The sequence below is a fragment of the Kitasatospora sp. NPDC093558 genome, from assembly GCF_040683475.1.
Lineage (GTDB): Bacteria > Actinomycetota > Actinomycetes > Streptomycetales > Streptomycetaceae > Kitasatospora.
Genome location: NZ_JBFBDY010000005.1, coordinates 1 through 50,700, shown reverse-complemented (window position 1 = coordinate 50,700; position 50,700 = coordinate 1). Strand labels below are relative to the sequence as shown.

General features: G+C 71.4%; 50 protein-coding genes and 1 pseudogene. 26 read left to right on the top strand and 25 right to left on the bottom strand.

The genetic code is table 11. The annotated features are described in order from the left end of the window. Positions 1-366: pseudogene (locus AB0O00_RS01400) on the bottom strand (hypothetical protein); the annotation flags it as partial. Positions 367-391: 25 nt separating this feature from the next. Here AB0O00_RS01400 and AB0O00_RS01395 point away from each other — a divergent pair. The 3 genes from AB0O00_RS01395 (at position 392) to AB0O00_RS01385 (ending at position 2,919) form a co-directional block, all read left to right on the top strand. Then, positions 392-1,003, top strand: a complete 612-nt coding sequence (locus AB0O00_RS01395; protein ID WP_363647855.1) for a hypothetical protein — start codon at positions 392-394, stop codon at positions 1,001-1,003. 119 nt (positions 1,004-1,122) lie between these two features. Continuing rightward, entirely contained in the window at positions 1,123-2,373 is a 1,251-nt protein-coding gene (locus AB0O00_RS01390) for a TerD family protein (protein ID WP_363647853.1), read from the top strand. 57 nt (positions 2,374-2,430) lie between these two features. Continuing rightward, a complete protein-coding gene (locus AB0O00_RS01385; RefSeq protein WP_363647851.1) occupies positions 2,431-2,919 on the top strand; it encodes a GNAT family N-acetyltransferase in 489 nt (162 codons plus the stop codon). A gap of 6 nt (positions 2,920-2,925) precedes the next feature. Here AB0O00_RS01385 and AB0O00_RS01380 read toward each other — a convergent pair whose 3' ends face one another. Beyond that, positions 2,926-3,618: an RraA family protein gene (locus AB0O00_RS01380; protein ID WP_363647849.1), complete on the bottom strand. Its 693-nt coding sequence runs from the start codon at positions 3,616-3,618 to the stop codon at positions 2,926-2,928. Between the two features lie 147 nt (positions 3,619-3,765). On the opposite strand from AB0O00_RS01380, the gene AB0O00_RS01375 reads away from it, so the two are divergent. Further along, complete coding sequence (locus AB0O00_RS01375) at positions 3,766-4,326, top strand: Uma2 family endonuclease (protein ID WP_363647847.1); 561 nt, start codon at positions 3,766-3,768, stop codon at positions 4,324-4,326. 78 nt (positions 4,327-4,404) lie between these two features. On the opposite strand, the gene AB0O00_RS01370 is transcribed toward AB0O00_RS01375, so the two are convergent. The 4 genes from AB0O00_RS01370 to AB0O00_RS01355 form a co-directional block, all read right to left on the bottom strand. Further along, positions 4,405-5,334, bottom strand: coding sequence for a proline dehydrogenase family protein (locus AB0O00_RS01370; RefSeq protein WP_363647845.1), 930 nt, complete (start codon positions 5,332-5,334; stop codon positions 4,405-4,407). 157 nt (positions 5,335-5,491) lie between these two features. Then, entirely contained in the window at positions 5,492-7,120 is a 1,629-nt protein-coding gene (pruA, locus tag AB0O00_RS01365) for an L-glutamate gamma-semialdehyde dehydrogenase (protein ID WP_363647843.1), read from the bottom strand. Between the two features lie 268 nt (positions 7,121-7,388). Further along, positions 7,389-8,612, bottom strand: coding sequence for an FAD-dependent monooxygenase (locus tag AB0O00_RS01360; protein ID WP_363647841.1), 1,224 nt, complete (start codon positions 8,610-8,612; stop codon positions 7,389-7,391). Further along, entirely contained in the window at positions 8,609-9,205 is a 597-nt protein-coding gene (locus tag AB0O00_RS01355) for a PadR family transcriptional regulator (RefSeq protein ID WP_363647839.1), read from the bottom strand. Before AB0O00_RS01355 ends, AB0O00_RS01360 begins: the two co-directional genes overlap by 4 nt. Before the next feature lie 145 nt (positions 9,206-9,350). Here AB0O00_RS01355 and AB0O00_RS01350 point away from each other — a divergent pair, with 145 nt between their 5' ends. Further along, positions 9,351-10,952: a helix-turn-helix domain-containing protein gene (locus AB0O00_RS01350; protein WP_363647837.1), complete on the top strand. Its 1,602-nt coding sequence runs from the start codon at positions 9,351-9,353 to the stop codon at positions 10,950-10,952. A 46-nt stretch (positions 10,953-10,998) separates the two neighbouring features. Here the strand turns inward: AB0O00_RS01350 and AB0O00_RS01345 are convergent, their stop codons facing one another. After that, positions 10,999-12,186 carry a hypothetical protein gene (locus tag AB0O00_RS01345; protein ID WP_363647835.1) on the bottom strand — a complete coding sequence of 396 codons (1,188 nt, stop codon included), beginning with the start codon at positions 12,184-12,186 and terminating at the stop codon, positions 10,999-11,001. Between the two features lie 145 nt (positions 12,187-12,331). Between AB0O00_RS01345 and AB0O00_RS01340 the strand changes: the two genes are divergently transcribed. After that, positions 12,332-12,775 carry a VOC family protein gene (locus AB0O00_RS01340; protein ID WP_363647833.1) on the top strand — a complete coding sequence of 148 codons (444 nt, stop codon included), beginning with the start codon at positions 12,332-12,334 and terminating at the stop codon, positions 12,773-12,775. A gap of 16 nt (positions 12,776-12,791) precedes the next feature. Here the strand turns inward: AB0O00_RS01340 and AB0O00_RS01335 are convergent, their stop codons facing one another. Continuing rightward, entirely contained in the window at positions 12,792-14,480 is a 1,689-nt protein-coding gene (locus AB0O00_RS01335) for a hypothetical protein (protein ID WP_363647831.1), read from the bottom strand. A 289-nt stretch (positions 14,481-14,769) separates the two neighbouring features. Here AB0O00_RS01335 and AB0O00_RS01330 point away from each other — a divergent pair, with 289 nt between their 5' ends. Continuing rightward, positions 14,770-16,101 carry an MFS transporter gene (locus AB0O00_RS01330; protein ID WP_363647829.1) on the top strand — a complete coding sequence of 444 codons (1,332 nt, stop codon included), beginning with the start codon at positions 14,770-14,772 and terminating at the stop codon, positions 16,099-16,101. Between the two features lie 72 nt (positions 16,102-16,173). On the opposite strand, the gene AB0O00_RS01325 is transcribed toward AB0O00_RS01330, so the two are convergent. The 4 genes from AB0O00_RS01325 to AB0O00_RS01310 all read right to left on the bottom strand — a co-directional run bounded on the left by AB0O00_RS01325 (position 16,174) and on the right by AB0O00_RS01310 (position 19,434). Further along, on the bottom strand, positions 16,174-16,809 hold the full coding sequence (locus tag AB0O00_RS01325; protein WP_363647827.1) for a Uma2 family endonuclease: 636 nt from the start codon (positions 16,807-16,809) through the stop codon (positions 16,174-16,176). Between the two features lie 95 nt (positions 16,810-16,904). Further along, complete coding sequence (locus AB0O00_RS01320; RefSeq protein WP_363647825.1) at positions 16,905-17,645, bottom strand: BTAD domain-containing putative transcriptional regulator; 741 nt, start codon at positions 17,643-17,645, stop codon at positions 16,905-16,907. A gap of 80 nt (positions 17,646-17,725) precedes the next feature. Then, on the bottom strand, positions 17,726-18,379 hold the full coding sequence (locus AB0O00_RS01315; protein ID WP_363647823.1) for a hypothetical protein: 654 nt from the start codon (positions 18,377-18,379) through the stop codon (positions 17,726-17,728). Positions 18,380-18,555: 176 nt separating this feature from the next. Continuing rightward, positions 18,556-19,434 (bottom strand): glycosyltransferase family 2 protein, encoded by an 879-nt coding sequence (locus AB0O00_RS01310; protein ID WP_363647821.1) that lies wholly within the window; start codon positions 19,432-19,434, stop codon positions 18,556-18,558. A 713-nt stretch (positions 19,435-20,147) separates the two neighbouring features. Here AB0O00_RS01310 and AB0O00_RS01305 point away from each other — a divergent pair. The 7 genes from AB0O00_RS01305 to AB0O00_RS01275 all read left to right on the top strand — a co-directional run bounded on the left by AB0O00_RS01305 (position 20,148) and on the right by AB0O00_RS01275 (position 26,139). Continuing rightward, the gene (locus AB0O00_RS01305; protein WP_363647819.1) at positions 20,148-21,353 is read left to right on the top strand and encodes a helix-turn-helix transcriptional regulator; all 1,206 of its coding nucleotides are present in this window, start codon (positions 20,148-20,150) and stop codon (positions 21,351-21,353) included. A gap of 441 nt (positions 21,354-21,794) precedes the next feature. Then, positions 21,795-22,940 (top strand): cyclophane-forming radical SAM peptide maturase AmcB, encoded by a 1,146-nt coding sequence (gene amcB / locus AB0O00_RS01300; RefSeq protein ID WP_363647817.1) that lies wholly within the window; start codon positions 21,795-21,797, stop codon positions 22,938-22,940. Continuing rightward, positions 22,937-23,113 (top strand): multiple cyclophane-containing RiPP AmcA, encoded by a 177-nt coding sequence (gene amcA / locus AB0O00_RS01295; protein WP_363647815.1) that lies wholly within the window; start codon positions 22,937-22,939, stop codon positions 23,111-23,113. The genes amcB and amcA overlap by 4 nt, the downstream gene beginning before the upstream one ends. A gap of 64 nt (positions 23,114-23,177) precedes the next feature. Beyond that, positions 23,178-23,864, top strand: coding sequence for a pentapeptide repeat-containing protein (locus AB0O00_RS01290; protein ID WP_363647813.1), 687 nt, complete (start codon positions 23,178-23,180; stop codon positions 23,862-23,864). 22 nt (positions 23,865-23,886) lie between these two features. After that, positions 23,887-24,603 carry a hypothetical protein gene (locus AB0O00_RS01285; protein ID WP_363647811.1) on the top strand — a complete coding sequence of 239 codons (717 nt, stop codon included), beginning with the start codon at positions 23,887-23,889 and terminating at the stop codon, positions 24,601-24,603. A 79-nt stretch (positions 24,604-24,682) separates the two neighbouring features. Beyond that, the gene (locus AB0O00_RS01280) at positions 24,683-25,036 is read left to right on the top strand and encodes a hypothetical protein (RefSeq protein WP_363647809.1); all 354 of its coding nucleotides are present in this window, start codon (positions 24,683-24,685) and stop codon (positions 25,034-25,036) included. 218 nt (positions 25,037-25,254) lie between these two features. Then, on the top strand, positions 25,255-26,139 hold the full coding sequence (locus AB0O00_RS01275; RefSeq protein ID WP_363647807.1) for a hypothetical protein: 885 nt from the start codon (positions 25,255-25,257) through the stop codon (positions 26,137-26,139). A gap of 187 nt (positions 26,140-26,326) precedes the next feature. On the opposite strand, the gene AB0O00_RS01270 is transcribed toward AB0O00_RS01275, so the two are convergent. From AB0O00_RS01270 to AB0O00_RS01235, 8 genes are read right to left on the bottom strand one after another with little or no spacing between them, the layout of a single operon-like run. After that, the gene (locus AB0O00_RS01270; RefSeq protein ID WP_363647805.1) at positions 26,327-26,701 is read right to left on the bottom strand and encodes a metal-sulfur cluster assembly factor; all 375 of its coding nucleotides are present in this window, start codon (positions 26,699-26,701) and stop codon (positions 26,327-26,329) included. A 21-nt stretch (positions 26,702-26,722) separates the two neighbouring features. Then, entirely contained in the window at positions 26,723-27,175 is a 453-nt protein-coding gene (sufU, locus tag AB0O00_RS01265) for a Fe-S cluster assembly sulfur transfer protein SufU (RefSeq protein ID WP_363647803.1), read from the bottom strand. 17 nt (positions 27,176-27,192) lie between these two features. Continuing rightward, entirely contained in the window at positions 27,193-28,452 is a 1,260-nt protein-coding gene (locus tag AB0O00_RS01260; protein WP_363647801.1) for a cysteine desulfurase, read from the bottom strand. Then, positions 28,449-29,213, bottom strand: coding sequence for a Fe-S cluster assembly ATPase SufC (gene sufC, locus AB0O00_RS01255; RefSeq protein WP_363647799.1), 765 nt, complete (start codon positions 29,211-29,213; stop codon positions 28,449-28,451). The genes AB0O00_RS01260 and sufC overlap by 4 nt, the downstream gene beginning before the upstream one ends. A gap of 6 nt (positions 29,214-29,219) precedes the next feature. Then, the gene (locus AB0O00_RS01250) at positions 29,220-29,537 is read right to left on the bottom strand and encodes a bifunctional 3-phenylpropionate/cinnamic acid dioxygenase ferredoxin subunit (protein ID WP_329928500.1); all 318 of its coding nucleotides are present in this window, start codon (positions 29,535-29,537) and stop codon (positions 29,220-29,222) included. A 5-nt stretch (positions 29,538-29,542) separates the two neighbouring features. Then, the gene (gene sufD, locus AB0O00_RS01245) at positions 29,543-30,772 is read right to left on the bottom strand and encodes a Fe-S cluster assembly protein SufD (RefSeq protein ID WP_363647797.1); all 1,230 of its coding nucleotides are present in this window, start codon (positions 30,770-30,772) and stop codon (positions 29,543-29,545) included. 59 nt (positions 30,773-30,831) lie between these two features. After that, a complete protein-coding gene (sufB, locus tag AB0O00_RS01240) occupies positions 30,832-32,247 on the bottom strand; it encodes a Fe-S cluster assembly protein SufB (protein ID WP_359960852.1) in 1,416 nt (471 codons plus the stop codon). 49 nt (positions 32,248-32,296) lie between these two features. Then, the gene (locus tag AB0O00_RS01235) at positions 32,297-33,112 is read right to left on the bottom strand and encodes a helix-turn-helix domain-containing protein (RefSeq protein WP_363647795.1); all 816 of its coding nucleotides are present in this window, start codon (positions 33,110-33,112) and stop codon (positions 32,297-32,299) included. Between the two features lie 164 nt (positions 33,113-33,276). On the opposite strand from AB0O00_RS01235, the gene AB0O00_RS01230 reads away from it, so the two are divergent. Continuing rightward, positions 33,277-34,206 carry an ABC transporter ATP-binding protein gene (locus AB0O00_RS01230; RefSeq protein ID WP_363647793.1) on the top strand — a complete coding sequence of 310 codons (930 nt, stop codon included), beginning with the start codon at positions 33,277-33,279 and terminating at the stop codon, positions 34,204-34,206. A 14-nt stretch (positions 34,207-34,220) separates the two neighbouring features. After that, a complete protein-coding gene (locus AB0O00_RS01225) occupies positions 34,221-34,967 on the top strand; it encodes an ABC transporter permease (RefSeq protein WP_363647865.1) in 747 nt (248 codons plus the stop codon). 97 nt (positions 34,968-35,064) lie between these two features. Here AB0O00_RS01225 and AB0O00_RS01220 read toward each other — a convergent pair whose 3' ends face one another. Next, positions 35,065-35,763, bottom strand: a complete 699-nt coding sequence (locus AB0O00_RS01220) for an LPXTG cell wall anchor domain-containing protein (RefSeq protein WP_363647791.1) — start codon at positions 35,761-35,763, stop codon at positions 35,065-35,067. Between the two features lie 299 nt (positions 35,764-36,062). Next, positions 36,063-37,388, bottom strand: coding sequence for a choice-of-anchor A family protein (locus AB0O00_RS01215; protein ID WP_363647789.1), 1,326 nt, complete (start codon positions 37,386-37,388; stop codon positions 36,063-36,065). Positions 37,389-37,635: 247 nt separating this feature from the next. Between AB0O00_RS01215 and AB0O00_RS01210 the strand changes: the two genes are divergently transcribed. Beyond that, on the top strand, positions 37,636-38,556 hold the full coding sequence (locus tag AB0O00_RS01210; RefSeq protein WP_363647863.1) for a COX15/CtaA family protein: 921 nt from the start codon (positions 37,636-37,638) through the stop codon (positions 38,554-38,556). Positions 38,557-38,733: 177 nt separating this feature from the next. Here the strand turns inward: AB0O00_RS01210 and AB0O00_RS01205 are convergent, their stop codons facing one another. Beyond that, positions 38,734-39,195, bottom strand: a complete 462-nt coding sequence (locus AB0O00_RS01205) for an NUDIX domain-containing protein (RefSeq protein WP_363647861.1) — start codon at positions 39,193-39,195, stop codon at positions 38,734-38,736. A gap of 17 nt (positions 39,196-39,212) precedes the next feature. Between AB0O00_RS01205 and AB0O00_RS01200 the strand changes: the two genes are divergently transcribed. The 3 genes from AB0O00_RS01200 (at position 39,213) to AB0O00_RS01190 (ending at position 41,808) form a co-directional block, all read left to right on the top strand. After that, the gene (locus AB0O00_RS01200; protein WP_363647787.1) at positions 39,213-39,992 is read left to right on the top strand and encodes a GntR family transcriptional regulator; all 780 of its coding nucleotides are present in this window, start codon (positions 39,213-39,215) and stop codon (positions 39,990-39,992) included. 136 nt (positions 39,993-40,128) lie between these two features. Next, complete coding sequence (locus tag AB0O00_RS01195; protein ID WP_363647785.1) at positions 40,129-40,608, top strand: ATP-binding protein; 480 nt, start codon at positions 40,129-40,131, stop codon at positions 40,606-40,608. 228 nt (positions 40,609-40,836) lie between these two features. Next, on the top strand, positions 40,837-41,808 hold the full coding sequence (locus AB0O00_RS01190; protein ID WP_363647859.1) for a methyltransferase: 972 nt from the start codon (positions 40,837-40,839) through the stop codon (positions 41,806-41,808). Between the two features lie 61 nt (positions 41,809-41,869). On the opposite strand, the gene AB0O00_RS01185 is transcribed toward AB0O00_RS01190, so the two are convergent. Then, positions 41,870-42,199 carry a hypothetical protein gene (locus tag AB0O00_RS01185; RefSeq protein WP_363647783.1) on the bottom strand — a complete coding sequence of 110 codons (330 nt, stop codon included), beginning with the start codon at positions 42,197-42,199 and terminating at the stop codon, positions 41,870-41,872. 72 nt (positions 42,200-42,271) lie between these two features. Here AB0O00_RS01185 and AB0O00_RS01180 point away from each other — a divergent pair, with 72 nt between their 5' ends. After that, the gene (locus AB0O00_RS01180; RefSeq protein ID WP_363647781.1) at positions 42,272-42,913 is read left to right on the top strand and encodes a DUF2461 domain-containing protein; all 642 of its coding nucleotides are present in this window, start codon (positions 42,272-42,274) and stop codon (positions 42,911-42,913) included. Between the two features lie 71 nt (positions 42,914-42,984). Here the strand turns inward: AB0O00_RS01180 and AB0O00_RS01175 are convergent, their stop codons facing one another. Further along, on the bottom strand, positions 42,985-43,932 hold the full coding sequence (locus AB0O00_RS01175; RefSeq protein WP_363647779.1) for a heme o synthase: 948 nt from the start codon (positions 43,930-43,932) through the stop codon (positions 42,985-42,987). Positions 43,933-44,380: 448 nt separating this feature from the next. Between AB0O00_RS01175 and tkt the strand changes: the two genes are divergently transcribed. The 5 genes from tkt to AB0O00_RS01150 form a co-directional block, all read left to right on the top strand. Continuing rightward, positions 44,381-46,480: a transketolase gene (gene tkt, locus AB0O00_RS01170; protein ID WP_363647777.1), complete on the top strand. Its 2,100-nt coding sequence runs from the start codon at positions 44,381-44,383 to the stop codon at positions 46,478-46,480. Positions 46,481-46,567: 87 nt separating this feature from the next. Further along, positions 46,568-47,710: a transaldolase gene (gene tal / locus AB0O00_RS01165; protein ID WP_363647775.1), complete on the top strand. Its 1,143-nt coding sequence runs from the start codon at positions 46,568-46,570 to the stop codon at positions 47,708-47,710. Between the two features lie 97 nt (positions 47,711-47,807). Beyond that, a complete protein-coding gene (gene zwf / locus AB0O00_RS01160; RefSeq protein ID WP_363647857.1) occupies positions 47,808-49,328 on the top strand; it encodes a glucose-6-phosphate dehydrogenase in 1,521 nt (506 codons plus the stop codon). Beyond that, positions 49,325-50,431, top strand: a complete 1,107-nt coding sequence (opcA, locus tag AB0O00_RS01155; RefSeq protein ID WP_363647773.1) for a glucose-6-phosphate dehydrogenase assembly protein OpcA — start codon at positions 49,325-49,327, stop codon at positions 50,429-50,431. The genes zwf and opcA overlap by 4 nt, the downstream gene beginning before the upstream one ends. After that, positions 50,428-50,700, top strand: a 273-nt coding sequence (locus AB0O00_RS01150) for a 6-phosphogluconolactonase (RefSeq protein WP_363647771.1), incomplete at its 3' end; no start/stop codon positions are given. The genes opcA and AB0O00_RS01150, both read left to right, overlap by 4 nt.

The window sequence follows — 50,700 nt, the reverse complement described above, 5'->3', positions numbered from 1 at the left end:
CCCGGCGGTGGCCCCGCCCAGCGGACGGCCGTCCGCCTCGCGGCCCGCGCGGCCGCACCCGGCGGCGTCCACGCCCGAGCCGACGGCGTCGCGCCCGAACACGTCCGAGCCCCCGACGGGCACCGCGTCCGAGGGCGGGCACTCCGGGCTCGCGTCCACCGACGACCCGTCCGCCCCGGGCCGCGGAGCCACGGCGGCGCACCGGCCCGCGGAGCCGTCCGGGCAGGCGACGCCGCAACCGTCGGCGCCCACCGCCTCGTCCGCCCAGTCGCCTACGCAGTCACCGACCCAGTCGCCGACGCAGCCGTCCGGACAGCCGTCGCCCTCCCCGAGCGCGACCCAGCCGTCCGGCGCCCAGTCGTTCACGCCGAAGCTCCCCACCGTCCCCCCGGTGGCCCCCGTCGTACCGGGATCCGACACCACGCCGAACACCCCTGGCACCCCCGCCACTTACCCCACTCCCGACACCCCCGACGCCCCTGAGGCCACCACGGTCCCCACGGCCCCCGAGGCCGAGCAACCGCTGAGCGGAGTCGCCCAGGTCACCCCGCTCGGCCGCGACGGCACGCGGCACGTCCTCGGCCTCAGCGTCACCGAGCCCGTCACCGCCCTCCAGACCGAATTCCGGCTCGCCCCCGGCGAGTTGGCCCCGGGCAGCGGCACCGCGTGGACGGACCTGCCCGGTGCCGTCGTCACCACGCAGCAGGAACGGGGCACGCTGGTCTACCGGTTCACCACCCCGGCCGGCACCGACGTGCGCCCCGGCCACTACACGTTCGGAGTGCGCGGCACCCGCCCGGCCGTGCCGGTCCCGGGCAAGGCCGCCGCCACGGAGAGCTGGAACGCCGCCGCTTTCGGCATCACCGATCCCCGGGCCGTCGCCGCGCTCGGCACGTTCACCGAAGCAGGCCGGCCCACCCCGCCGAAGGCCCCTCCGAAAGCACCGAAGGCCCCTTCAAAGGCCCCTTCGAAAGCGCCTCAGGCCCCACCCGTCCACACCTGACGCCCGACCAGGCAGTCCGGGCTCGACCCCGTAGCCCCGTTCGTTACTGTGGGCAGCACCCGGCACGGCGGCCCGACCGGACCCCGTACGGCCGCCGACCCGCACCCGAGGAGGAGTCCGTGTCCACCGTCCTGACCCCCGGCGGAAACGCACCGCTGTCCGCCGCGCGGGTGACCGTCGAGGTCACCGCACCCAAGGCGCTGGACGTCTCCGGCCTGCTGCTGACCGACGCCGGGAAGGTGCGTTCGGACGCCGACTTCGTGTTCTTCAACGCGCCGCACGGCCCCGGCGTCAGCCACCGCCCGGCCGGCCAGGGGGCCCCGGACGCGATCACCGTGGACACCAGGGCCGTGCCGGCCGGGATCACCAAGGTCGTCGTGACCGCCAGCCCGGCCGACCAGGAGAGCACGTTCGCCGGGATGGAGCCGACCGCGACCGTGCGCGACGCCGACACCGGCGAGGTGCTGGTGTCCTTCACCCCGCCGCCGCTCGGCCGGGAGACCGCGCTCATCGTGGTGGAGGTGTACCTGCGCAACGGCGCGTGGAAGGTGCGCGCGGTCGGCCAGGGGTACGCCAACGGCCTCGCGGGCATCGCCACCGACTTCGGCGTCACCGTCGACGACACCCCGGCGCCCCAGCCGGTCCCCGTCACGCCCCCGATGCCCACCACCCCGCCGCCCGCACCCAGTGCGCCGCCCGTCGACCCGCGCATCGCCCGTACCACCGCACCCCCGATGCCCACGACCCCGCCCGCAACCCCCATCGCACCTGCCACGCCCCCGGCCACCCGCCCGAAGGTCACCCTCGACAAGGGCCGGGTCAACCTGGTCAAGGGCAGCTCGGTATCCCTGGTCAAGAACGGCCGCCCGTTCCTCTCCTCGGTCCGGATGGCCCTCGGCTGGGAGCCCGCGGGCCGCGGCCGCAGCATCGACCTCGACGCCTCCTGCATCGCGTTCGACGCCAGGCGCCGCAAGCTGGAGACGGCCTGGTTCATGAAGCTCACCGTCTTCAACGGCGCGATCGCCCACTCCGGCGACAACCTCACCGGCGAGGGCACCGGCGACGACGAGTCGATCACCGTCCACCTGGAGGGCCTGCCCGCCGAGGTCACCGGCCTGGTCTTCGTCGTCAACTCCTTCTCCGGGCAGCGCTTCACCGAGGTGCAGAACGCCTACTGCCGCCTGCTGGACGCGACCGGCGGACAGGAGCTGGTCCGCTTCGACCTGACCAACTCCGAGCCGCGCACCGGCGTGGTGATGTGCAAGCTGGTCCGCCAGAGCACCGGCGAGTGGGAGATGACAGCGCTCGGCGAGTACGTGGACGCCAAGACCGCCCGCGCGATGATCGAACCGTCCGCCGCGCTCCTCTGAGCGTCCCTCACCGGAAATCCGGTGGCCGGCCCACCTGGTCAGGGCCATCCTGTCCGCATGCAGATCAGAGAAGCCACCCCCGAGGACTGGCCCGCCATCTGGCCGTTCTTCCACGCGATCGTCGCCGCGGGCGAGACGTTCCCGTACCCGCTCGACATGAGCCCCGAGCTCGGACGCGAGTGGTGGCTGCTGTCCGCGCCGAACCGCACGGTGGTCGCGGTGGACGACGCGGGCACGGTCGTCGGCACGGCGAACATGTGCCGCAACCGCCCGGGCAACGGCTCGCACGTGGCCAGCGCCAGCTACATGGTCGACCCGGCCCACCACGGGCGGGGCATCGGGCGGGCCCTGGTCGAGTACACCCTCGACTGGGCCCGCCAACAGGGCTACCGCGCCATGCAGTTCAACGCGGTGGTGGCGAACAACCACCACGCCGTGAAGCTCTACGAATCGCTGGGCTTCACCGTCATCGGCACCGTCCCCGAGGCCTTCCGCCACCCCACCGAGGGATACGTCGGCCTGCACGTGATGCACCGCCCGCTCTGAGAGCGGCTACTCCTCGATGGCCCCGCCCACCCGGCGCAGGTGCTGCCGGAAGCTGTACGCCGGGTCGGCGGCGCGCCGCTCCAGGTAGTCGTCGAAGGAGGTCTGTCGGCGGAGCGTGTCGCCCGAGCGGATCCGCTCCGCCTGCGTGCGCTCGGTCCTGGCGATGCCCCCGGCCGTCTCCAGCACCTCCTCGACGCGCTCCCCGTGGACGAACAGCACCCCGTCCGCGTCGCCGAAGACGACGTCCCCGGCGGTCACGAGGTGCGGCCCGAACCGCGCCGAGACCAGCGCCTCCGGCTCCCGCTCGTCCAGCCGCAAGGGCCCGAGCGGCAGGGCACCGTAGCTGAACACCGGCAGCCCGATCTCCACGAGCTCGGGCGTGTCCCGGTGCAGCCCCCACACAACGATCCCGGCGACCCCGGCCGCCACCGCCTCCAGGACGGCGAGGTCCCCGATGCAGGCCTCGTCCATCCGCCCGCCGTTGTCGATCACGAGAACGTCCCCGTCCCGGGCGGCGCCGTACGCCTCCAGGAACACATCCACGCTCCCGTAGTGCCGCACCGGCAAAACCCGCCCGGCCACCCGCGCCCCGGCCACAACCCCCGCAACCCCCACCGGCGCCGCCCGCACCCCCACCCCGAGCCGCACACAGGCATCCGCCACCAACGGCGTCGACAGCCCTTCGAACTCCTTCAGCATCCCCAACTCCTCCCACCAAAGCCCCAGTTCACCACCCCAGATCCTAGGCCCGGCTCCAAACCCACACCATCGAGTGACGACCACTCATCCCTGCCCGACAGGACCTCGGCTCGGATAGCTTGCACACACACCGACGCGGAGGCCTCCATGGACACGTTTGAAAGCGCCGTCCTTCTCGAACTGTTCCACGCTCTTGACACGCCCGAAGGCCTCCGAGCAGAACTCCTCGAAGGCGAGATTCTCATCAAGCTCCCAGAGGACGGCCACCACGCCCACCTCATCAGCGAGCTGGCCGATCAGGTACGGCGCGAGTCGGCCACCGAGATGCAGATGTCGGAAAACAAGGGACTTCGCCTCGTCTCCGGTCGACATCACCCTCCGAACCACGTCATTCCCGACGCGACGTTCGCGCCATGGTCTCTCCGCCTCTTCCGCGGCGCCCCGCCCTGGATGGAACCGGACGGCGTCGCCATGGTCGCCGAAGTCACGTCGAGCAAGCCCGACCAGGACCGGATCGCCAAGCGACACTGCTACGCCCGGGCCGCCATCCCGTTCTACCTGCTCATCGACCGAGAGAAGTCGCAGGTCAGCCTGTTCGGCAAACCCCACCGGGACGAGTACACCGAGGTTCACCTGGCTGCGTTCGGCGAACCACTCGCCCTCCCTGCCCCCTTCGAATTCGAGTTGGACACCAAGGACTTCCTGTAAGTCCTCGGAAAACGCGAAACGGCTCGCACCCCCTCCCACAAAGGGGGTGCGAGCCGTTCGGCACCGGAGGCCGCCGCGTCAGCTGCGGGTGGCCATGGCGCGCAGGAAGAAGGTCAGGTTGGCCGGGCGCTCGGCGAGGCGGCGCATGAAGTAGCCGTACCACTCCTGGCCGTACGGGAGGTACACGCGCATGGTGTTGCCCTCGCCGGCGAGGCGCAGCTGCTCCTCCGGGCGGATGCCGTAGAGCATCTGGTACTCGAACGAGTCGCGCGTGCGGCCGTTCCACTGGGCCAGCTGCCCGGCGATCTTGATCATGTTCGGGTCGTGCGTGGCGATCATCGGATACCCCTCGCCCGCCATCAGGACCTTGAGGGCGCGGACGTACGCGAGGTCGACCTCGCGCTTGCCCTGGAAGGCGACCGACTCGGGCTCCTTGTAGGCGCCCTTGCACAGGCGCACGCGCGAGCCGGCGCCGGAGAACTCGCGGCAGTCGGCCTCGGTGCGGCGCAGGTAGGCCTGGAGCACGACGCCCAGCCACGGGTAGTCGGCCCGCAGCTCGCGCGCGATGGCGAGGGTGGAGTCGGTGGTGGTGTGGTCCTCCATGTCGAGGGTCACCGTGGTGCCCGCGTCGGCGGCGGCCTCGCAGATGCGGCGGGCGTTCTCCAGCGCGATCTTCTCGCCGTCCACCGGCAGGAACTGTCCGACGGCCGACAGCTTGACGGACACCTCGGCGCCGGCCGCGAGGCCGGTCTCCTTGAGCGCCTTGAGCAGGTGCTCGTAGGCCTCGGCGGTGCCGGCGGCCTGGGCGGCGTCCTGGGTGTCCTCGCCGAGGTGGTCCAGGGTGACCTTGCGGCCGGTGGCGACGAGGTCGTCGCAGGCGGTGACGGCGTCGTCGAGGGCCTCGCCCGCGACGAAGCGCTCGACTATCGCGTGGGTCGGCGGGAACTTCTCGACGACGGTGCGGACCTGCGGCGACCGGGAGGCCGCGAGGAGGGCGGAACGGAGCATCGTGACTCCTGGAGCTGGTGCTTCTAAGGGTGGCAGAAAGGGCCGGGGCGGCGAGCACGGGGGTGAGGCCGCCGCCCCGGCGGGGCGACGCCCGGTGGCGGGACCGGGCGTCGCGGGTGACCGATGGCTACGGGAGCCGAAGGGCCGAGGGGGCTGGTCAGCCCATGTGCGGGTAGCGGTAGTCCGTCGGCGGGACGAAGGTCTCCTTGACCGAGCGGGTCGAGGTCCACCGCGCGAGGTTCTGCTTGGCGCCGGCCTTGTCGTTGGTGCCGGAGGCCCGGCCGCCGCCGAAGGGCTGCTGGCCGACGACGGCGCCGGTCGGCTTGTCGTTGATGTAGAAGTTGCCGGCCGCGAAGCGCAGCTTCTCCATCGCGTGCTCGACGGCCGCGCGGTCCTGGGAGATGATCGAGCCGGTCAGGCCGTAGGCCGAGACGGACTCCATCTGCGCCAGCATCTCGTCGTACTTCTCGTCCTCGTAGACGTGCACGGCGAGGATCGGGCCGAAGTACTCGTCGCGGAAGTACTCCGAGGCCGGGTCCTGGCACACGAGCACGGTCGGGCGGACGAAGTAGCCGACCGAGTCGTCGTAGGTGCCGCCGGCCAGGACCTCGACCTGCGGGTCGGCCTGGGCGCGGTCGATGGCGGCCTTGTTCTTGGCGAAGGCGCGCTCGTCGATGACGGCGGACATGAAGTTGTCCAGGTCGGCGATGTCGCCCATGGTGAGGCCGTCGACCTCGGCGGCGAACTCGTCCTTCAGGCCGGCCCACAGCGAGGCGGGGACGTAGGCGCGGGAGAGCGCCGAGCACTTCTGGCCCTGGAACTCGAAGGCGCCGCGGGTCATCGCGGTCTTCAGCACGGCCGGGTCGGCGGACGGGTGGGCGACCAGGAAGTCCTTGCCGCCGGTCTCGCCGACGATCCGCGGGTAGGTGCGGTAGCCGGCGATGTTCTCGCCGACGGAACGCCACAGGTGCTGGAAGGTGGCGGTGGAGCCGGTGAAGTGGATGCCGGCGAGCGCCGGGTGCTTCAGCGCGACGGCGGAGACGTCGAGGCCGTCGCCGGTCACCATGTTGATGACGCCCTTGGGCAGGCCGGCCGCCTCCAGCAGCTGCATGAGCAGGTGCGCGGAGTACTGCTGGGTCGGGGACGGCTTCCAGAGCACCACGTTGCCCATCAGCGCGGGCGCGGTCGGCAGGTTGCCGGCGATCGCGGTGAAGTTGAACGGGGTGATGGCGTAGACGAAGCCTTCGAGCGGGCGGTGGTCGCTGCGGTTCCACACGCCGTCCGAGGAGATCGGCTGCTCGGCCATGATCTGGCGGGCGAAGTGCACGTTGAAGCGCAGGAAGTCGACCAGCTCGCAGGGGGTGTCGATCTCGGCCTGCTGCGCGGTCTTGGACTGGCCGAGCATGGTGGCGGCGGCCAGGGTCTCGCGCCAGGGGCCGGCCAGCAGGTCGGCGGCCTTGAGGAAGATCGCGGCGCGGGAGTCGAAGGAGAGCGCCTGCCAGGCCGGGGCGGCGGCCAGGGCAGCATCGATGGCGTCCTGCGCGTCGGCCTGGGTGGCGTTGCGCAGGGTGCCGAGCCGAGCCGCGTGGTTGTGCGGCTGGACGACGTGGATCTCGGCGCCGCCGCCCATGCGGCGCTCACCGTTGATCGTCATGGTCAGCTGGACCGGCTCCTGGCCGCCCAGCTCCTTCAGCTTGGCCTCCAGACGGGCCCGTTCCGGGCTGCCGGGGGCGTAGCTGTGGACCGGCTCGTTCACCGGCGCGGGGACCTGGGTCACAGCGTCCATGAGGCGCACGCTCTCCTTCGTTGTTGCAGGGGGATGCCGACGTGGGTCACACGCCAACCGCAGCACGAACGCTATTCCTGCACCCCGGGGCACTTGATTGGCCGGGCGGCTAAAGTCCCCCGTACGGCGTTGTCCGGCCCGACGAACAACGTCACGGCCCGGTCACGGGCGGCGCCCGGCGCCGCCCGCGTGGCCCCGACGGCCCCCTCACGCCCCGGCCGTGACCCCGTTCACGCCTCCTGCGGACACCGGGCTCCGCACACCCCGATCACACTCCGACGGCGACCCGCCGCTCCCAGTCGATCCGGTAGCCGTGCACCGGGCGGAGCATCTTCTCCGGGCTCATGAACGTCCGCATGGCGATCGGCGCGAGCAGCCGGAACATCACCCGCGAGACCGGCCCGGAGGACTTCTGGCTGTTGGTGCGGGCCGCGTCGGCGGCGATCTTCTCGACGCGCGGCCGGCGCATCGCCTCGTACGCGGCGAACGCAGCGGTGTGGTCGGGCAGGTCCCGCAGGCAGCGGGCGAGTTCGACGGCGCTCTCGACGGCGAGTGAGGCGCCCTGGCCGGAGCTGTTGGACGGCGCGTGCACCGAGTCGCCGACCAGCACCATCCGGCCGCGGTGCCAGTGCGGGACGGACGGCATGATCTCCAGCCGCGGGAAGACCTCCATGCTGTCCGCGTCGGCCACCCGCAGGACGTCCCGGGCGGGCACGTCACCGGAGTGCAGGTCGCGCAGCCGGCGCAGCCACTCCCGGTTGCTCACCGCGCGGACCTGTTCGTAGGTCAGCTGCTCGGGCTGCGGGACGTTGCTGAACCAGGCCGTCCCGGCGCCGTCGGGCAGCCCCCAGTAGCCGAAGAAGGCGCGGGCGCCGTTGGCGAAGTGGACGCTCTCGCCGCGGCCGGCGCGGCCGGGCAGGCGGTACGGGCTGTAGCCGCCGATGCCGAGCAGGCCGGTGTACCGGGCGCCGGGCGCGTTCGGGTCGATCAGGGTGCGGACGGTGGAGCGGGTGCCGTCGGCGCCGATCAGCAGGTCGCCGGTGGCGGTGGTGCCGTCGGCGAAGCGGGCGGTGATGCCGTCGGCGCCCTCCTCGACGCCGACCAGCCGTTTGCCGTACCGGACTTCGAGGCCGGCCTCGGCCAGCCGCCGCTGCAGCACCTCGTACAGTTCGGCGCGGCGCATGAGCCGTCCGCGCGGCAGGTCGGGCAGGCCGGCGAACTCGGCGAGCACGCCGCCCTTGCCGTCCTCGATGACCATCGGGCCGACCGGCTGGCCGAGCCGGCCGACCTCCGCCTCCAGGCCGACGGCCGCGAGGGCGCCGAGCCCGTTGGGGGCGATCATGAACGTCCCGCCGATGCCCTCGGCGGAGCTCTCGTAGGCCTCGAACACGAGCGGCTCGAGGCCGGCCTTGCGCAGGGCCAGCGCCATGACCGGGCCGGCGATCCCGCCGCCGATGACGAGGGCCTTCTTCGACGTACGCGGTGCACTCATTGCAGACTCCCGAAGTACTCCTGCCAGGTCCGGACGAAGTCCGGCTCCTGGAGCTGGGTGATGAGACGCCCGACGAACGCGATCTCGGCCTCCAAGCCGCCGACCCGGTACTCCTCCTCGATCAGGAAGACCCAGCCGACGCCCTCCTCGGTGGCCTTGCGCAGCGTCGCCCGGATCTCCGCCACCTCGGCGGTCAGGGCGGTCCGCCGCTGCTCCAGGAGCTCCACGGCCTCGGCCGGCGGGAGCACCATGAGCAGCGACAGCGAGACCCCGAAGGCGGGGTACTCGTGCTGCGGTTCGGCCACGAGTTCGCGCATCCAGTCGTAGAGCTCCGCCCTGCCCTCGGGCGTGAGGGCGTAGACGGTGCGCTCCGGTCGCTGGGTGTCGCGGACGGTTTCCTGCTCGGCGACGAACCCGGCCTTCCGCAGCTGCTCCACGACCATGTACAGCGAGCTGCGGTTGTACTTGATGTTGCGATCCTTGGCGTGCTCCTTGAGCCGGCGCCCCATCTCGTAGGGGTGCAGCGGTTCGGCCAGGAGCTCCGCCAGGACGGCGAGGGCCAGCGGGTTCGACACCTTGCGTCGCTTCGCCACGAGACGTTCCTCATCTCTTGGTCAGTACTGACTATCCAGCCCTGAATAGTCAGAGTCAACTATTTACGAAGGCGGGCCCGGAATTCTGTCCGCCCGGCTAAAATCAACCACACGGCCTTGTCCGAGCGGATGAAGGAGGCCTGAAGTGGCGACCCCCGGCCTCCCGCTCCGGCAGCTCCTGATGTCCCTCGGCGAACCCCTGGTCGAGCTCCAGGCCGCCCCGCTGGGCCTGGACGTCCCCGTCCGCGACGTCGCGATCCTCGACCCCGAGGACCCGCCGGCCGCCGCCCCGGGCGAGCTCGTCCTCGCGATCGGCGCCCGCGGCCGCGCCGCCCTCCCCGCGCTGCGCGCCGCCGGCCGGGCCGGTGCGGCGGCCGTCGCCGTCAAGCTCGACGCCCCCGGCCAGGCGGACGCCCTGCGCGAAGCCGCCACCGACGCCGGCGTCGCCCTGCTCTCGGTGCGCCGCGAGACCCGCTGGGAGCACCTGGACTCGCTGGCCCGCGCGATCATCGCCGGCCCGGACGCCCCCGACACCGCCGGCGCCCCCGAGCACAACGCGGGCGACCTCTTCTCCCTCGCCCAGACCGTCGCCGTGCTCACCAACGGCATCGTCTCGATCGAGGACACGTCCAGCCGGGTGCTCGCCTACTCCCGCTCCTCCGACTCCGACGAGGTCGACGACCTGCGCAGGCTCTCCATCCTCGGCTGGCAGGGCCCCGAGCCGTACCTCTCCAAGCTCCGCGAGTGGGGCATCTTCCAGCACCTGCGCACCTCGGACGCCCCGATCGCGGTCGAGCCGCACCCCGAACTCGGCCTGCGCCGCCGCCTCGCAATCGGCATCCGGGCCGGGGCGCAGCCGCTCGGCACCATCTGGGTGCAGGAGGGCGCGCAACCGCTGGCCCCGCTCGCCGAGCAGGCGCTGGTCGGCGCCGCCCGCGTCGCCGCGGCCCAACTGGTGCGCCGCCGCCGGGAGCTGTCCGCCGACGTCCGGCTCACGCAGACCCTGCTCACCGGCCTGCTGGAGGGCTCCACGGGACCGCAGTCGCTCGCCACCCACCTGGGCCTGGACCTGCGCCGCCCGGCCACCGTGCTCGCGTACGGAGCCCGCACCACCGAGGCGCTGCACCGCGCCGACATCACCGGCCTGATCTCGGTGCACACCGCCGCCCGGCACCGCGGCGCGCTGCTCGCCCCGATCGAGTCCCGGGTGTACGTGCTGCTGCCCGAACTCCCGCCCGGCCTGCCGATGACGACCGTCCGGGACTGGGCCTCCGAGGTGGTCGAGGCGGCCAGGGAGCACCTCGGGGTGCCGCTGCGGGCGGCGATCGGCTCGACCGTGGACGGCCTCGCGCAGGTGCCGGACTCCCGCGCCCAGGCGGACCGGATCCTGGACGCGATGGGCCGCGGCGGGGTGGACCTCGACGTGGCCGCGCTGATCGACGTCCAGGCCGAGGTGCTGGTGAGCGAGATGCTCGCGCTGCTCCAGGAGCGCGGCGGCCTGCGCGACCCGCGGCTGACCGCGCTCACCGCCTACGACCGGCGGCACGGCACCCGGCTCGCCGAGTCGGTGCTGGCCTGGCTGGACGCGCTCGGCGAGGTCCGGGTCGCCGCGGACGCGCTGCACATCCACCCCAACACCCTGCGCTACCGGGTGCGCCGCGCCGAGCAGTTGACCGGCATCGACCTCGCCCAGCCGCAGCAACGGTTGCTGGCGATGCTGCAACTGCGGCTGCCCGCGGACGACTGAACCTCGGGGGACTGAACCTCGGAGGACCGAACCTCGGACGGACCCTTCACCCGGCCCGCGTCCGCCACTGCTCCCAGGCCGACAGCCACAGTTGCTCGGCCAGCCCCTGCGCCTCCCAGCCGTCGGGCCCGCCGCCGGAGCGGTCCCGCCACAGCTGCTCCCACGCCCGCTGCGCCGACAGGCTCGCCACCTCACTCGCGAACACCGTGTACCGGACGACCTCCTCGACGGCCGCCGCGCCCTCCGGCGTCCCGATCACCCAGTGCGTCTGCCGGGCCAGCCGCTCCAGGTGGTTGACCATCGACGTGACGGCGGCCAGCGCCTCCTCGCGGGTCTCCGAGGCGAGCCGCATCTGCTGGCGCACGGCCGACTCCCAGCGCACCGCGCACGCCTCCCCGCGCAGCCCGCGCGGCAGCCGCGGCGGCCGCCCGGCCCGGACCTGCGCCTCGATCGCCGCCGACTCCGCGATGGTCTGCCCGATCAGCGCCCGGTGCGCCTCCAGCCCGTGCACCGGCGGCAGTTCGCGCTCCTCGACCGGCACCCGCTCGGCGTGCCGGGACGACAGCTCGTGCAGCAGCTCGCTGCGGCCGTGCAGGTACCGCTCGACGTCCCCGATCCGGCCGAGCTCCAGCCCGCCGGGCGCCACCCCGCGCCCGCACACCGTGACGGTCAGCCCGTCGACCCGCAGCCGCCCGGCCCACACCGGCCCGGGCTCGCCGTCCTCCGGCGTCCCCGGCCAGAGCACCGGGCGGTCCTCGTGCACCTCGACCGCGCACGGCTCGCCGTCCACCGTGATCCACTCGCGCAGCGCCCTGACCCGCCCGGGCCCGTCGCCCTCGTCGATCCCGAGGTGGTCGTAGACCCGGTCCCGCTCGTCCTCGACGACGTCCTCCAGCTCGGGCAGCACGACGCACAGCTCGGCGCCCGGCCGGTAGGTGCGGACGGTGACGTACGGCCCGGCCGTCGAGCTCCAGTCGCCCGACTGCACCTCGACCCAGTCCAGCTTCCCGCCGTTGGTCTCGAACGCGGCGAGCGCGTCCCCGGCCCGGTCGAGCCCGGCCGCGACGCCGTACACCGGGAAGTCGGCGGCGGCCAGGGTCCGGCGGGTGAACTCCTCCACCTGGGCGAGCCGGTCCGCCCGCTCGCGCGCGTCCGTGGCGTGCCGGCCGGCCTCCGGTGTCCCGCGCCACTCCTGGGGCCTGCCGCCGCTCTCCCGCACCATCCTGTGCCGCACCCCCGAGTCCTCGCGCCCGCACCGCCCCCGCCACCTTACGTGCCCGGGACCTGCCGGGTCATCAGCTCCCGCTTCCCGCAGGGACCTCCGGGCGCCGGCCGTGTCCGGACGGGCGGTTGTCAGCCGCGCTCCCTACCCTGGCCGCATGACAGCACAGAGCACGTTCCCCGCCCGGATCAGCATCGTCACCCTCGGCGTCTCGGACCTCGACGCCAGCGCCCGCTTCTACGAGGCCCTCGGCTGGCGGCGCTCCTCCGCCTCCAGCCCGGAGATCGTCTGGTTCCGCACCGCCGACTCGGTGCTCGGCCTGTTCCCCGGCGACGAGCTGGCCGCCGACGCGGGCGTGCCCGGCGGCGGCGAGCCGTCCTTCCGCGGCGTCACCCTCGCGGTGAACCTGGAGTCCCCCGCGCTGGTGGACGCCGCCCTGGAGACGGCCGTCGCGGCCGGCGCCACCGTGGTGAAGCCGCCGGCCACGACCGGCTGGGGCGGCTACTCCGGCTACTTCGAAGACCCGGACGGCCACCTCTGGGAGCTGGCGCACAACCCGTTCTTCCCCTTCACCGAGGACGGCTCGCTCGACCTGCCGTGAAGGGGAGAGACCCGCCTCAGCTCTTCGAGCGCGCCTTGAAGGCCGCCTTGCGCGCCTCCTTGGCCACCGCGCGGTCGGTGTGCAGCTCGCCGATCGCCTCCAGGACGTCCGCCGTGTACGCGTGGTCGACCCGCCACAGCTCGCCGAAGTAGCTCGCCGGATCGCCGGTGACGGGCAGCTCGGCGATCAGGTCGCGCAGCAGCTCGGCCTCGCCGCCGCTGTCGAGCAGCTGGGCGGCGAAGGTGTCGACCACCGTCCACAGCGCCATCGCCCGGTCCGGCACCGGCACGTCCGCCGCGCCGAGCGCGGTCAGCCAGGCCCGCGCGGCGCCGCCCAGCTCCGGGTCGTCCAGCACCTCCCGGACGGCCGGCTCGGCGGGCGCCCCCAGCATGTTCAGGGCCGAGACGACGAGCATCCGGCGCATCGGCCCGTACGCGTCGCCGCCGCGCGCCGCCGCCAGCAGCTCGCGCGCCGCCGCGACCGGCTCCTTGCCGTCGAGCCAGACCCGCAGCTCCTCCTCCGGCAGGACGTTGGCCGACTCGCACACCCCGCTCAGCAGCTCGGCCGCGTCCCCCTGGGCGAGGTCGCCGACCAGCGGCGCGTCGTAGCCGTCCTCCAGCAGCCACTGCCGGATGCCGTACTGGCCGAGCGGGGTCAGCCGGACCAGGCCGAACCGCGCCGACTCCTCCTCGTCCAGCGGCGCCTCGCCGACGACGGGGGCGCCCTCGGGCCCGGCGGCCTCCTCCTCGTCGAACAGCTCGGGGTCGATCGGACGGTAGTCCAGCAGGCCCAGCTCGGCGAGGTCGCCCAGCATCGGGTCCAGCGCGACCATCACGTCGGTGATGTCGCCGAGCAGCTCCTCGCTCGGCTCCTCGCCCTCCGGCACCACCAGCAGCGCGGCCAGCACGCCCAGCGGCACGGTCTCGTTGCCCGGCTCGGCGAAGGCGGTGGTCTCGTAGAGCACCTGGAGCGCCTCGTCGAGCAGCTCGGCCGCGGCGTCGCGGGCCTCCTCGACCTCGGAGAGCGCGTCCTCGTCCTCCTCGGCGCCCTCGGCGCCCTCCTCGGCGTGCTCGCCGTCCTCCTCCGGCAGCGAGTCGGCCTCCACGGCCAGCTCCCGGACGATCCCGGCGGCCGTCAGCCACAGCTCCAGGACGGTGTCCGGGTCGCCCTCCTCCGCCGGCTCCAGGTCCGGCCCTGGCACGGCGACGTGCTCGCCGGCCGCGGTCGTCCCGATCTCCACCAGGTCCAGGTCGCAGGCCAGCGACCAGGCCCGCATGGCCTCGATCTCGGCCTCCTCCGGCACCTCCCCCTCGGCCGGGGCCAGGCCCAGCAGCCGCGCCGCCGGGGCCCGGTCCGGGCCGGTCAGGTCCCCGAACTCGTCCACCTCGCGGTGCGGGGCAGCCCAGCGGGCCAGCGCCAGCGCGTACCCGAACATGGGGACGGCCTTCGCCTGCTCCGCCAGCTCCCGGTCGGCCGGCAGCTTCACCGGCGGCACCAGGACGGCCGCGTCGTCCAGGTCCTCGTCGTCCAGTCCGTGAGCGGCGAACGCCCCGTAGAGGTCCTGGAGCTCCAGGTCGGCGGGCAGAACCGCCTCGGCCGCGCCCTCTCCCGCCGAGGCCCCTGCGTTCTTCCGACGTCGTCCGGCCATCGCCTCGCGTTCTCCCTCAGCCAGCGGTCCGCGCATCAGCTCCGCGTACCGATCCACTACCTCAGCGTATAGGCCGGGCACCTCCGATGCCCGGCCCCGAGGGGCGCGCGCCGCGACCGTGCGCCCACCCCTTATCCTTCGCTATTGGTGCCGCGCACAACCCCGCGCGGGCCACCGGGCAACGAAGCCCTCGCCCTCCTCGCCCGTCCACGGGCGGGACGGGACCTGCCACACCCATCCGCTCCATCAGGGAGCCCGCACCGCGGCCACCACCACAGCGCCTCAGGACGGGCGCGCCGGCACACCCAGCCGCCCCGGTGGGGCCAAGCCACAGGAGACCCCTGAGATGGCGGACCTCTCCCCCGCCGGCCCCGGCCTGCGCACCGCGCAGCTCGACGGACGCCGACTGTCGGAGGCCCTGCTTCCCCTGGAGCTCGCGCCGCGCGCCCAGCTCCAGCTCTCCGCGATCAGCCGCTGGAACGCGCTGCGCGGAGTCCGCGTCGGCCTGGTCGCGGCCGGCCTGCTGTTCATGCTCATCGGTGCCAACCTGGCGACGCCGATCTACCCGATGATCCAGCAGCGCCTCGGCCTGACCACGCTCGACACCACGATCCTCTTCACGATCTACATCTTCGCGCTGGTCCCGGTCCTCGCCGTGGTCGGCCACTGGTCCGACCTGCTCGGCCGCCGCGCGCTGATCCTGCCGGCCGTCGCGCTAGCCGCCGTGGGCGACGTGGTCTTCGCCACCGCGGGGAGCTTCTGGCAGCTGGCCATCGGCCGGGCCGTCCAGGGCATCGCCGTCGGCCTGTCCACCGGCGCCGCCGGGGCCGCCCTCGGCGACCTCCTGCCGGACCACCCGACCCTGGCCGCCAAGCTCACCCTGGCCTGTTCGGCGGGTGGTGTCGCGCTCGGCCCGGTGGTCGGCGCCCTGCTGGCCGGCGGCTCGGACCCGCTGCTGACGCCGTTCCTGCTGCACGCCGTCGCCCTCGGCGCGCTCTGCATACCGCTGGCCGTCGTGCACCCCCGGATGCCCGGCCGCAACCGCCCGCCGGCCTCGCCGCCGCGCATCACCACCCCGGCCCACCTGCGCCCGCGCAAGCCCGCCCTGCCGCTCGCCGGCCGCCGCGAGTTCCTGCTGGCCGCGACCGCCGGATTCATCTCGTACGCGGTGTTCGGCGTCTACCTCAGCCTGGCGCCGTCCTTCGCGGCCAAGCTGCTGCACACCCCCTCGCACCTGGTCGGCGCCGTCGTCGCGGCCCTGCTGCTCGGTTCCTCCGCGGCCGCCCAGCTGCTCGTCCCGCCGACCTCCGACCGCCTGGTCATCGCCCTCGGCATGGCCGGTCTGGCCTCCGGCCTCGGCCTGGTCGTCGCCGCCGGCTACAGCGGCACCCCCGCGCTGCTCTTCATCGGCAGCGTCCTCGGCGGCGCCTGCCAAGGCGTGGCGTTCCGCTCGCTGTTCACCACGGCCGTCGCCGCGATGGACCCCGAACGCCGGGGCTCCGAGCTGTCCTCCCTGTGGATCATCGTCTACCTCGGCAGCTCCCTCCCGATCGTCCTCGTCGGCGCCCTCGTCCAGGCCTACGGCCTCCTCCCCGCCGTCAGCGGCTTCGCCACCGTGGCCGCGGTGCTCTGCGCAGCCCTGGCCGTGGCGGTGGCCCGCAAGCCCAAGCGGGCCTGAGCCCCGCCACACGAACGCCGCTGCCCGGGCCTCCCCAAAGGGAGCCCGGGCAGCGGCGTTTTCATCCTGAAACTACGCGTTCCAGGGATTCCACCCCTCGGTGCTGATCTCGAAATCAAACGGCTTCGGCAACCGGACGACTTCGCCGAACTTCCACTCCCCCAACACCTCGTACGTCCCCTCGGCCTTGTTCGGCTCACCGAACAAGGTCACACCCGGCTGCCGCGGATCGCGGTCGACCAGCAGGTAATACGGAATCCCGGTCCGCGCGTAGCCATTCCACTTAGCATGGCGGTCATTTTGCGCGCTGAAAGGGGCAGTAACCTCAGCCACCAGGCTGATCTCGTCCGGGCGAATGTATCGGTCCTTCGCCTCCGTCATGATCGCCGATTCCACCTCTGAGGTCATTGCTACGAGGTCCGGAACGTAGCCGTCCCCGATCTCCGCAAGGTCGAGGCCAACCGCCTGCGCCATCCGCCATCGAGAACAGGGCTTCGCGAACTCGGCACGGAACACCGCCTCTTGAACGTCCGAGACGGTCACAGCATGGCCGACACTCGGATAAGGCGTCACCACGAACTCCCCACTGATCACCTCAACCCGCAGGATCTCAGGCAATCGCAGGTGCTCGTCGAGTTCGCCGCGGGCCCACAGCGCGTACGGCGATTCGGACAAGACCCATTGCCCAGACGCAACGACATACGACATGCCCCCAACCTGGCTTCTCCCTGGCCCGCAGACCACTGCCGCGCGAACCTTTCCTCCGAAGGAGCGGTTTACCTGGCAGCGGATTGACGTGAGAGCTACCCCGACTCGGCGACGAGGCGCCACAGGTGGGCCGGGGCGGGGAGGCCGAGTTCGGTGCGGAGGCGGCGTTCGTAGCGGGCGACGTCCTGGAGGGCGTCGCCGGGGTTGCCCTCGGCGAGGTGGGCGCGGATCAGGCAGGTCTGGCTGCTCTCCCGCAGCGGGTCGGCCCGGACGGCGGCGCCGGCGGCGGCCACCGCCTCCGGGTACCGCCGGGCCCCGACGAACCCGCAGGCCAGGGCCTCCAGGGCGTGCACCCGCAGGCGCCGCCAGTTGTCCGCCTCCAGGAGTGCCCAGTCCTCGTACCAGCCCGGCAGCAGGTCCGCCGAGAGGTCCTCGACGGCCGACAGCCCCAGGCCGTCGCGGCCCGGCGCCGTGCCGGGGGCCAGGATCCGGCGGGCCAGCGACCGGGCGTCGCGCAGGTCGACACCGGCGCCGTCGGCCAGCCGCAGCTCGGCCGGGCCGATCTCCAGCGCCGCCCGCCCCGCCGCCGGCAGCCGGGACAGCGCCGAGCGCAGGCTCGCCAGCGCGCAGCGCTCAGTGGCGTCCGGCCACAGCGTCCCGGCGACCAGCCCGCGCGGCACGTTCCCGTTGCAGCACAGCGCCACGAACGCGAGTAATCGCTCCGCCCCCACGGAGACGGCCACCGGCGCGCCGCCGGCCGAGAGGGCGAAGCCGCCGAGCAGGGCGAGCCGTACGCCCGCGCCGGAAACCGGTGCGTGCCGATCGCCGCAGGCCATCGAACCACCGTCTATTCGTGTACAGATCAGCCCCTCTCCATGCTGCACTGCCCACTGAACGCTGTCGACCTCAGGCGACCTCAGTCGAAGTTGACGCAGTACCCGACCGGGATCGAGGCCGTGACGCGGCCGGAGGTCAGGTCGATCGCCCGCGCGGTGGCGTTCTTCACGCCGCAGTTGAACGGGTGCCCGGTGAACAGGCCGAAGCTGCCGCCCGCGAACCCGGCGTTGCGGACCGCCGTCACGGTCTGCGACCACTGCACGGTGCCGGTGGAGTTCAGGAAGATCTGCACCCGCACCCGGCCGTCGACGTTGAAGTGGTCCCCGCCGAACTCCAGTTGGCCGTTGGTGTCATCGGCCCAGATCCGCACCGCCAGCCGCCGGTCGTCGGCCTGGCTGTTGTCGAAGCGCGTCTGCGACCGGGTCTCCGGCGTCACGCAGACGGTGTCGCCGACCCAGGCCTCGCGCCACACGAAGCCCTGGACGCAGAAGCCGTCCGGCAGGGTCCGGAAGGGCACCTGGCTGTTGTCGAACGCCGCCTGGGAGCGGATGTCCGGGGTCACGCAGACGTGGTCCCCCGGCCTGGCGTCCCGCCAGACGAAGCCCTGGCGGCAGGTGTCCGGGCCGAAGTCCTGGGCGTGCGCCGAGGTCGCCCCCAGCGCGGCGCCGCCGAGGGCCAGGACCGCCGCCATCGCCGTGTTCGCCCCGGTGCGCAGGATCCGTCGAGTGCTCATGTCCGCACCTCCTCGAAGAACCTCCGCCCAGCCTGCGCCGACCCCCGTCACGCTGCTGTGACACCCGCGCGCCATCTGCTCCGCGGAGCAGATCTACCGCCGTTCCCCACCATCCACCCCCCACCCGCCTCTCGGCGGGTGCCCGCCCCGGGCCCTGGAGGCGACCGGGCCGGGGGTCAGATCACCGGCGGCCGGCCCAGCCGCGTCATCCGCCACACCGTGGACCACCGCATCGGCCGCCGCGGCTCGCACGGCACCCGAACACCCTCGAAAAACCCGGACCACCACGCCCTGAGCCCGGACATCGGCGGCCGACGGACCAGCGTGTACAGCGCCCAGGAGGTGAGGTAAATCGGCACCAGGACTGCGGGCAGGTGGCGCTTGGCCAGCCACACCCGGTTCCGGGCCGTCATCCGGTAGTAGGCGGCGTGACGGGCCGGGTCGGTGCGGGGGTGCTGCAGCACCAGGTCGGCGCGGTAGTCGATCCGCCAGCCGGCGTCCAACGCGCGCCAGGCGAAGTCGGTCTCCTCATGCGCATAGAAGAACTCGGCGGGGAACAAGCCCACCTGGTCGATCACACTCATGCGGATCGCGTGCCCGCCACCCAGGAACGTCGTGACCGGACCGGACTGCAGCGGATCGCTCGCGCCGAAGCGCGGCACGTGGCGGCGCTGGGTGAACCCGGTCTCATCCGCGATCCGGAAGCCGACAATGCCCAGCTCCGGGTCCCGCTCGAAAGCCTCCCGGATCAGCCGGAACGTGTCGGTGCGGGGCAGCAGCCCGTCGTCGTCCAGGACGACCAGCACGTCCGTACCGCCCAGCTCGCGCAGCCGCTCGACGCCGGCGTTGCGGCCGCCGGGGATGCCGAGGTTCTCCGGCAGCTCCACCGCGTCCACCCACTCCGGCAGCTCGGGCAGCCTCACGCCCTGCCCGAGCACGACGGTCCGAACCCCGCTGTCGCCGCCGTCCTGGACCCGCACCGACTCCAGCAGCGCCGTCAGCTCCGCAGGCCGGTTTCCCATCGTCAGCACCACCACGCCCAGCGTGACGCCCATCGCACCCGACCCTTCGAGGAACCTTCATGATCTCGCAGACACCCCGGCCCGGCGGCGGACCATCGCTGCACGAGCTGGCCGACACCGACCGACTGGCGGCCCACCAGGTGATGGACCGGCCGACGCTGGACTGAATCGCCCGCCACCGACCCACCGGCCCGGATTTCCGGGCCAGACTGCCACACCGGCCGCTGCTGCTGGTACCGGACGCCTCCTGGTTAGCCCCCCCCGCACGCAGACGGCCACCTCGATCCACGACGTACGCCACGCCGTTCCGGGTGATCCACCCCGAGCTCCGAGCGCGCCTCGGCGAGGTCCAAGCCGCCGAACTCGCGCCCCTCGTCGCGCAGTGGCTGCGACGCGGCGCGGGCCACGCCGACCTCGCCCAGGCCCTGCTCCCGGGCCTGCCCACCCCGGTGCACTCGGCAGCCGCCGTGCTCCGCTACCGACTGGAGCCCAGCCTGAGACACGCTCGCCCATCACCGAAGGGGCGCTGGCGGAACAGCACCGTCTCGCTTCCGGCTTGTGTCTCGCCCACGCGCAGGTGTTTACCTGCCGGAGATACGAATACGCCGCCGCACGAATCCTCTTCCCTAAGAGAGGAGTCTTGCAGCTGCAGGTTGACGAAAGCTCCACGAAACCAGAGCGCGCCCGCCCACCCAAAGGAGCGGGTACCTTCCGAGTACGGCCGTGTACCCGGAAAGGAACCAGGGATGACGCAGTGGACCGAGTACACCACAGGCGAGCGCATCAAGCTTCTCCGCGGACCGGACATGACCCAGGAACAGCTTGCCGAAGCTGCTGGCCTGTCAGTCGCGACGATCCGCAAGGCAGAACGCAACCTCGGCGGCAGCCTCCAGACGCTGCTGCGAATCTCGGCCGCGCTGCATACCGACGTGTCGGTGATCCTCGGCCAGCAGGCCCCCCGCCGCGCGATGCACGGCGCCGACCGGGCGATGATGCGCGAGCTGTCCCGCTCCGTCCACGACACGGCCGCAAATGTCGGCGTCGATGTCCAACCCCCGTCCCCGGCCGAACTCGCCGCCGGACTCGCCGCCGCTTGGAAGTCCTATCGCTCCGGCGACTACGTACGCGCGGGAGTCCGCGTCGCCCCAGCACTGCGCGAGGCCGCCGCCACACTGAAGGCTGCTCCGGTCGACCAGAAGAGTGCGGCGGCAGGCATCCTCGCAGACGCCTACCGGCTCGCTGCCTACGTGGCGAACCAGTTCGGCGCCCGCGATCTCGCATACGCCGGAATCGGGCACGCACAACACCAGGCGGACTACGCCGGGGACACCGTCCGCTCGGCCATGATCGCGTCTGGCCGGTCGTGGATCTACGTGCGGGATGCCCGGCTCGACCAAGCGGAGGAGACCGCCCGCATGTCGTACGAGTCCATCGAGCCCAGGTACGGAGATCGGGATCTCGGGATGCTCGCCACCTACGGATGGCACGTGACCTTCGCGGCCGTCGTCGCTGCCCGCCAAGGGGATGTGGATGGCGCCGACGATCTGCTGTCGCAGGGGCTTGCGGTAGCGGCCCGGATGGGCAGGGATGTCATGGTGAACGGCACGGCGTTCGGGCCGGCAACGGTCACCGCGCAGGCGATCGGAATCTCCGTCTCAACCGGTCGGCCAGGCAAGGCGCTCAGCCTGTTCCAGTCGATCGGCGACGCGAACTCGCTCGCCCCGTCCGCGCGTAACCGGATGCTGCTGGACGTGGCACTCGCCCAAGCCGAGACCCGGCAGTCCGACACCGCCCTGGACACCCTGCTCGAGGTGTGCTCGGCCGCGCCTGGTTGGGCTCGGCATCAGGGATTGCCGGGGGTGATCGCACAGAAGGCGAGCGCAGGCAGCGCCACCACGGCCAAGTTGCGCAAGCTCTCATCGATCCTCGGAACATCCGTGATCATCAACTGAGGAGTGATACACGCCGTATCACTCAACGCAAGTACGACTTCGAGAAGTGACACATTCCATCCGTTCACGGACGGTAAGAACTTCGCGACAGTGAACGCATGCTGACGTTCCATCATCAACGGCCGCCGCTTGCCTGGCTTGCGGTCGCCCCTCCACGTCACAGCGCGAACCCGATCACCAGCCGCCCCGGGGGAATTCGGTGACGACGGTGCTCGAACATCTCCCTCCGCCCCGGGAACCGCTGCCCGACTCTTCGCCGGTCCCGGTTACCCTCCGGCTGCCTTATACCTCTACATCAGCCCGCGCGGGTCGCGTCGGGCGAGCGCCAGGCCGGGGGCGACCTCATTGGCGCCGAGTGCGTCGCCTGCCTGGGCACCGGCGCAGGATCCCGTCTCATAAACGGCCCTGCGCTGGCCCAGCCTCCGCCCTCGGAGGAGCAGCATGACGCACTCCCCTGCCCGATATCGGCGCCGCATCGCCCGTCGACCAAGGACGGTCGTTGTCCAGGCTGACTCTTTCTGCAACCTGGACTGCGCCTACTGCTACCTGCCCGACCGCAAGCGGCGGGCTCCGATGCCGGTCGCGATCGCCGAGGCGGTGGCCCGTTCCGTCGCCGAGTTCGCCAACACCGCGTCGCCAGAGCCGGTAGAGGTGGTCTGGCACGCGGGCGAGCCGCTGGCCGTCGGCCGCACGCGACTCGCCGAGCTGCTGGCCCCCTTCGAGCCGTTGCGGCAGGCTGGGTTGGTCGAGCACTCGGTGCAGACCAACGCCGTACTGATCACCCCGGCCTGGTGCGACTTCCTCACCACGTACGGGTTCCGCGTCGGGGTGAGCATCGACGGCCCTTTCGCTCTCAACCGTCGCCGCGTGGACTGGTCCGGGCGTCCGGCTTTCGACCGGATCATGAAGGGCGTTGGGTGCCTGCGTGAGTACGGCGTACGGTTCTCGGCGATCGCGGTCGTCAGCGCGGAGAGCATCGGCAACCCAGAGGGCCTGCTCGACTTCATGGCCGAGCTTGGCTGCCACACGGTGGGTCTGAACATGGAGGAACGGGAAGGCGTCAACACCGACCGCCCGGTTCCCACCGCCGAGCACGCCCGCGAGTTCTGGCGACGCACCATCGCCTGGTCACGCCGCAACCGCGATCTGACCATCCGCGAGATCGACCGGCTCGGCGGATATCTGCGGGATGTCCGCTCCGGCCGTCGGGCGGCCTGGGAGCGCGAGTTGATCGATCCGATCCCGACCATCGCCTCCAACGGCGACGTCGTCCTACTTTCGCCCGAACTCGCTGGGATCACCGACCCGGCCTACGAGGACTTCCGGGCCGGGAACGTCCTGGAGCAGAGCATCGGCTCGATGCTCGACCGCGCACACCGGCTGCGCTACGTGCGCGAGTTCCTGACCGGCCTGGACGCGTGCGAGGCCACCTGCGACCTCTTCGACTTCTGCCGAGGGGCCCAGGCCGGCAATCGCTACTTCGAGAACGGCCGTCTGGACACTACCGAGACGAACTACTGCCGCGTGTCCCGGCAAGCCCTGGTCACCGCCCTCTCCGATACCGTCCAAGAGGAGAAAGTCGCATGACCCTGCTCGAACTGCTGGCCGCCAGCAACGCCGCCGCCGTCGTCGACCTCACTGGCCTCACCGTGACCGACCCCACCGCCGGGCCGTTCGACAACCGGCCCACCTGGGACAACAGCGGGCCGAAGTTCGACAACCGGCCTACCTGGGACAACTGGTCGAACAAAGACAAGTAGCGCCACCTTGGGCCCGCACCAGCCGGTGCGGGCCCAACCCGACCTTCGAGAGAACGGAGCCTCCATGGACGGCATCACCTTCGGCCGTGTCACCGTGACCCTGCCCCACCTGCACGAGCCCGGCCTCTACTTGTCCAACGTCACCACCCTGGACTCCGCACGCGGCATCGTCCAGGACTTCCAGTACGGCGACGCCGACCTGCGGGCCCTGGACCTCGCCGAGACCCGCCTCGTCACCGGCCGCGTCTCCAACCTGCGGGCCGACCGCGTGCAGCTCGACCAAGTCCGCCTCGACTCCGTCGAGTTCGACACCTGTGACCTCGCGACCACTCGCATCACCGACAGCAAGCTCTCCCGCGTCGTCTTCCGCAACTGCAAAATCATGGGCGCGGGCCTCATCGGCGTGACCCTGGACAACGTCCTCTTCGACAACTGCAAGCTCGACTACACGACCTTTGAGCAGATCCGCGCCACCGGCGCGGTCGTCTTCTCCAAGTGCGGGCTCACCGAGGCATCGTTCACCGGCTGCGACCTCGGCGGCGCGGTCCTCGACACCTGCAACCTGCGGCTGACCGAGTTCGGCCGGGGCAAGTACCAAGGCCTCGACCTGCGAGGCAACGACCTCACCACGCTGCGGGGCGTCGCCAACCTCGGCAAGGTCCTCATCGACCGCACCCAGCAGGCCGAACTCGCCGAAGCCCTGGTCGCCGAGCTGGGTGTGACCTTCGCCGACACCCTCGACGACCGGTGAACCACGCCTGGGAGGAGCTCGCGTGACTCTCGCCATCGCCCACACCGATCCCGCCGCCCTCATTGCCAGGTGCGACAGCACCGGCGTCCGCACCGCTCGCGGCGAGCCCGAGTACGAGAACGGGGCCGTCCTCCCGGCCGGCCCCTGGCAGCCCATCACTGCCGCGCTGGCGGCAGAACTCCGCCCGGCCGAGCGGAGCGCCGCCAGCACGCTCGTGGAGCTGGTGAAGCTGCCCGACGGCCCGCCGCCGGCCACCCTTGCCACCCTCGCCGACCAGCTCGGCGACCCCGACGCCGTCCACCTCGGCCAAGCCACGAGCCCGGCCAAGGCCTCCACCACCACCCCGAATTACCGGGACGGCCGCCGCATCGGCCTGCACATCGACAACTGGGACAGGCTCCGCTGCCAGGCCAAGCACACCGGTCGCCGACGCCTGTGCTTCAACCTCGGCCCCGGAATCCGCTACCTCCTGCTCGGTGGCCTCGACATCCGCGCCGTCTGCCGCAGTCTCCACGCCGACCCCGAGGACCGCTATCCGCACACCGACGACCTGCGGGCCTACGCCGCCCTCGGGCTGCCCTTGCGTGTCTTCCGGCTGCGGATCGACCCCGGCGAGGGCTACATCGCGCCCACCGAACTGCTGCCCCACGACGGCTCCACCGAGGAACAGCCCCGACCGTCCACCGCCGCATTCTGGCTCGGCCACTGGCCACGCGGCGTCCTCGCCTCGCTGATCTGACACCGGGCCGTGCGAGCTGTTCCGCTGCCTGTGATGGTGGCAGCGCCGCGTCCGATCCCCATTCACGTAGGAGACTTCCATGGCTGCTGCGCCGCCGGAGAGCCCCCGTCCGGTCACGCCTCGGCTGCCGACCGGCCCGACCTTCGACCAGGAGCTGTGCGGGCTCGTGCTCGACACCGCACCCCGGCTGTTCGCCGTCGTCCAGGTTCGGGGCGAGGGCCTCCCGGACGTCGACGGGTGGGTCGTGGCCTGGGGGGTCGCCGATCACAGCGGGCGAGCGCACGTGATCAGCATCGACGGGCGTGCGCGAATGACCCTCGCAACTCCCCATCGGGCCCTGCACCATTTCGCCGGGCGACCGGGGATCACCGCACGGCTGGTCTGGCTCGCACAACCGAGTGCAGCAGCAATGGATCGGACCGAAGCCGCCTGACCTTGGCCTGCTAGCGCGAGCGGGCCGTGAAGGACGCGGCGAGCTCGGGTCTTGGGGGCGGCCCAACCGGGTGGGCCCGCACTGGCTACGCACTGAATGTCATGAATGTTTAACACTGCGTCAAGTGTCGTGGTACGTTCCGTAATCTAACCGAAAACAGGTGACCCCGGCGGTGCTCGTAACACCCCGGGGTCCGGCAACAGGAGCTGAAACTCCCGATGCGCGTCCATCGTAGCGCCCACGTGCGCAACTTCACCGTGCTGCCCAACACCCTGCTCCAGTACCGGCGGTTGAGCTACACCGCCCGAGGCCTGCTCGCGGACCTCCTCTCCCGTCCCGACGGCTGGCGCGAGGACGGGCGGCACATGGCCGACACCAGCTCCCAAGGCCGAGGGGCGATCCGCAAGGCCCTGAAGGAGCTGACCGACGCCGGGTACTACCGCGTCGAGAAGATCCGCATGCCCGACGGCACGATCATCACCGAAACCCACGTCTACGACACCCCGCAGCTCGCGCCACCGGGTACCACCCGTCCGGCACCCGGTGAAGCGGCAACCGGCCGTGCTGGCAGCCCTGTTGTAAAGAAGCGGCAGCAAGAACCCTCCCTCCCCACGAGCCCGGCCGACGAATGCGACCGGGGAGGAGAGGAGGAACCACCCGAGATCAGCGAAGCGGTGGCCACCCTGTTCCGCGTCATCCGTTCCGAGCCCCGCCTACGCCTGGGCGAGGCCGAAGCACGGGAACTGGCGCCCTTGGTGGCACAGTGGCTGGCGCGCGGCTGCACCGCAGCCGACCTCGCTCAAGCCCTGCTGCCGGGCCTGCCCACTCCGATGCACTCGGCAGCCGCCGTGCTCCGCTACCGCCTGGAGCACAAGATGCCGCCCGCCCGGCCCGTCGCACGGCCACCGGCCCGGTACGCCGAGTGTGCGAAGTGCCACGACCCCGTGCCACGACCGGGCATCTGCCGCCCGTGCGCGGGCCTGACCACCCGAACCCCCACGGCCCGCAAGGGCACGGACGTGGCCGCCGCAGGTGCCGCCCGAGCCCGAACTGCCCTGCACTCCGCAAGAACCGGCAGTCGGCCTGCACCCATCGCAGCCTGAGACACGTTCCATCAGCGCCGCGCGCGGCCAGGCCCGGGGTGGGCACCCGCCGGGAGGCGGGTGGGGGGGGTGGATGGTGGGGAACGGCGGTGAACCTGCTCAACAAAGCAGATGGCATGCAAAAACGCCGCTGCCGCGCGAACCCCGGGGGTTCGCGCGGCAGCGGAACGACGATCGACCAGCGACCTCAGACGTTGAAGCCCAGCGCGCGCAGCTGCTCGCGGCCGTCGTCGGTGATCTTGTCCGGGCCCCACGGCGGCATCCAGACCCAGTTGATCCGCAGGTCCTTCACCAGGCCGTCGGTGGCGGTCTTGGCCTGGTCCTCGATGACGTCGGTCAGCGGGCAGGCCGCCGAGGTGAGCGTCATGTCGATGGTGGCCACGTCCGACTCGTCGATGTGGACGCCGTAGATCAGGCCCAGGTTGACGACGTCGATGCCCAGTTCGGGGTCGACGACGTCCATCAGGGCCTCGGTCAGGTCCTCGACGGAGACGGTGCCGGCGGTGGTGCCGACGATGCCGACCGGCTGCTCCTCCGCGGCGGAGGGGGTTTCGTCACTCATGGTTGTCCTCCTCTGCTCGGGTCAGTCGTTCACGGCGGGGTGCTGGGCGAGCGCCTTGGCGGTGGCGTCCTTCCAGGCCATCCAGCTCAGCAGCGCGCACTTGACGCGGGCCGGGTACTTGGAGACGCCGGCGAACGCGACCGCGTCCTCCAGCACCTCCTCGTCGCCCTCGCCCTGGCCCTTGCTCTGCATCAGCTCCAGGAAGGCCTCCTGGACGGCCTGCGCCTCGCCCACGGTCTTGCCGACCACCAGGTCGTTCAGCACCGAGGCGCTGGCCTGGCTGATCGAACAGCCCTGGGACTCGTAGGACACGTCGGCGACCGTCGCGCCGTCGAGCTTCACCCGGAGGGTGATCTCGTCGCCGCAGGTCGGGTTGACGTGGTGCACCTCGGCGTCGCCGTCCCGCAGCCCCTTGCCGTGGGGGTTGCGGTAGTGGTCCAGGATGATGTCCTGGTACATCGAGTCGAGCTTCATGTCCTGCGCCTGTCCCGTCAGCCGAAGAAGTTCCGGACGTGGTGCAGGCCGTCGATCAGCGCGTCGACCTCGCCCGGCGTCGAGTACAGATAGAACGACGCCCGCGTGGTCGCCGGAATTCCGTACCGCAGGCACACCGGCCGCGCGCAGTGGTGGCCGACGCGCACGGCGATGCCCTGCTCGTCCAGCACCTGGCCCACGTCGTGCGGGTGGATGTCGCCGAGGGTGAAGGAGATCGCGGCGCCGCGGTCCACGGCCGTGCGCGGGCCGATGATCCGCAGGTCGGGGACCTCCAGCAGGCGCTCGACCGCGTACTCGGTGATCGCGTGCTCGTGCGCGGCGATCTTGTCCATCCCGATCGACGACAGGTAGTCGATCGCCGCGCCGAGCCCGACCGCCTGGGCGATCGGCGGGGTGCCGGCCTCGAACTTGTGCGGCGCCGGGGCGTAGGTGGACGAGCCCATGGTGACGGTCTCGATCATCTCGCCGCCGCCGAGGAACGGCGGGAGGTCCTCCAGCAGCTCCTGGCGGCCCCAGAGCACGCCGATGCCGGTCGGGGCCAGCATCTTGTGGCCGGTGAAGGCGACGAAGTCGGCCTCCAGTGCCTGGACGTCCAGCACCATGTGCGGGGCGGCCTGCGAGGCGTCGATGAGGACCAGCGCGCCGACCGACTGGGCCTTGCGCACGATCGTCTCGACCGGGTTGATCGTGCCCAGCAGGTTGGAGACCAGGGTGAAGGAGACCACCTTGGTCTTCTCGGTGATCAGCTCGTCGATGTTCGACAGGTCGAGCCGGCCCTCGTCGGTCAGCCCGAACCACTTGAGCTTCGCGCCGGTGCGCTGCGAGAGCAGCTGCCACGGGACGATGTTGGAGTGGTGCTCCATCTCCGTGATGACGATCTCGGAGTCGGCGTCCACCCGGTACGGCTCGTCGGCCCAACCGAGCATGTTGGCCACGAGGTTGAGCGACTCCGAGGCGTTCTTGGTGAAGATCACCTCGTTGCGGCTCGGCGCGTTGACGAACGCCGCGACCTTGTCGCGCGCGCCCTCGTACATCGCCGTGGCCTCTTCGGCGAGCACGTGCACGCCGCGGTGGACGTTGGCGTTGTGCCGCTCGTAGTAGGCGTTGAGGGCCTCCAGCACCTGGCGCGGCTTCTGCGAGGTGGCCGCGTTGTCCAGGTAGACCAGCGGCTTCTCCTCGTGCAGCACGCGCTGCAGGACGGGGAAGTCCTTGCGGATCGCGTCGGTGTCGAGCAGTCCGGTCAGCGAATGGGTCACTCGGAAGCGCCCCCCTTCACGTACGTCTCGTAGCCCTCGTTCTCCAGCTTGTCGGCCAGCTCCGCGCCGCCGGACTCGACGATGCGGCCGCCCGCGAACACGTGGACGTAGTCGGGCTTGATGTACCGCAGGATGCGGGTGTAGTGGGTCACCAGGAGGGTGCCGACCTCGCCGGTGGCACGGACCCGGTTGATGCCCTCGGAGACGATCCGCAGCGCGTCGACGTCCAGGCCGGAGTCGGTCTCGTCGAGGATCGCGATCTTCGGCTTGAGGAGCTCCAGCTGGAGGATCTCGTGGCGCTTCTTCTCGCCGCCGGAGAAGCCCTCGTTGACGTTGCGCTCGGCGAAGGCCGGGTCCATCTGGAGGGCGGCCATCGCCTCCTTGACCTCCTTCACCCACAGGCGCAGCTTGGGGGCCTCGCCGCGCACGGCGGTGGCGGCGGTGCGCAGGAAGTTGCTCACCGAGACGCCCGGGACCTCGACCGGGTACTGCATGGCGAGGAACACGCCGGCCTTGGCGCGCTCGTCGACGGACATCTCCAGGACGTCCTCGCCGTCGAGCAGCACGGAGCCGCCGGTGACGGTGTACTTGGGGTGGCCGGCCAGCGAGTAGGCCAGGGTGGACTTGCCGGAGCCGTTCGGACCCATGATGGCGTGGGTCTCGCCCTGCTTCACGGTCAGGTCGACGCCCTTCAGGATCTCGCGCGGGCCGCTCTCGGCCTCGACGGAGACGTGCAGGTCGCGGATTTCAAGGGTTGCCATGTGTACTCAGGACTCCTGGTTGACGGAGACGAGCACATCGTCCCCTTCGATCTTTACGGGGTAGACAGCGACCGGCTTGGTGGCGGGCAGGCCGGAGGGCTTGCCGGTGCGCAGGTCGAAGCTGGAGCCGTGCAGCCAGCACTCGATCATGCAGTCCTCGACCTCGCCCTCGGAGAGCGAGACGTTCGCGTGCGAGCAGGTGTCGTTGATCGCGAACACCCCCTCGTCGGTGCGGACGACGGAGACCGGCACGCCGTTGAGGTCGACGCGCTTGGGGACGTCCTCCTGGAGGTCGCTCAGCGCGCAGGCACGGAGATACGTCATCGGGTTCAGACCGCCGCTTCCAGCTCGGCCTCGATCTTCTCCATGAGCTGGTCCTGGACCTCGGCCACGCCGATCTGCTGGAGCAGCTCGGCGAAGAAGCCGCGCACGACCAGGCGGCGGGCCTCGTCCGCGGGGATGCCGCGGGCCTGCAGGTAGAACAGCTGCTCGTCGTCGAAGCGGCCGGTGGCGGAGGCGTGGCCGGCGCCGACGATCTCGCCGGTCTCGATCTCCAGGTTGGGGATCGAGTCGACCCGGGCGCCGTCGGTGAGCACCAGGTTGCGGTTGAGCTCGTAGGTGTCGGTGCCGAGGGCGGCGGCGCGGATCAGCACGTCGCCGACCCAGACCGCGTGGGCGTCCTGGCCCTGCAGCGCGCCCTTGTACGCCACGTTGGACCGGCAGTGCGGCGTGTCGTGGTCGATGATCAGGCGGTGCTCGAGGTGCTGGCCGGCGTCCGCGAAGTAGAGGCCGTACAGGTCGGCCTCGCCGCCGGGGCCGGCGTAGTTGACCCGCGGGTGGAGGCGGACCAGGTCGCCGCCGAAGGTGACGACGACGGACTTGAACGAGGCGTCGCGGCCGACCAGCGCGTTGTGCTGCGCGGCGTGGACGGCGTCGCGGTCCCAGTCCTGGACGGAGACGAAGGTGAGCTTCGCGCCGTCGCCGACCAGGAGTTCGACGTTGGCGGCGCGGGTGCCGGTGCCGGTGTGGTTGAGCACCACGACGGCCTCGGCGAACGGCTTGACGTCGATCACCACGTGGGCGAAGCGGACCCCGCCCTCGGCGCGCACGTCGATCCGGACCGGCTCGGTGAGCACCGCGTCCTTGGGCACGGTGACGACCAGGGCCTGCTCGAAGGCGCTGAACGCCTGGGCGGCGACCCGGTCGACCGGCTTGCCGGCCTTGCCCAGGCGGGCGTCGTCGCGGCCGACGGTCTCGGCGGTGACGCCGTCGGGCAGCGCGAACTCGACCTTGTCCTCGCCCTTTTCGGCGGCGGCCGCGGTGCCGTCGTGCAGGCCGCCGAGGCGGTGCATCGGCGTGAAGCGCCAGTCCTCCTCGCGGCCGTGCGGCACCGGGAAGTCGTTCACGTCGAAGGACGGCTTGACCGCGACGCGCGCGTCGATCGGCTGCTGGACCGTGGCCCGGCCGGTGCCGGGGCCGGCGAGCTGCGCGCCCGCGCCGACGGTGCCGACCTCGATCGAACCGGCGGTGGTGGAGCCGGTGGTGTTCTGCTCAGCCATGGCTGTTCGTTGTGCTCTCTTCCTCGGAATTCAGTGGACGGCGGGTGCTCGGCCGGGGGTCAGCCGACCGCGCCCTCCATCTGCAGCTCGATCAGCCGGTTGAGCTCCAGCGCGTACTCCATCGGCAGCTCGCGCGCGATCGGCTCGACGAAGCCGCGCACGATCATCGCCATGGCCTCGGTCTCGGTCAGGCCGCGGCTCATCAGGTAGAACAGCTGGTCCTCGCTGACCTTGGAGACGGTCGCCTCGTGGCCCATGGACACGTCGTCCTCGCGGACGTCCACGTAGGGGTAGGTGTCCGAGCGGGAGATGGTGTCGACCAGCAGCGCGTCGCACAGGACGTTGGACTTGGCTCCGTGCGAGCCCTCGCCGATCTCGATCAGACCGCGGTAGGAGGTCCGGCCGCCGCCGCGCGCCACCGACTTGGAGACGATGTGCGAGGAGGTGTTCGGCGCCATGTGCACCATCTTGGCGCCGGCGTCCTGGTGCTGGCCCTCGCCCGCGAAGGCGATCGACAGGGTCTCACCCTTGGCGTGCTCGCCCATCAGGTAGACGGCCGGGTACTTCATCGTGACCTTGGAGCCGATGTTGCCGTCGACCCACTCCATGGTCGCGCCCTCGTACGCCACGGCGCGCTTGGTGACCAGGTTGTAGACGTTGTTCGACCAGTTCTGGATGGTCGTGTAGCGGCAGCGGCCGCCCTTCTTGACGATGATCTCCACGACCGCCGAGTGCAGCGAGTCGGAGGAGTAGATCGGCGCGGTGCAGCCCTCGACGTAGTGGACGTACGCGTCCTCGTCGACGATGATCAGCGTCCGCTCGAACTGGCCCATGTTCTCGGTGTTGATCCGGAAGTAGGCCTGGAGCGGGATGTCGACGTGGACACCCTTCGGCACGTAGATGAACGATCCACCGGACCACACGGCCGTGTTCAGCGCGGCGAACTTGTTGTCGCCGGCCGGGATGACGGTGCCGAAGTACTCCTTGAACAGCTCCGGGTGCTCGCGCAGCGCGGTGTCGGTGTCCAGGAAGATGACGCCCTGCTCCTCCAGGTCCTCGCGGATCTGGTGGTAGACGACCTCGGACTCGTACTGGGCGGCGACACCGGCGACCAGGCGCTGCTTCTCCGCCTCCGGGATGCCCAGCTTGTCGTAGGTGGCCTTGATGTCCGCGGGCAGGTCCTCCCAGGACTCGGCCTGCTTCTCGGTCGAGCGGACGAAGTACTTGATGTTGTCGAAGTCGATGCCGGAGAGGTCGGAGCCCCAGGTCGGCATGGGCTTCTTGCCGAACAGCTTCAGGCCCTTGAGCCGCAGGTTCAGCATCCACTCGGACTCGGACTTCTTCGCCGAGATGTCGCGGACGACGTCCTCGCTGAGCCCGCGCTTGGCCGCGGCACCGGCGGTGTCCGGGTCGGCCCAGCCGTACTCGTAGTTGCCGAGGCCTTCGAGCTCGGGGTGCGAAACGGTGTCAGTCATGCGAGCTTCCTAACGCGCGGACGCTGAATCTTCGGTGGACGCGGAATTTTCATGTACTGGCAGTCGGCACTGCATCGGGACCCGGCAGCGCGCTGTGCGCGGCGGACGACGATGCGGCACCGGGTGCCGGCACATAGGTGGTGCAGACCCCGTCGCCGTGGGCGATGGTGGCCAGCCGTTGCACATGGGTGCCCAGGAGCTGGGAGAAGACCTCGGTCTCCGCCTCGCAGAGCTGGGGGAACTGCTCGGCGATGTGCGCGACCGGGCAGTGGTGCTGGCAGAGCTGGGCGCCCGCCGGGGCCTTCGCCGCGGCCGACGGGACCCGCCGCACCGTGGCAGCGTACCCGTCGGCGCTCAGCGCCTGGGCGAGCGCCTCGGTGCGCTCGGAGGCCTCGGCCCGCCCCAGGGTCTCCAGGTAGCGGCGGCCCTGCTTGCCGAAGCGGGCGCGCGCGAAGGCGGCGACCGCCTCCTCGCCCGCCTTGCCGCCGCCCACCGCGTCGGAGATCCAGCGCAGCGCGTCGGCCGCGAGCTGGTCGTAGGCCTGGTAGAAGGCGTCCCGGCCGCCGTCGGTGAGGGCGAAGACCTTGGCCGGACGGCCCCGGCCGCGGCTGCCGTAGACCCGCTGCTCGCGGGACTCGACCAGGCCCGCGGCGGCCAGTCCGTCGAGGTGGCGGCGCACGGCGGCGGCGGTGAGGCCGAGCCGGCTGGCGAGGTCGGCGGCGGAGGAGGGGCCGTGGTCCAGGATCGACCGGGCGACCCGGTCCCGGGTGGCCCGGTGGCCGTCCAGCAGCACCTCGGCCGCCGTCACGGGCACGTCGCAGTCGGGGGCCGGCTCGGCCTCCTGCTGCGTGGTGTGCTCGCGCATGTTTTTCACAACACCAGTGTTGCGTAATTACTTCCGGCAGGACAAGCCGTGATCCAGGCCTCACCCGTGTCATCTGTCACGCAGGTAAGGCTTACCTGACCTGCGGAAACGATCACCGAGGGTGCCGTCCGGCGCTGGTGTGAACCCCTCTTACACTCGCCGGTATGCACTCCGAACCCGCGGTCCAGATCGCCGGGCTGGTCAAGCGCTACGGTGCCAAGCCCGCGGTGGACGGCCTCGACCTCACCATCGCACGCGGCGCGATCACCGCCGTCCTCGGCCCCAACGGCGCCGGCAAGACCACCACCATCGAGACCTGCGAGGGCTACCGCCGCCCCGACGCCGGCACCGTCCGCGTCCTCGGCCTCGACCCGGTCACCCAGCACTCCGCGCTGCGCCCCCGGATCGGCGTCATGCTGCAGTCCGGCGGCGTCTACGCGGGCGCGCGGGCCGTCGAGATGCTGCGGCACACCGCCAAGCTGCACGCCCACCCGCTGGACGTCGACGCCCTGGTCGAGCGACTCGGCCTCGGCTCCTGCGGTCGCACCACCTACCGCCGCCTCTCCGGCGGCCAGCAGCAGCGCCTCGCCCTCGCGATGGCCGTGGTCGGCCGCCCCGAGCTGGTCTTCCTCGACGAGCCCACCGCCGGCCTCGACCCGCAGGCCCGCCGCGCCACCTGGGAGCTGGTCCGCGACCTGCGCCGGGACGGCGTCACGGTGGTCGTCACCACGCACCACATGGACGAGGCCGAACAGCTCGCCGACCACGTCGCCATCGTCGACCGCGGCAAGGTCATCGCGGATGGAACCGTCGAGGAGCTGTGCCGCGGCGGCGCCGAGGACGCCCTGCGCTTCGACGGCCCGCCCGGGCTCGACCTCGGCCCGCTGCTCAAGGAACTGCCCGAGGGCACCGCCGCCACCGAGACCGCCCCCGGCAGCTACCGCGTCGAGGCCACGACCGTCGACCCGCAGCTGCTCGCCGCCGTCACGTCCTGGTGCGCGGCCTCCGGCATCCTCCCCGAGCGGCTCGCCGTGCAGCGCCGCAGCCTCGAAGACGTCTTCCTCGACCTGACCGGACGGGACCTGCGCTCGTGACCGACTACTCCCCGATGCCCGGCGCGGCGCCCGTCGGCCGGATGCTGCTCGCGCAGACCGCGTTCGAGACGAGGATGCTGCTGCGCAACGGTGAGCAGCTGCTGCTCACCGTCGTCATCCCGACCGTCCTGCTGGTGCTGTTCTCCGCCGTCGACATCGTCGCGGTGGACGGCCCGGGCAAGCGGGTCGACTTCCTGGCCCCCGGCCTGCTGGCGCTCGCCGTGATGTCCACCGCCTTCACCGGCCAGGCCATCGCCACCGGCTTCGAGCGCCGCTACGGCGTCCTGAAGCGGCTCGGCGCGAGCCCGCTGCCCCGCTGGGCGCTGCTGACCGCCAAGACCGGCTGCGTGCTGGTGACCGAGGCGCTGCAGGTCGCGCTGCTGTCGGTGATCGCGCTGGCCCTCGGCTGGTCCCCGCACGGCGACCCGTTCTCGGTGGGGGCGCTGCTGGTGCTCGGCACGGCCGCCTTCTCCGGCCTCGGCCTGCTGATGGCCGGCACGCTCAAGGCCGAGGCGACGCTGGCCGCCGCGAACCTCGTGTTCATCCTGCTGCTGCTCGGCGGCGGCGTGATCGTGCCGCTGGGCAAGTTCCCGTCCGCCGTGCAGTCGGTGCTGGAGCTGCTGCCGATCGCGGCGCTCTCGGACGGCCTGCGGTCCGTGCTGCAGACCGGCGCCGGGGTGCCGTGGTCGGACCTCGGGATCCTGGCCGGCTGGGCCGTCGTCGGCCTGGCGGCGGCTGCGCGGTTCTTCCGATGGGAGTGAGACTCCTCGCCTGGGAGTGAGTCTCCTCGCCACCGTCGAACGCCCCCCGGCCGGTTGAGGCCAGGGGGCGTTCGACGTTCGGCGTTCGGCCTTGTCGTCAGCCCTGGCTGCTGTTACGGCGCCTGCGGGCGAAGAGCACGATCGCGCCGCCGAGCACCAGAACGCCGGCGCCGGCCGCCGCGATCATGGGGGTGGCCGAGCTGCTACCGGTCTGGGCGAGCGCCGGGGCGCTGGTGGCGGGCACGGGGGTGGGCGTCCTGCTGGGGGTCGTGCTGGGCGTGGTGCTCGGCGTGGTGCTCGGCGTCACCGACGGGGTCGGGGTGCCCGACGGGGTCGGCGTCGGCACCGGGGGCGTGCTGGGCGTCGACGTCGGGGTGGGCGTCGGCGTGGGCGTCTTGGTGGGCGTGGGGGTCGGCGTCGGCGTGTGGCACGGCGCGATGCTCTCGGTCTCGTCGATGTTCCAACTCGGCTCGGCCGGCGTCTCGGTGGTCTTCACCACGAGCGTCGCCTTGATCGGTGCCGCGTGGTCCTTGACCGGGAACGTGCCGTGGAACTCCTTGCCGAACGTCTTGTCCAGCACCTTCTCACCGTCGACTGTGAGGGTGACGGTGTTGGTCACGCCCTCCCGGTCGCTGTACTTGACCAGATCGATCACGATCTTGTCGCAGTCCAGCTTCCACGCCGGCACGTGCGCCGACGCCGTTCCGGCCAGGGCCAGGGGCAGGAGAATTCCGGCCGCCGCCGTGGTGGCGAGGGCCGCCGCGCCGATCCTGGAGTGCCGCTGCTGTTGCGTCATTTGCTCGGTTCCCCTCCGAACGGTCTTGTGCAGCAGGCGTGTTGAGTGGTTCGCGGAGGCCCGCTACGACTGTCGCGGGGACTCTACCGGCACTTCCGCACCGCGTTACACCCCGCCGCACGACCGAATTTCGCCTGTCGGTGCCGGTGCGGATGTGCAAGACCAGCCCAGCACAGCCGCCACCTCGTGGAATGCGGAATCGGCAAACCTCGGGAAACTTCGTCGTCCGACAGAAAAAGCGCGCCCCCGGCGATCGGATTCCATCACCGGGGGCGCAACTTCGGTCAACCAGCGAACGGTCAGCCCTTCGCGGCCTTCCGACGACGCGTGGCCACGACGATCCCGCCGCCGGCGGCGAGCACCACCGCGCCACCGATCGCCAGCGACAGGACGGGCCCGGAGCCGGTGTGCGCGAGCCCGCCGCCGGTGTTCGTCGACGGGGAGGGGCTCGCCGAGACGACGGCCGCCGGCGCACTGGTGGACGCGGAGGCGGACGCGCTCGGCGACACGCTCCCGGTCGGCTTCCCGTTCGGCTTCCCGCCCGCGGGGCCGGACGGCGTTCCGGACGGCTGCGCGGTGGTGCCCGGCGTCGACGGCGTCCCGGACGGCACCACCGGCGGCACGGTCGGCGTCCCGGTCGGGGTCGCGGGCACGGATGGTGTCGGGACGACGGCCGGCAGGCAACCGGTGAAGGGGTAGTGGTGCGTCTCGGCGCCGCCCTTGCCCGTCAGCGAGGCAGCGATCACCGAACCGTTGACCGGACCGCCGCTGCCGAGGTCGAACGCGGCGTTGGGGGCGAGCACGGTGCCGGCCCAGGCGGCGGCGCTGTTCTTGACGACCTTGGTCGCGGTCGGGAGGTTCCAGAGGAGCTTGGCCCGGATCGCCCCACCCGCCGCGCTCTGCAGCTTGTCGTCCAGGACGAAGGACGCCTTGCCCTCGTCCCAGAGGAAGAACCCGGTGGTCCCGGCCGCCGCCATGTCGTACGACGTGCCGGTCACGTTAATGACGGTGACCGCGCCGGTCGGCACCTTGACGTACACCTCCTTGGCGCCCTGCAACTTCCCCGCATCAACGGTGAAGCTGTTGTACTTGGCGTCGCCGCCGGTGAACGTCAGCTTGGCGCCCTCGGCCTGGACGGTGGCCCCGCCCGTCTGCGGCGCAGCGGCCAGCGCGGTGGAGGCGGCGCGCAGCGTGGCGAACTCGGCCTTGAAGTCGATCGGCGAGGCGCCCTGGGTGATCGAACCCTGGTGGGCCTGGACGACGGCGTCGTCGGCCTTGCCGCCGTAGACGCCGTTGCCCTTCATCACCTGGGTGTTGTGGCCGGCGATGCGCCCGGCCACGACGAGCGCGTTCTTGCCGGGCAGCGCGTCGACCTCGGCGGCGGTGAGCTCCTGGCCGACCGAGAAGCCGCCGGTGAAGTCGGCATTGCCGCCCACCGCGACGGCGCCCTCGGCATCCGGCGTGTGGGCGTCGTCACCCTCGATGAACTCGCCGTAGAGGTTGGCGACCCCGAGGCTGCGGCACTCCTGGTCGGCGCCGACGGCCTGGGCGGCCGGCGCGATGAGGCCGGCCAGTGCGAGCGAGCCGCCGACCGCGAGCGCGGCGGCGGACGTGGAAATGCGCATGTGCAGAGCTCCGCTTGGGTGCGGGAGGAGTGGAGGCGGCCCGAAAAAGGTATGGACCATTCCGCACTCTTTCGGCCAGACGGGTGAATGGTCAAGACCACTGGCCACCTTGACCGAAAGATCCACCTTTGCCGTCCCGGCCCCCTACCCGCGCCCCGCCCCAAGATCGCCCGTAAGGCCGCCTACGATTGAGCGCGTGCTGAACCCCTTCTCCCTGCTCGCCGACCGCTGGCAGCCGTCCGCCGCGATGGTCCGGCGCGCCGCGTTCGCCGCGCTGGTGATGAGCGTGGTGATCGTCGTCACCGGCGGCGCCGTCCGCCTCACCGCCTCCGGCCTCGGCTGTACGACCTGGCCCCGCTGCACCGACGAGAGCCTGACGCCCACCGCCGAGATGGGCTTCCACGGCATCGTCGAGTTCACCAACCGGATGCTCACCTATGTGCTGAGCGCCGCCGTCGGCTGGGCGATCCTCGCCGCCCGCTGCCACCGGCCGTGGCGGCACAGCCTGACGAAGCTGGGCTGGGTGCAGTTCTGGCTGGTGATGAGCAACGCGGTACTCGGCGGCATCACCGTACTGACCGGCCTCAACCCGTACACCGTGGCGCTGCACATGATCGCCGCGATGGCGCTGGTGTGGGTCGCGCTGCTGATGTGGGAGCGCAGCAAGGAGGGCGACGGCCCGGCGAAGCTGGCGGTGGCCCGCCCAATCCACCAACTCTCGTACGTGCTGGTGACGGTCATCGGCCTGCTGGTCGCAGCCGGCACCCTGGTGACCGGCGCCGGCCACCACCCGGGCACGCCGAAGGACAACAAGATCGTCCCGCGCATCCCGATCGACTACGACAGGTTGGCCCAGTTCCACGCCGACTTCGCGTTCGTCTCGGTCGGCCTGACCATCGCGATGATCTTCGTCTTCGCCGCGATCAAGGCCCCGCCGGCGGCCAAGGCCCGCACCAAGGAACTGCTCGCGGTACTGCTGCTCCAGGGCGTCCTCGGCTTCATCCAGTACTTCACCGACGCCCCCGAGCTGATGGTCGGCCTGCACATGCTCCTGGCCACACTCACCTGGATCGCCGCCCTGCGCATCCCCCTCGCCCTCCGCACCCGCAAGGTCGAAGCGGCCCCCGAACAGCTGCCCGCGCAAACCCCACAGGCTGCCACCGTCTGAGCCATGTCGAAGGCCCCCCATCGCCGCGATGGGGGCCTTCGACGTACCCCGGGTCACGCCAAGGGCTTCCTGTGTTTGCCGATGCGAGTCTTACGCGGCTGTGCCGGGGCCCGGCTCCCCCACGGGGAGCCGGGCCGTTCGCCGTACATCCGGGGATCGGCCGCCTAGCTGGATCCGTTACATCAGGTGTCGGCCGTCGTGGGTACGGATGCTCGGTGCCGTGTCATCCCGAAGCGCGTCCAGGACGCGTACGGCATAGACCTCGGCCATCCGGCCGGAGACCTCGTCCGGGGTGAGCCAGTCGACCTCGACCGACTCGTCCGAGGGCCGCTCCGCCCCGCCCTCCGGTCGACAGCGGAACACGAGGGCGACGATCCCTCGGCTCACGTTCTTGTAGACGCCGGTCAGCCGCTCCACGCCAACCTTGATCCCGGTCTCCTCGTAGACCTCGCGGCGCACACCGTCCTCGATGGCCTCGCCCAGCTCCAGCACGCCACCCGGAGGCTCCCAAGCCCCGTTGTCAGCCCGGCGAATCGCCAGCACCCGGCCGTCCTGACGCACCACAACCCCGGCAACGGACACCGAGTGGAGCGGCGTTGACTGGGACTTCCCGGCACTGTTACTCATGTGCAGGAGGATAGGAGCCCTGAAGGACTATGGCGAGTGGTGAGGTGGCCTCGTCGGCCACAGCGAAGTACCTGCAGATCGCGGCCGACCTCGCCGCACAGATCAAGTCGGGCGCTCTCGCCCCCGGCGCGACCGTGCCCAGCGAGTCCGAGCTCATGCAACGGTACGGAGTCGCATCCGGAACAGTTCGCAAGGCCATCGCCGAACTCCGGACGACTCAGCTCATCGAGACGCACCATGGTCGGGGCTCGTTCGTCCGCTCCCGCCCACCGGTTCAGCGGAAGTCTGCGGACCGATTCCGCCGTGCCCATCGCAAAGCCGGCAAGGCCGCGTACCTCGCAGAGGCGGAGACCTCCGGCGGCGTCCCGTCGGCGACCGTGTTGTTCGTGGGCCCCACAGCAGCACCCCCTGAGATCGCCGATCGCTTGAGTCTTCCCGCCGGCACCCAGGTACTGGCCCGCAAGCGCCGGTACTTCCGAGACGGGGTGCCCACCGAGGAGGCCACGTCATACCTGCCATGGGATGTGGCCAAGGACATCCCCGAAGTCTTCGCCGAGAACCCCGGTGGCGGCGGCATCTATGCCCGCCTCGAAGAGCACGGCCACTCCCTCGCCGAGTTCACCGAGTCCGTACGGGCCCGGCTCGCGACCAAGCCCGAGACCACTGCGCTCACCCTGAGCCCTGGTGCGCCGGTGATCCATCTCGTTCGTGATGCCATCACTGTGGATGGCCGCGTGGTGGAGGTGTGCGACACCGTCATGGCCGCCGATCAGTTCGTTCTCGACTATCGCTTCCCCGCACATGACTGACTGACGATCAACTCCCTCAACCCGTCGCGAGATCCCTCCCGCGACGGGTTGACTCATGCACAGGAGTCGGGCACTCTTCTCTCCCTGCACTCATGTACATAAGTGCAGGGAGAGACCTCATTTAGAGGAGATGGTCGTGTTCGAGGCCAACGTTCTGGAAGCTCCCATGCAGAACGCTTCGATGGAGAGCCGTGCGATTCCCGGCACCGACTCGATGCCGGTATCGACGGCAGCGGAGCTGCTGCCCTACCTGCCGGAATCGGTAGGCGCTGCCCGGCGCTTCGTGCGTGCGAAGCTGCAGGAATGGGACCTGGACAACCTGGTGGACGATGCCGTCGTGATCGTCAGCGAGTTGGCCACCAACTCCTTCAAGACCGGCTGCCAGACCCGCATGCTCGTCGGCGTCCGCTGTCCGACCGACCGGATCGTCCGCATCCTCGTCGGTGACGGTTCCCGATCGATGCCCGTGATGGTCCAGGCCGGGCCTGACGCCACGACCGGCCGGGGCCTGGCGATGGTCCACCGGCTCACCCACGACCGCTGGGGCGTCACGTTCCTCCCGTTCGGGAAGGTCATCCACGCCGACCTTGCGGCGCTCGCGCCGACATCCCGGTGAACTGCCAGCCGCCGGAGGAGAGTTGCGACTTCGACGATACTCCGCCCCCCTCCGTCCCTGACCCCGAACGGGTCTGGGCCGCCTACGGGGTATCCGCCGCTGCCGGGCTGCACGTCGTCGTCGCGGCCCTTGTGCTGATCAGCCGCTCCCACTGAACTCCCGCCCGCACCGCCGGGCCGGCGGCGCGGGCGGGATCACCAACCCAAGGAGGAACAGTCCAGATGACCACTGCACCGTGGGGTACCACCCGCATGGGGCCGTACCCCGGGTCCAGCCCTATCCCCGCCCTCACGCCGGCGCACCCGCCCCGAGGACGTCACCGGCGGCACCACGACCGGGGCCCCGTCCTCCTCGTCCACCCTGCCGTCCCTCGTCCTGCGCATGTGGCACCAGCTCGGTACCGAGACCGGGCACCGGGTGCTGGAGATCGGCACCGGAACCGGCTATTCGACCGCCCTCGGCGCGCACCGGCTCGGGGATGCCAGTCTCACCAGCATCGAGTACGACCCGAAGCTGGCCGAGGCCGCCGCCACCGCCATCAAGGCGGCCGGCTACTCGCCCCGGTTGATCATCGGAGACGGGCTGCTCGGCGACCCGGACGGGGGCCCGTACCACCGACTCATCGCCACCTGCGCGGTCCGCTACGTCCCGCCCCCGTGGCTGCACCAGATGAAGCCCGGCGGTCGGATCCTGGTCACGCTGTCCGGCTGGTCCTACGGCTTCGGTCTCGCACTACTCGACGTGGCCGGCCCTGAGGAGGCCACCGGCCGGTTCCTGCCCGGCTACACGAGCTTCATGATCGCCCGCCCCCACGACCGGCCACCCCGCCAAAGCCTCTCGCTGCTCCCCGGAGACGAACGCCCGACCCGGATCGACCCCGAGATCATCGGCACGTGGACGGGCAGTTGGGTCGCCCAGCTCGCGGCCCCCTCGGCCGAGCGCATGGGAGCCGGCGGACACCGGATCCTCTCGGACGTGGCCACCGGATCACAGGCCCGGACCATGCCCAACCCCGAAGGCGGGTGGACCGTCACCCAGCGCGGCCCTCTCCGGCTCTGGGACCAGGTGGAGAGCGCCATCGAAGTCTGGCAGCAGGCGGGCGAGCCTCACCAGGAGGGCTTCGGGATCACCGTCTCCGCCTCGGGGCAACGCGTGTGGATCGGACACGAGGACGGGCCTGGCTGGAACCTACCCATCTGAAGACGACGGCCCGGCTCCCCCATACGGAGGAGCCGGGCCGTCGTGGTTCCCGTGAAGGCCCTCAGCCGCCGAGCTGGATGCCGGCCATGCGCTTCCACTCGTACGGGCCGGTCTTCACCTTGAGGGCCAGCTCGCCCTCGAAGTTGTCGTGCAGGGTCAGCCCGGCCAGTTCGGCGGCCCGGCGGCCGACCGCGTAGCTCGGGGCCACCTGGTCGCCCCAGGCGCCGTCCGCGCCGACCACGACGATGCGGGTGGCCACGGCGCCGACGTACTCGACGACCGCGTCGGCGCTGCCGCCGTGCTGCGCGGCGAAGCCGGTGAGGTTCTTGGCGATGCGCTTGGCGCGGCGCTCGGTGCGGGCGTCCGCGGCGGGGGTGGTCTCTGCGCTCATGCCCGCATGCTACCCACCGGTAGCGGCCCTGGCGACGGGAGCGGCCTGTGCACCGGGCCACATACTGGTGACGTGACCTTCCAAGGCTGGCCGGCCGAGGCGCTCGAATTCTACGAGCAGCTGGAGGCCGACAATTCGAAGACCTTCTGGCAAGCCCAGAAGGACCGCTACGACGAGTCCGTGCGCGCTCCCATGGAGGCGCTGCTCGCCGAGCTGGAGCCGGAGTTCGGGCCGGGAAAGATCTTCCGCCCCAACCGCGACGTCCGCTTCAGCGCCGACAAGTCCCCGTACAAGACGCACATCGGCGCGCACCTGGAGGCCGGCGGCTACGTCCAGCTCTCCGCCGACGGCCTGGCCTGCGGCAACGGCCTGTACCAGCTCGCCGCCGACCAGCTGGAACGCTACCGCGCGGCCGTCGCCGAGGACGTCTCCGGGGCCGAACTGGAGCGCGTGATCGCCCGGGTGGAGAAGGACGGCCCGCAGGTCTTCGGCCGCGACAGCCTGAAGTCCGCGCCGCGCGGCTACCCCAAGGACCACCCCAGGATCGAGCTGCTGCGCCACAAGGGCCTCGTGGCCTGGCAGGAGTGGCCGCCCGCGAAGTGGCTGGGCACCCGCACCGCGTACACCCGGATCACCGACTTCCTGCGCGCCTCCCAGCCGCTCAAGGACTGGCTCGACGGCCACGTCGGCCCGTCCGAACTCCCCGCCCGCTGAAACGCAGAAGAGCCCCGGTCCACCAGGACCGGGGCTCTTCTTCCACACCGCTCAAACCGCTACGGCTACTTCTACTTCACGAACGGGTCGATCGCGCAGACCACGAACAGCAGCGACAGGTAGGTGATCGACCAGTGGAACAGCCGCATCTCCTTCAGCTTCGCGCCGACCACCCCGGCCTTGGCCCGCGCGTACAGCGCGTGCGCCTCGCGCAGCCAGGCCGCGCCGAGCACCACCGCGGCGACCGGGTACAGCCAGCTCATGTGCCCCAGCGGCCACAGCGCGAGCGAGACGGCCACCATCACCCAGGAGTAGACGACGACCTGCTTGCCCACCGCGACGTTGCCCTTGATCACCGGCAGCATCGGCACGCCGGCGCGCAGGTAGTCGTCGCGCACCTTCATCGACAGCACCCAGGTGTGCGGCGGCGTCCAGAAGAACACCACCAGGAACAGGATGATCGCCGCCCACGACAGGGAGTTGGTGACGGAGGCCCAGCCGACGAGCACCGGCATGCAGCCGGCGATGCCGCCCCACACGATGTTCTGCGAGGTGCGCCGCTTGAGGCCCAGCGTGTAGACGAACACGTAGAACAGGAGGGCGCCGAGCGCGAGTCCGGAGGACAGCCAGTTGACGCCGAAGCCGAGCAGCAGGGTCGAGACGACCGCGAGGACGACGCCGAACACCAGCGCCTCGCGCGGCGACACCATGCCGGTGACGATCGGCCGCCGCTCGGTGCGCGACATCACCGCGTCGATGTCGCGGTCGATGTACATGTTGAGGGCGTTGGCGCCGCCCGCCGAGAGGTAGCCGCCGACCACGACCTTCAGCACCAGCAGCATGTCGGGAACGCCCTGCTGGGCCAGGAACATCACCGGCACCGTGCTCATCAGCAGCAGCTCGATGATCCGCGGCTTGGTCAGTGCGACGAACGCGCCGACACGGGCCCCGATGGGCCGGTGCGCAGGAGTCGCCCCGGTGACCCCGGCGGGACGGGTTTCGACGGCGGTCACTAACACCCCAACTGAAGATGAATCTTCGCAGGCGTCGAAGGAAACGAAGGTCCCGAATCGTCCGCTCTGCGCGTACCACGCCACCTTAGACGCTCCATATCTCCCCACCGGCTCCGGGGTCCCCCGGCGGGGCGGAACGCACACCCCTGGGTGAACCCACGAAGTCGGACCACCGGGCCCCGCCTCCCCCGTCCTGCTCATCGGAGGGGCAGGGCCCGTCAAAACAGGAGAGCCTGGGACAAAACGCCCCTGAGCGGCATCGTGGGAATCGCCATACCCGAATCCCGGTTGTCCCAGCACGCAGGGTGAGCCCCGGGCCGGACGGTAGGCTCGCACACAGAAGCGGGATCTACCCTCCGTGACCGGCACCAGCAGCGTCGGGACCACAGCGCCGTGGCCGACCGGGTCCCCTTCACGGGGTCACTCTTCACAACGGAAGGAGCCCTGAGACAGGGTGAGCACGACGCCGACGAACACATTCGAGTGGTCCGAACTGGATGAGCGCACGGTTGACACGGCCCGGGTCCTGGCCATGGACGCCGTCCAGAAGGTCGGCAACGGACACCCCGGGACGGCCATGTCGCTGGCCCCGGCGGCGTACCTGATCTTCCAGCGTTTCCTGCGGCACGACCCCACCGATCCCTCCTGGGCGGGACGCGACCGATTCGTCCTGTCCCCCGGGCACACCAGCCTGACCCTCTACACCCAGCTCTACCTGTCCGGCTACGGCCTGGAGCTGGACGACCTCAAGGCCTTCCGCGTCGCGGGCAGCCGCACCCCCGGCCACCCCGAGCACGGCCACACCGCCGGCGTCGAGACCACCACCGGTCCGCTCGGCCAGGGCATCGCCAACGCGGTCGGCATGGCGATGGCCGCCCGCTACGAGCGCGGCCTGTTCGACCCGGACGCCCCGGCCGGCGAGTCCCCGTTCGACCACACGATCTGGGCCATCGTCTCCGACGGCGACCTGGAGGAGGGCATCTCCGCCGAGGCCTCCTCGCTGGCCGGCCACCAGCAGCTGGGCAACCTCGTCGCCCTGTACGACGACAACCACATCTCCATCGAGGGCGACACCGAGACGGCCTTCTCCGAGGACGTCCTCAAGCGCTACGAGGCGTACGGCTGGCACGTCCAGCGGGTCACCCCGAAGGCGAACGGCGACATCGACGTCGCGGCCCTCGCCGACGCGCTGGCCGCCGCCAAGGCCGAGACGGCCCGCCCGTCGATGATCGCTATGCGCACGATCATCGCCTGGCCGGCCCCGGACGCGCAGAACACCGCCAAGGCCCACGGCTCCGCCCTCGGCGCCGCCGAGATCGCCGCCACCAAGAAGGTCCTGGGCTTCGACCCGGAGAAGACCTTCGAGGTCTCCGACAAGGTCATCGAGCACGCCCGCCTGGTGATCAAGCGCGGCAAGGCCGCCCGCGACGAGTGGCAGGGCTCCTTCGAGGCCTGGCGCGCCGCCAACCCGCACCGGGCCGGCGAGTTCGACCGCATCCAGGCCGGCGAGCTGCCCGAGGGCTGGAAGAAGACCGTCCCGTCGTTCCCGGCCGGCAAGGACGTCGCCACCCGCAAGGCCTCCGGCGAGACCCTCAAGGCGATCGGCGCGGTGATCCCGGAGCTGTGGGGCGGCTCGGCCGACCTCGCGGAGTCCAACCTCACCACCATCGACGAGGAGAGCTCCTTCCTGCCCGAGGGCAACCCCCTCAAGTCGGCGAGCCCGTACGGCCGGACGATCCACTTCGGCATCCGCGAGCACGCCATGGGCTCGACCATGAACGGCATCGCCCTGCACGGCAGGACCCGTGTGTACGGCGGCACCTTCCTGGTCTTCGCGGACTACATGCGCCCGGCCGTGCGCCTGGCCGCGCTCATGAAGCTGCCGGTCACCTACGTCTGGACGCACGACTCCATCGGCCTCGGCGAGGACGGCCCGACCCACCAGCCGGTCGAGCACCTGGCCTCGCTGCGCGCCATCCCGGGCCTGTCCATGGTCCGCCCGGCCGACGCCAACGAGACCGCCGTCGCCTGGCGCACCGTCATCGAGCGGCAGACCAGCCACCCCGGCCCGGTCGGCCTGGCGCTCACCCGCCAGAACGTCCCGACCTTCGACCGCGAGGTCTTCGGCTCCGCCGAGGGCACCGCGAAGGGCGGCTACATCCTGGCCGAGGCCGGCAACGGCGACCCGCAGGTGATCCTGCTCGGCACCGGCTCCGAGGTCCAGCTGGCCGTCAAGGCCCGCGAGGTCCTGGAGGCCGAGGGCATCGCCACCCGCGTCGTCTCGCTGCCGTCCTTCGAGTGGTTCCAGGAGCAGGACCAGGCCTACCGCGACAGCGTGCTGCCGCCGTCGGTCAAGGCCCGCGTCTCGGTCGAGGCCGGCATCGCCCAGGGCTGGCGCGAGCTGGTCGGCGACCACGGCCGGATCGTCTCGCTGGAGCACTTCGGCGCCTCCGCGGACTACCAGGTGCTGTTCGAGGAGTTCGGCCTGACCGCCGAGCGCGTGGTGGCCGAGGCCCACAACGCCCTGCGCTCCCTCGAAGCCGTCAACCGCTAGCGCATCCGGGCCGCGTGCCCGCCCGCACGCGGGCACGCGGCCCCTCTGACTACCCCACGAAGCAGAAGAAAAAGGGACTGAAGCACCATGACCGACGCACTCAAGCGCCTCAGCGACGAAGGCGTGGCGATCTGGCTGGACGACCTCAGCCGCGCGCGACTGAACTCCGGCAACCTGGCCGAGCTGGTGCAGAACAAGCACGTGGTGGGCGTCACCACCAACCCGACCATCTTCCAGAAGGCCATCGCCGGCAGCGGCGACAGCTCCTACGACGGCCAGCTGCGCGACCTCGCCGTCCGCAAGGTCACCACGGACGAGGCGATCCGCATGATCACCACCTCGGACGTGCGCGACGCCGCCGACGTGCTGCGCCCCGTCTACGACGCCTCCAACGGCCGCGACGGCCGCGTCTCCATCGAGGTCGACCCGCGCCTGGCGCACGAGACCGCCCCCACCGTGGCCGAGGCCAAGCAGCTGTGGTGGCTGGTCGACCGCCCGAACGTCTTCATCAAGATCCCCGCCACCAAGGCCGGCCTGCCCGCGATCGCCGAGGTCATCGGCAAGGGCATCAGCGTCAACGTCACGCTGATCTTCTCGCTGGACCGCTACAAGGCCGTCATGGACGCCTACCTGACCGGCCTGGAGGCCGCCAAAGCCAAGGGCCTGGACCTCTCCCAGATCGAGTCCGTCGCCTCCTTCTTCGTCTCCCGCGTGGACACCGAGATCGACAAGCGCCTGGACAAGATCGGCGGCGACGCCAAGAACCTGCGTTCCAAGGCCGCCCTGGCCAACGCCCGCCTCGCCTACCAGGCGTACGAGGAGGTCTTCGGCAGCGTCGACGGCAAGACCGCCGGCAGCGCCCGCTGGAAGGCCCTGGAGGCCGCCGGCGCCAAGCCGCAGCGCCCGCTGTGGGCCTCCACCGGCGTCAAGGACCCGGCCCTGCCGGACACCCTGTACGTCACCGAGCTGGTCGCCCCCGGCACCGTGAACACGATGCCCGAGGCCACCCTGGACGCCACCGGCGACCACGGCGTGGTCACCGGCAACACCATCGTCCCCAACTACGCCGACGCCAAGGCCGTCCTGGACGCCATCGCGGCCGCCGGCGTCGACTACGACGACGTGGTCCAGGTGCTGGAGGACGAGGGCGTCGAGAAGTTCGAGCAGTCCTGGACCGAGCTGCTCGACACCGTCACCGCCTCGCTCGCGTCCTTCGCCGACGAGAAGTGACCCCTGCTCACAGCCAGCGCACGAAAGCGGAGCCCATCAAGTGAGCACTGATTTCCCCGAGTTGACACCGGTGTCGGACGCGGACGATCCCCCGGCCATGCCCGTCAACCCGCTTCGTGACCCTGCAGACCGACGGCTCCCGCGCATCGCGGGGCCGTCGGGCCTGGTCATCTTCGGGGTCACCGGCGACCTGTCCCGCAAGAAGCTGATGCCGGCGATCTACGACCTGGCCAACCGCGGCCTGCTGCCGCCGGGCTTCTCGCTCGTCGGCTTCGCCCGCCGCGAGTGGGAGGACGAGGACTTCGCCAAGGAGGTCCACGACGCGGTCAAGGACCACGCCCGGACCCCGTTCCGGGAGGAGGTCTGGCAGCAGCTCGCCAAGGGCATGCGCTTCGTCCAGGGCACCTTCGACGACGACGACGCCTTCGACAAGCTCCGCGAGACCATCGAGGAGCTCGACAAGGCCCAGGGCACCGGCGGCAACTTCGCCTTCTACCTGTCCGTCCCGCCGAAGTTCTTCCCGACCGTCGTCCAGCAGCTCAAGAAGCACGGCCTGGCCGACCCCCCGCAGGGCTCCTGGCGCCGCGCCGTCATCGAGAAGCCGTTCGGCCACGACCTGGAGAGCGCGCAGGAGCTCAACAAGGTCGTCCACGAGGTCTTCCCGCGCGACGAGGTCTTCCGGATCGACCACTACCTGGGCAAGGAGACGGTCCAGAACATCCTGGCGCTGCGCTTCGCCAACCAGATGTTCGAGCCGATCTGGAACCGGTCCTACGTCGACCACGTGCAGATCACCATGGCCGAGGACATCGGCATCGGCGGCCGCGCCGGCTACTACGACGGCATCGGCTCGGCCCGCGACGTCATCCAGAACCACCTGCTCCAGCTGATGGCGCTCACCGCCATCGAGGAGCCCGCCTCCTTCCACCCCAAGGCGCTGGTCGCCGAGAAGCTGAAGGTGCTCAGCGCCGTCAAGCTCCCGGCCGACCTCGGCCGGCACACCGTGCGCGGCCAGTACGCGGCCGGCTGGCAGGGCGGCGAGGAGGTCGTCGGCTACCTGGACGAGGACGGCATCGACCCCGAGTCCAAGACCGACACCTACGCGGCCATCAAGCTGGAGATCAACAACCGCCGCTGGGCGGGTGTGCCGTTCTACCTGCGCACCGGCAAGCGCCTCGGCCGCCGCGTCACCGAGATCGCGGTGGTCTTCCAGCGCGCCCCGTACCTGCCGTTCGACTCCTACGCGACCGAGGAGCTCGGGCAGAACGCCCTGGTCATCCGGGTCCAGCCGGACGAGGGCGTGACGGTGCGGTTCGGCTCCAAGGTGCCGGGCACCTCCTTCGAGGTCCGCGACGTCACGATGGACTTCGCCTACGGCGAGTCCTTCACCGAGTCCAGCCCGGAGGCGTACGAGCGGCTCATCCTCGACGTGCTGCTCGGCGACGCCAACCTGTTCCCGCGCCACCAGGAGGTCGAGCTCTCCTGGCAGATCCTCGACCCGATCGAGAGGCACTGGGACACCCACGGCAAGCCCGCCCAGTACGCGGCGGGGACCTGGGGCCCCGCCGAGGCGGACGAGATGCTCGCACGAGACGGCAGGAGCTGGCGCCGGCCATGAAGACCGACCTCACCAACACGACGTCGAGCAAGATCAACGCCGCGCTCATGGAGGCGCGCCGGGGCAGCGGTGCCACCGCCGCCGGCATGGTGCTCACCCTGGTGATCGTGACCGACGAGGGCAGCGCCTACGACGCCCTCAAGGCCGCCAACGACGCCTCCCGCGAGCACCCCTCGCGCACCCTCGCGGTGATCAAGCGCGCCGGGCGCTCGCCCCGGGCCCGCGCCGAGACCCGCCTGGACGCCGAGATCCTCGTCGGCTCGGACGCCGGCTCCGGCGAGACGGTCATCCTGCGCATGCACGGCGAACTCGCCGCGCACGCCCAGTCCGTCGTCCTGCCGCTGCTGCTGCCGGACGCCCCGGTCGTCGTCTGGTGGCCGGACAACGCTCCGCTCCACCCGGCGCAGGACCCGCTCGGCTCGATCGCCCAGCGCCGGATCACCGACGCGGTCACCGCCGAGTCCCCGGTCGGCCAGCTCGCCCAGCGCGCCCAGAGCTACACCCCGGGCGACACCGACCTGGCCTGGACCCGGATCACCGGCTGGCGCTCGATGCTGGCCGCCGCGCTCGACCAGCGCCCGTCGCACATCCTCTCCGCCGCGGTGGAGGGCGAGTCGTACAACCCCAGCGTCGAGCTGCTCGGCCTGTGGCTGCACAACCGCCTGCGCGTCCCGGTCGAGCGGGTCGTCACCGGCGGCCCCGGCATCACCGCGGTGCACCTGCGCACCAAGGACGGGGACATCACCCTGGACCGCCCGGACGGCCTGATGGGCACCCTGTCGATGCCCGGCTCGCCGGACCGCCAGGTGGCGCTCAAGCGGCGCGAGACCTCGGAGCTGATCGCCGAGGAGCTGCGCCGGCTCGACCCGGACGACATCTACGCGACGGCCGTGCGCACGCCCGTGGACCGCCTCCACGAGCCCACCAACGCCGAGACGGCGGCGGCCGGGCGGATCACCCAGGCGGTCTCCGACGTCCCGGTGGCCAACCCGGACCGGGTCACGGCCGGCGCCCCGGAGAAGAAGCCCGCCGCGAAGAAGGCCGCCAAGAAGGCGGCCGGGGTCACCGAGGCCGCCGACGGCTCCGCCGAGGCGAGCGCATGACCAACGCGACCCCGCAGCTCGTCGTCCACCGCGACAAGGAGCTGATGGCGCAGGCGGCCGCGGCCCGGCTGATCACCCGGATCGTGGACGCCCAGGCCGCCCGCGGCACCGCCTCGGTGGTGCTCACCGGCGGCCGCAACGGCAACGCCCTGCTGGCCGCGATCGCCGCCTCCCCGGCGCGCGACGCGGTCGACTGGGCGCGGCTGGACCTCTGGTGGGGCGACGAGCGCTTCGTGCCCGCCGCGGACCCGGAGCGCAACGCCGTCCAG

Coding starts and splice junctions, on each gene's coding strand:
- AB0O00_RS01385 (WP_363647851.1), top strand. CDS start 2,431: ATGCAGATCAGAGAAGCCACCCCCGAGGACTGGCCCGCCATCTGGCCG.
- AB0O00_RS01380 (WP_363647849.1), bottom strand. CDS start 3,618: ATGCTGAAGGAGTTCGAAGGGCTGTCGACGCCGTTGGTGGCGGATGCC.
- AB0O00_RS01375 (WP_363647847.1), top strand. CDS start 3,766: ATGGACACGTTTGAAAGCGCCGTCCTTCTCGAACTGTTCCACGCTCTT.
- AB0O00_RS01370 (WP_363647845.1), bottom strand. CDS start 5,334: ATGCTCCGTTCCGCCCTCCTCGCGGCCTCCCGGTCGCCGCAGGTCCGC.
- pruA (WP_363647843.1), bottom strand. CDS start 7,120: ATGGACGCTGTGACCCAGGTCCCCGCGCCGGTGAACGAGCCGGTCCAC.
- AB0O00_RS01360 (WP_363647841.1), bottom strand. CDS start 8,612: ATGAGTGCACCGCGTACGTCGAAGAAGGCCCTCGTCATCGGCGGCGGG.
- AB0O00_RS01340 (WP_363647833.1), top strand. CDS start 12,332: ATGACAGCACAGAGCACGTTCCCCGCCCGGATCAGCATCGTCACCCTC.
- AB0O00_RS01330 (WP_363647829.1), top strand. CDS start 14,770: ATGGCGGACCTCTCCCCCGCCGGCCCCGGCCTGCGCACCGCGCAGCTC.
- AB0O00_RS01325 (WP_363647827.1), bottom strand. CDS start 16,809: ATGTCGTATGTCGTTGCGTCTGGGCAATGGGTCTTGTCCGAATCGCCG.
- AB0O00_RS01320 (WP_363647825.1), bottom strand. CDS start 17,645: ATGGCCTGCGGCGATCGGCACGCACCGGTTTCCGGCGCGGGCGTACGG.
- AB0O00_RS01315 (WP_363647823.1), bottom strand. CDS start 18,379: ATGAGCACTCGACGGATCCTGCGCACCGGGGCGAACACGGCGATGGCG.
- AB0O00_RS01310 (WP_363647821.1), bottom strand. CDS start 19,434: ATGGGCGTCACGCTGGGCGTGGTGGTGCTGACGATGGGAAACCGGCCT.
- AB0O00_RS01305 (WP_363647819.1), top strand. CDS start 20,148: ATGACGCAGTGGACCGAGTACACCACAGGCGAGCGCATCAAGCTTCTC.
- amcB (WP_363647817.1), top strand. CDS start 21,795: ATGACGCACTCCCCTGCCCGATATCGGCGCCGCATCGCCCGTCGACCA.
- amcA (WP_363647815.1), top strand. CDS start 22,937: ATGACCCTGCTCGAACTGCTGGCCGCCAGCAACGCCGCCGCCGTCGTC.
- AB0O00_RS01290 (WP_363647813.1), top strand. CDS start 23,178: ATGGACGGCATCACCTTCGGCCGTGTCACCGTGACCCTGCCCCACCTG.
- AB0O00_RS01280 (WP_363647809.1), top strand. CDS start 24,683: ATGGCTGCTGCGCCGCCGGAGAGCCCCCGTCCGGTCACGCCTCGGCTG.
- AB0O00_RS01275 (WP_363647807.1), top strand. CDS start 25,255: ATGCGCGTCCATCGTAGCGCCCACGTGCGCAACTTCACCGTGCTGCCC.
- AB0O00_RS01270 (WP_363647805.1), bottom strand. CDS start 26,701: ATGAGTGACGAAACCCCCTCCGCCGCGGAGGAGCAGCCGGTCGGCATC.
- sufU (WP_363647803.1), bottom strand. CDS start 27,175: ATGAAGCTCGACTCGATGTACCAGGACATCATCCTGGACCACTACCGC.
- sufC (WP_363647799.1), bottom strand. CDS start 29,213: ATGGCAACCCTTGAAATCCGCGACCTGCACGTCTCCGTCGAGGCCGAG.
- AB0O00_RS01250 (WP_329928500.1), bottom strand. CDS start 29,537: ATGACGTATCTCCGTGCCTGCGCGCTGAGCGACCTCCAGGAGGACGTC.
- sufD (WP_363647797.1), bottom strand. CDS start 30,772: ATGGCTGAGCAGAACACCACCGGCTCCACCACCGCCGGTTCGATCGAG.
- sufB (WP_359960852.1), bottom strand. CDS start 32,247: ATGACTGACACCGTTTCGCACCCCGAGCTCGAAGGCCTCGGCAACTAC.
- AB0O00_RS01235 (WP_363647795.1), bottom strand. CDS start 33,112: ATGCGCGAGCACACCACGCAGCAGGAGGCCGAGCCGGCCCCCGACTGC.
- AB0O00_RS01230 (WP_363647793.1), top strand. CDS start 33,277: ATGCACTCCGAACCCGCGGTCCAGATCGCCGGGCTGGTCAAGCGCTAC.
- AB0O00_RS01225 (WP_363647865.1), top strand. CDS start 34,221: ATGCCCGGCGCGGCGCCCGTCGGCCGGATGCTGCTCGCGCAGACCGCG.
- AB0O00_RS01220 (WP_363647791.1), bottom strand. CDS start 35,763: ATGACGCAACAGCAGCGGCACTCCAGGATCGGCGCGGCGGCCCTCGCC.
- AB0O00_RS01215 (WP_363647789.1), bottom strand. CDS start 37,388: ATGCGCATTTCCACGTCCGCCGCCGCGCTCGCGGTCGGCGGCTCGCTC.
- AB0O00_RS01210 (WP_363647863.1), top strand. CDS start 37,636: ATGGTCCGGCGCGCCGCGTTCGCCGCGCTGGTGATGAGCGTGGTGATC.
- AB0O00_RS01200 (WP_363647787.1), top strand. CDS start 39,213: ATGGCGAGTGGTGAGGTGGCCTCGTCGGCCACAGCGAAGTACCTGCAG.
- AB0O00_RS01185 (WP_363647783.1), bottom strand. CDS start 42,199: ATGAGCGCAGAGACCACCCCCGCCGCGGACGCCCGCACCGAGCGCCGC.
- tal (WP_363647775.1), top strand. CDS start 46,568: ATGACCGACGCACTCAAGCGCCTCAGCGACGAAGGCGTGGCGATCTGG.
- zwf (WP_363647857.1), top strand. CDS start 47,808: ATGCCCGTCAACCCGCTTCGTGACCCTGCAGACCGACGGCTCCCGCGC.
- opcA (WP_363647773.1), top strand. CDS start 49,325: ATGAAGACCGACCTCACCAACACGACGTCGAGCAAGATCAACGCCGCG.